Source organism: uncultured Sphingomonas sp. (assembly GCF_934560975.1).
GTDB lineage: Bacteria > Pseudomonadota > Alphaproteobacteria > Sphingomonadales > Sphingomonadaceae > Sphingomonas_I.
In genome coordinates, this window is the sequence record NZ_CAKTFO010000006.1 from 55,920 (window position 1) to 113,590 (window position 57,671).

At 66.0% G+C, this 57,671-nt stretch carries 40 protein-coding genes and 1 pseudogene (1 of these 41 only partly in view); 23 read left to right on the plus strand and 18 right to left on the minus strand.

All coding sequences use genetic code 11. The features are described 5' to 3' along the window. A protein-coding gene (locus Q0D93_RS06615; protein WP_294392202.1) for an AI-2E family transporter crosses the window boundary here: on the minus strand, window positions 1–1,495 show its 5' portion. It extends 374 nt beyond the left edge of the window; 1,495 of the gene's 1,869 nt are visible here — the first part of the coding sequence; it begins with the start codon at window positions 1,493–1,495; its stop codon lies off the left edge, out of view. A 229-nt stretch (window positions 1,496–1,724) separates the two neighbouring features. Between Q0D93_RS06615 and Q0D93_RS06620 the strand changes: the two genes are divergently transcribed. The 4 genes from Q0D93_RS06620 to Q0D93_RS06635 all read left to right on the plus strand — a co-directional run bounded on the left by Q0D93_RS06620 (window position 1,725) and on the right by Q0D93_RS06635 (window position 4,652). Further along, a complete protein-coding gene (locus tag Q0D93_RS06620; RefSeq protein WP_294392204.1) occupies window positions 1,725–1,925 on the plus strand; it encodes a hypothetical protein in 201 nt (66 codons plus the stop codon). A gap of 214 nt (window positions 1,926–2,139) precedes the next feature. Further along, complete coding sequence (locus Q0D93_RS06625; RefSeq protein ID WP_294392206.1) at window positions 2,140–2,409, plus strand: hypothetical protein; 270 nt, start codon at window positions 2,140–2,142, stop codon at window positions 2,407–2,409. Window positions 2,410–2,699: 290 nt separating this feature from the next. Next, entirely contained in the window at window positions 2,700–3,563 is an 864-nt protein-coding gene (locus tag Q0D93_RS06630) for a hypothetical protein (protein WP_294392208.1), read from the plus strand. Between the two features lie 150 nt (window positions 3,564–3,713). Then, window positions 3,714–4,652, plus strand: a complete 939-nt coding sequence (locus Q0D93_RS06635; RefSeq protein ID WP_294392209.1) for an NAD(P)/FAD-dependent oxidoreductase — start codon at window positions 3,714–3,716, stop codon at window positions 4,650–4,652. Window positions 4,653–4,722: 70 nt separating this feature from the next. Here the strand turns inward: Q0D93_RS06635 and Q0D93_RS06640 are convergent, their stop codons facing one another. Further along, window positions 4,723–7,764, minus strand: coding sequence for a TonB-dependent receptor (locus Q0D93_RS06640; RefSeq protein WP_294392212.1), 3,042 nt, complete (start codon window positions 7,762–7,764; stop codon window positions 4,723–4,725). A 596-nt stretch (window positions 7,765–8,360) separates the two neighbouring features. On the opposite strand from Q0D93_RS06640, the gene Q0D93_RS06645 reads away from it, so the two are divergent. The 4 genes from Q0D93_RS06645 (at window position 8,361) to Q0D93_RS06660 (ending at window position 11,332) form a co-directional block, all read left to right on the plus strand. After that, entirely contained in the window at window positions 8,361–9,056 is a 696-nt protein-coding gene (locus tag Q0D93_RS06645; protein ID WP_294392214.1) for a PEPxxWA-CTERM sorting domain-containing protein, read from the plus strand. Between the two features lie 289 nt (window positions 9,057–9,345). Further along, window positions 9,346–10,089, plus strand: a complete 744-nt coding sequence (locus Q0D93_RS06650; protein WP_294392216.1) for a dienelactone hydrolase family protein — start codon at window positions 9,346–9,348, stop codon at window positions 10,087–10,089. Window positions 10,090–10,282: 193 nt separating this feature from the next. Then, window positions 10,283–10,789, plus strand: a complete 507-nt coding sequence (locus tag Q0D93_RS06655; protein WP_294392219.1) for an ankyrin repeat domain-containing protein — start codon at window positions 10,283–10,285, stop codon at window positions 10,787–10,789. Window positions 10,790–10,939: 150 nt separating this feature from the next. Then, on the plus strand, window positions 10,940–11,332 hold the full coding sequence (locus Q0D93_RS06660) for a BLUF domain-containing protein (protein ID WP_294392221.1): 393 nt from the start codon (window positions 10,940–10,942) through the stop codon (window positions 11,330–11,332). 277 nt (window positions 11,333–11,609) lie between these two features. On the opposite strand, the gene ppk2 is transcribed toward Q0D93_RS06660, so the two are convergent. Beyond that, window positions 11,610–12,371 (minus strand): polyphosphate kinase 2, encoded by a 762-nt coding sequence (gene ppk2, locus Q0D93_RS06665; protein WP_294392222.1) that lies wholly within the window; start codon window positions 12,369–12,371, stop codon window positions 11,610–11,612. Window positions 12,372–12,586: 215 nt separating this feature from the next. Between ppk2 and Q0D93_RS06670 the strand changes: the two genes are divergently transcribed. Both Q0D93_RS06670 and Q0D93_RS06675 read left to right on the plus strand, forming a co-directional pair. Further along, on the plus strand, window positions 12,587–13,603 hold the full coding sequence (locus Q0D93_RS06670) for an HWE histidine kinase domain-containing protein (protein ID WP_294392224.1): 1,017 nt from the start codon (window positions 12,587–12,589) through the stop codon (window positions 13,601–13,603). A gap of 5 nt (window positions 13,604–13,608) precedes the next feature. Further along, window positions 13,609–13,980 (plus strand): response regulator, encoded by a 372-nt coding sequence (locus Q0D93_RS06675; RefSeq protein WP_294392226.1) that lies wholly within the window; start codon window positions 13,609–13,611, stop codon window positions 13,978–13,980. Window positions 13,981–14,030: 50 nt separating this feature from the next. Here Q0D93_RS06675 and Q0D93_RS06680 read toward each other — a convergent pair whose 3' ends face one another. Both Q0D93_RS06680 and Q0D93_RS06685 read right to left on the minus strand, forming a co-directional pair. After that, on the minus strand, window positions 14,031–15,341 hold the full coding sequence (locus Q0D93_RS06680) for a hypothetical protein (protein ID WP_294392228.1): 1,311 nt from the start codon (window positions 15,339–15,341) through the stop codon (window positions 14,031–14,033). Between the two features lie 119 nt (window positions 15,342–15,460). Continuing rightward, window positions 15,461–16,411 (minus strand): glycosyltransferase family 2 protein, encoded by a 951-nt coding sequence (locus tag Q0D93_RS06685; RefSeq protein WP_294392229.1) that lies wholly within the window; start codon window positions 16,409–16,411, stop codon window positions 15,461–15,463. Window positions 16,412–16,804: 393 nt separating this feature from the next. On the opposite strand from Q0D93_RS06685, the gene Q0D93_RS06690 reads away from it, so the two are divergent. Next, window positions 16,805–17,620, plus strand: coding sequence for a bacteriorhodopsin (locus tag Q0D93_RS06690; RefSeq protein WP_294392232.1), 816 nt, complete (start codon window positions 16,805–16,807; stop codon window positions 17,618–17,620). A gap of 78 nt (window positions 17,621–17,698) precedes the next feature. Further along, on the plus strand, window positions 17,699–18,610 hold the full coding sequence (locus Q0D93_RS06695) for a Brp/Blh family beta-carotene 15,15'-dioxygenase (protein WP_294392233.1): 912 nt from the start codon (window positions 17,699–17,701) through the stop codon (window positions 18,608–18,610). 155 nt (window positions 18,611–18,765) lie between these two features. Here the strand turns inward: Q0D93_RS06695 and Q0D93_RS06700 are convergent, their stop codons facing one another. Genes Q0D93_RS06700 through Q0D93_RS06715 form a run of 4 tightly spaced genes read right to left on the minus strand, consistent with a single transcriptional unit; the run spans window position 18,766 to window position 23,735 of the window. Beyond that, a complete protein-coding gene (locus Q0D93_RS06700) occupies window positions 18,766–21,015 on the minus strand; it encodes a xanthine dehydrogenase family protein molybdopterin-binding subunit (RefSeq protein WP_294392234.1) in 2,250 nt (749 codons plus the stop codon). After that, window positions 21,012–22,040, minus strand: a complete 1,029-nt coding sequence (locus Q0D93_RS06705; RefSeq protein WP_294392238.1) for a xanthine dehydrogenase family protein subunit M — start codon at window positions 22,038–22,040, stop codon at window positions 21,012–21,014. Before Q0D93_RS06705 ends, Q0D93_RS06700 begins: the two co-directional genes overlap by 4 nt. Continuing rightward, complete coding sequence (locus Q0D93_RS06710) at window positions 22,040–22,510, minus strand: (2Fe-2S)-binding protein (RefSeq protein ID WP_294392240.1); 471 nt, start codon at window positions 22,508–22,510, stop codon at window positions 22,040–22,042. Before Q0D93_RS06710 ends, Q0D93_RS06705 begins: the two co-directional genes overlap by 1 nt. A 16-nt stretch (window positions 22,511–22,526) precedes the next feature. Next, a complete protein-coding gene (locus Q0D93_RS06715) occupies window positions 22,527–23,735 on the minus strand; it encodes a zinc-dependent alcohol dehydrogenase (protein WP_294392241.1) in 1,209 nt (402 codons plus the stop codon). A gap of 328 nt (window positions 23,736–24,063) precedes the next feature. Here Q0D93_RS06715 and Q0D93_RS06720 point away from each other — a divergent pair. Then, a pseudogene (locus tag Q0D93_RS06720) lies at window positions 24,064–24,305 on the plus strand (IS481 family transposase); the annotation flags it as partial. 147 nt (window positions 24,306–24,452) lie between these two features. Here Q0D93_RS06720 and Q0D93_RS06725 read toward each other — a convergent pair. Genes Q0D93_RS06725 through Q0D93_RS06750 form a run of 6 tightly spaced genes read right to left on the minus strand, consistent with a single transcriptional unit; the run spans window position 24,453 to window position 37,641 of the window. Further along, window positions 24,453–26,381 (minus strand): alpha-L-fucosidase, encoded by a 1,929-nt coding sequence (locus Q0D93_RS06725; RefSeq protein WP_294392243.1) that lies wholly within the window; start codon window positions 26,379–26,381, stop codon window positions 24,453–24,455. Next, complete coding sequence (locus tag Q0D93_RS06730; RefSeq protein WP_294392245.1) at window positions 26,378–28,726, minus strand: GH92 family glycosyl hydrolase; 2,349 nt, start codon at window positions 28,724–28,726, stop codon at window positions 26,378–26,380. Before Q0D93_RS06730 ends, Q0D93_RS06725 begins: the two co-directional genes overlap by 4 nt. Further along, on the minus strand, window positions 28,723–30,105 hold the full coding sequence (locus Q0D93_RS06735) for a glycoside hydrolase family 125 protein (RefSeq protein ID WP_294392300.1): 1,383 nt from the start codon (window positions 30,103–30,105) through the stop codon (window positions 28,723–28,725). The genes Q0D93_RS06730 and Q0D93_RS06735 overlap by 4 nt, the downstream gene beginning before the upstream one ends. Before the next feature lie 38 nt (window positions 30,106–30,143). Then, window positions 30,144–32,687: a glycoside hydrolase family 3 C-terminal domain-containing protein gene (locus Q0D93_RS06740; RefSeq protein ID WP_294392248.1), complete on the minus strand. Its 2,544-nt coding sequence runs from the start codon at window positions 32,685–32,687 to the stop codon at window positions 30,144–30,146. Then, the gene (locus tag Q0D93_RS06745) at window positions 32,684–35,299 is read right to left on the minus strand and encodes a glycoside hydrolase family 2 protein (protein ID WP_294392250.1); all 2,616 of its coding nucleotides are present in this window, start codon (window positions 35,297–35,299) and stop codon (window positions 32,684–32,686) included. Before Q0D93_RS06745 ends, Q0D93_RS06740 begins: the two co-directional genes overlap by 4 nt. Beyond that, window positions 35,299–37,641, minus strand: coding sequence for a family 20 glycosylhydrolase (locus tag Q0D93_RS06750; RefSeq protein WP_294392252.1), 2,343 nt, complete (start codon window positions 37,639–37,641; stop codon window positions 35,299–35,301). The genes Q0D93_RS06745 and Q0D93_RS06750 overlap by 1 nt, the downstream gene beginning before the upstream one ends. Before the next feature lie 238 nt (window positions 37,642–37,879). Between Q0D93_RS06750 and Q0D93_RS06755 the strand changes: the two genes are divergently transcribed. Further along, window positions 37,880–38,617: a GntR family transcriptional regulator gene (locus tag Q0D93_RS06755; RefSeq protein WP_294392255.1), complete on the plus strand. Its 738-nt coding sequence runs from the start codon at window positions 37,880–37,882 to the stop codon at window positions 38,615–38,617. Between the two features lie 40 nt (window positions 38,618–38,657). Further along, a complete protein-coding gene (gene galA, locus Q0D93_RS06760; protein WP_294392257.1) occupies window positions 38,658–41,573 on the plus strand; it encodes a beta-galactosidase GalA in 2,916 nt (971 codons plus the stop codon). 89 nt (window positions 41,574–41,662) lie between these two features. Here galA and Q0D93_RS06765 read toward each other — a convergent pair whose 3' ends face one another. Then, the gene (locus Q0D93_RS06765; RefSeq protein WP_294392258.1) at window positions 41,663–41,977 is read right to left on the minus strand and encodes a copper homeostasis protein CutC; all 315 of its coding nucleotides are present in this window, start codon (window positions 41,975–41,977) and stop codon (window positions 41,663–41,665) included. A 165-nt stretch (window positions 41,978–42,142) separates the two neighbouring features. Continuing rightward, window positions 42,143–43,147 carry a N(4)-(beta-N-acetylglucosaminyl)-L-asparaginase gene (locus tag Q0D93_RS06770; RefSeq protein WP_294392259.1) on the minus strand — a complete coding sequence of 335 codons (1,005 nt, stop codon included), beginning with the start codon at window positions 43,145–43,147 and terminating at the stop codon, window positions 42,143–42,145. Between the two features lie 155 nt (window positions 43,148–43,302). On the opposite strand from Q0D93_RS06770, the gene Q0D93_RS06775 reads away from it, so the two are divergent. From Q0D93_RS06775 to Q0D93_RS06795, 5 genes are all read left to right on the plus strand, one after another. Beyond that, a complete protein-coding gene (locus Q0D93_RS06775; protein WP_294392261.1) occupies window positions 43,303–46,449 on the plus strand; it encodes a TonB-dependent receptor in 3,147 nt (1,048 codons plus the stop codon). A gap of 425 nt (window positions 46,450–46,874) precedes the next feature. Next, a complete protein-coding gene (locus Q0D93_RS06780) occupies window positions 46,875–48,005 on the plus strand; it encodes an ROK family transcriptional regulator (RefSeq protein WP_294392263.1) in 1,131 nt (376 codons plus the stop codon). 93 nt (window positions 48,006–48,098) lie between these two features. Then, on the plus strand, window positions 48,099–50,504 hold the full coding sequence (locus Q0D93_RS06785) for a TonB-dependent receptor (protein ID WP_294392265.1): 2,406 nt from the start codon (window positions 48,099–48,101) through the stop codon (window positions 50,502–50,504). 72 nt (window positions 50,505–50,576) lie between these two features. Beyond that, a complete protein-coding gene (locus Q0D93_RS06790; RefSeq protein ID WP_294392267.1) occupies window positions 50,577–52,121 on the plus strand; it encodes a M81 family metallopeptidase in 1,545 nt (514 codons plus the stop codon). Beyond that, the gene (locus tag Q0D93_RS06795; RefSeq protein ID WP_294392269.1) at window positions 52,118–53,431 is read left to right on the plus strand and encodes a M20/M25/M40 family metallo-hydrolase; all 1,314 of its coding nucleotides are present in this window, start codon (window positions 52,118–52,120) and stop codon (window positions 53,429–53,431) included. The genes Q0D93_RS06790 and Q0D93_RS06795 overlap by 4 nt, the downstream gene beginning before the upstream one ends. A gap of 452 nt (window positions 53,432–53,883) precedes the next feature. On the opposite strand, the gene Q0D93_RS06800 is transcribed toward Q0D93_RS06795, so the two are convergent. Then, the gene (locus Q0D93_RS06800; RefSeq protein WP_294392271.1) at window positions 53,884–55,050 is read right to left on the minus strand and encodes a PHB depolymerase family esterase; all 1,167 of its coding nucleotides are present in this window, start codon (window positions 55,048–55,050) and stop codon (window positions 53,884–53,886) included. Window positions 55,051–55,354: 304 nt separating this feature from the next. Between Q0D93_RS06800 and Q0D93_RS06805 the strand changes: the two genes are divergently transcribed. From Q0D93_RS06805 to Q0D93_RS06815, 3 genes are all read left to right on the plus strand, one after another. Then, window positions 55,355–55,561 (plus strand): cold-shock protein, encoded by a 207-nt coding sequence (locus Q0D93_RS06805; RefSeq protein ID WP_294392273.1) that lies wholly within the window; start codon window positions 55,355–55,357, stop codon window positions 55,559–55,561. A 303-nt stretch (window positions 55,562–55,864) separates the two neighbouring features. Continuing rightward, on the plus strand, window positions 55,865–56,584 hold the full coding sequence (locus Q0D93_RS06810) for a spermidine synthase (protein WP_366510258.1): 720 nt from the start codon (window positions 55,865–55,867) through the stop codon (window positions 56,582–56,584). A gap of 247 nt (window positions 56,585–56,831) precedes the next feature. Further along, entirely contained in the window at window positions 56,832–57,056 is a 225-nt protein-coding gene (locus Q0D93_RS06815; RefSeq protein ID WP_294392275.1) for a hypothetical protein, read from the plus strand. Window positions 57,057–57,671: the final 615 nt, after the last annotated feature.

A 57,671-nucleotide genomic window follows, 5' to 3' on the forward strand; every position in this document is an offset into this window, starting at 1 on the left:
CGTGTCCGGCAACGCAGGCGATCCGGCCGGCCGAAGCGTCTGCCATGGCAGGCGGCACCTGATCCCCCAATTCGTCGATCACGGCCCGCATCGTGCGCGTCATTTCCATTTCGCGATCGCGGTTTATGGTGCCGCGCGCCCGATCCTCCACCGCCAGCTTCAATCCGGCCAGCACCACCTCGTCATAATAAGCGACGAGTGGTTGCTGGGCGAGCAGTGCCTCGGCCTGCGCCAGCGCCTCGTCAGGGTTATTTGCCAGGATGCGCTGGTAGAAGCTCTCCACGGGGGTCAGCGCCGGCCGGTCGCCCAACAGCACGTCGAAGAATTCCAGGCTCTTAACATGCCGGCCCATCACCACCAGGATCAAGGTCAGAGGGGTCGACATGATCAGCCCGATCGGTCCCCACAGCCATGTCCAGAAGATCGCCGACACGATTACCGACACCGGCGACAGCCCGGTCGAATGGCCATACAACAACGGCTCGACCACATACCCGGTGAGCGGTTCCACGATCACGAACAGCACCACGACCTCAATCGCCATGGTCCAGCCCGGGTCGACCGCCGCCGCCAGCGCCGCGGGGGCCACAGCCGCGAGCAGGGAGCCGACATAGGGCACGAAGCGGAGCAGTCCCGCCATCACACCCCACATGGCGGGCGACGGCACCCCGATCATCCACAGCCCCAGGCCGATCACAACGCCGAAGCAGGTGTTCACCGCCAGCTGGCTGAGGAAATAGCGGCTGAGCCGGCGTCCGGCATCGTCCATCGCCAGCGTCGTTCGGTGAAGATCGTTGGACCCGAACAGCCTGATGAAACGGTCGCGCAGATCCTCCTTCTGCAACAGGATGAAGATCGCGACGATCAGCACGATGACGGTCGTCTCCAGCGGCCCCAGCACCGGCGCCAGCACGGTGCTGGCGATGGTGAAGGGCGAGGTCTGCTCCTGGACGACGCGGACGGGCACCGGGCGCGGTTCGGCCAGTGTGGCCGACAGCGTACCTGCGGGCGCGGGTCTGCCGGCTCTGGGTTCGGGGCGCAGTCCGCCCAGGTCACGGGTGATGGACGCCAGCCTGCCGGTGGCGAACGCCTGCACGCTCCGCACCTTTGTTTCCACCGTTTGGGCATATTGAGGGGCGTTGGTGGCGAGCGTCGCGGCTTGGCTGCCGAGCAGCGTTCCCACGCCGCCGAGCAGCGCCAGTGCGGCCAGGACCGCGATCAGCACGGCCGGGGCGCGCCACAGGCGGAGGCGCTGCAACATGGTGACCAGCGGCGACAGGACGAACGACAGCATCACCGCCAGGGTGATGGGGATAAGCACGTCCTGACCGAAATAAAGGGCGGCAACCACCAACGTCCCCACCACGATCGCCAGCAAGCTCTTGAGTTCGGGCGCGGACGCGGACCGTACCTGGGCGGCACCGCTGCTGGTCGGCGGCGCGTCGCCTCCGGTCAGGGCATCCTTGTAGCCGGCAACGTCGGTGGGATCTGTCATGCCCGCTACTACTATCGACGCACAATATATGGCCCGACAAAATCTCGACCTGATTGTCAGCCCTGTCGGCGCCCCGAGTGCGCCTGCGATCGTGATGCGTCCTGGTGCATCCATCCAGCTACGCGCTGCGTTAACCATCAGAGGTGCAAAAACGGAGCATGGGATGGGTAGCGACCTAAGCGGGCCGGCCGACGTTTGTGGTAGCCGCAATCGACGGGCTTGGGCGATCATGTGCAGCCTGATGGTACTGGCCGGGTGCAGCAACGATCCGGCAGTTCAGCATACCAACGATGCGACCACGGCAATCCTCAACGACATCGCCGACAATACCGGCGAGCGCGACGGCCAGGAGGAAACGGTCGCGCCGATGGATGCCGATGGGGTGGGCCAGAGTATGCGCGCCGCGTCGACCAAAGCCCCGCCTCGCTGAGGCTGTAGGGCTATGCCGTTGGGCAGGCGTGGCGGTTGGCCTTGCCTGCCTTTGAAGCACCGCACGATCGGCGGCGGAATGGAGGATTTCGACGTCGAGAGACCTCGGCAGCACTGCATCGAGACACGCGTCACGGAACAAAGCCCGCCCCTGTTTATTGCTGACCCAACTGGCGAAACCGATTTTCGCTGGTCCATGACAGGGGCAAGACACCATGAAAAAGATGCTTGGGTTCAGCGCTGCGGCTGCGCTGTTGGCGCTTTCGGCCTGCAACAACAGCCCGCGTGAGCAGGCGGCGGACAATATCGAGGCGAATGCGGAAAGCGTTGCCGACAATCTGGAAGATGCGGCCGACAACGCGTCCACCGAAGCCGGCGAAGATCGTCTGGAAAACCAGGCCGACGCAACTCGCGAACTGGGCGACAAGAAGGCAGAAGATATGCGCACCCATGACGCGGACACCAACCTGTCCAACGGCATCTGACGCCTGACGGTTAATCGTCCAAGGAACATGCGGGACGGGGCAGGGGCTGTCAGCCTGCTTGGACGGGCAAGGTCGACCACCCGTCCCGCTACGTCAACGACCCGCCAGCACCACTCTTAGCCCTCCGGGCGACAGGGCAGGGCGCGCCGCCGCCGTCATCGGTGCGCCGGGCTCATGGCGTGCGGCAGTGCCGCCGGACCATTTCAACAAAATAAGCGCCGCTGCCACGCCGGTGTCGGGAGCAGGCGAGCATCCAAAGCATTATTGCGCTGTAACCAAGGGGATTTCGCATGAAACTCGCCTGGAGCGGCGTGGCGCTGCTGGCAGCCATTTGCCCGGCAGCAGCGCAGGACATACCGACGATCGATACGGAGGATGCCTCGCTCGGCTCCGCATCGGTGGGCGATGGAGGCTTCCACCCGGTGCTGGCCGCCGATCTGCGCAATGGCGACTTTGCACGCGGCGCATATGACGACGATGATGCCGACCTCGATCGCCTGCCGCTGCATCTTCAACTCGGCTTCGCCTGGGATCTGCGCCGCAATGCAGAGGGGAAGGCGGACACGTTTCTGCTGTTCACCAGCTCCAACGGCTTTCACGCCCCGGTCCGTGACGAGCGCACGGCCCCGCGCGCCTGGTATGAAAGCAACAATGCGCTCGCGCTTGTCACCTCGCTGACCAAGGACCTGCGGGCGGGACTCGCCTACACCATCAAGACCAGCCCCAACGGCGTATCCGCCACCACGCACGAACTGAGCCTGACCACGGTCGCGGCGGGCAAGACCGGCTTGGGCGCACTGCAACCCGGTGTGGCGATCACTTGGCGTCCGCAAGGGGGCGGCGGCCTCTTCACGCAGTTGAGTGTCGAACCGTCCATTGCCCTGAGTCCTCGGGAAGACAGCCCCGAACTGAGCTTTCCCGCCCGGATCGGCGTCGGTTGGAGCGGTTTCTACCAAGCCGGCAGCGCGAACCGCACCTATGGCAGCATGGGTGCGGCTTATTCGCATCCGTTCTCGGCCGGCGGCGCAAAGTGGCGGCTGCGCGCAGAGATGCTCGCCATCGTCCGCGACACGGCGCTGCGCCGGCTTGGCGATGCGGGTACGAGCCATATGGTCGTGCCGCTCGCAACCTTGAGCCTGCAACTGGCCTATTGATGCGTTGGCACCCGCGGGTTGATGCGTCGACATCCGCGGGAAGGTGCCGTGGCGGCATGCGCCCGATTGTCCTGATCCGCTTCACTTCGGACGATGGCTCCAGTTGGTCGTCAAGGCGTTCGGTCTTCTGAACGAAGGGGGGAGTGGCGCATGCTGGACTGTCTGGTGATCGGTGCCGGTCCGGCGGGGCTGACGGCAGCGATCTATCTCGCACGGTTCCATTTGCGGATCGAAGTGGTCGACGCTGGCGAGAGTCGCGCGGCCCTGATCCCGCGAACGCATAATCATGCCGGATACCCGGGCGGCATAGCGGGCACGGCATTGCTTGCGCTCATGCGCGAGCAGGCTGCCGAGTTCGGTGTGCAGGTCCGTCACGGAACGGTTGAGCGGCTGGAGCGGACCGACGCAGGCTTTCGCGCCGTGATCGGCAGCGACGTGGTGGCGGCCCGCAGCGTCCTGCTCGCCACCGGGGTCGTCAACCATCGGCCGAGGATGGACGATGCGGATCACGATGCGGCGCTCGCCCGCGGGCTCCTTCGCTATTGTCCGATCTGCGACGGCTTCGAGGTGACCGACAAGCACGTCGCCGTGATCGGCTCGCGGACGCATGGCTACAAGGAGGCGGTGTTCCTGCGGATGTACACCGCCGACGTTACGCTGATCGCACCCGATGACATGCTCGAACTGTCGGGAAGCGAGCGCGACCGGCTCGCGGACCTCAACGTCGCCATGTATGATGGGCCGTGCAGCGCGCTGGAACTGCGCGGCGACAAGATCGCGGTGAAGGTGCCCGGCAAGACGCTGCTGTTCGACAGTGTCTATCCCGCGCTCGGCTCCCGGATACGGTCGGAATGTGCGATCGGGATGGGCGCCGAGGGAACCGATGAGGGTTGCCTCGTCATCGACGATCACCAGCGCACGACGATCCCTGGCCTCTACGCCGCCGGCGATGTTGCAAAGGGGCTCGACCAGATCAGCCACGCAATGGGCGAAGCGGCCGTTGCGGCGACTACGATCAGAAACGACCTTGCCGAGATCACGCCGCTGGTCCGCAAACGCGTCCACTTGGCACAGGCAATGGCGGATTGATCGCCGCCCAAGAAAAAAGCTCCCGGCCGGGGAACGGCCGGGAGCTCAGGGGGAGTGAAAGGGCTTCCGGTCAGAAGCTGAGCCGCACGCCGGCCCGGAAGGTGCGACCCAGCACGTCGTACAGCACCGGGTTGAAGCCGTAGGTCACGCCGTTCTGCGGTGAATCCTCCGGCGCCTTGTTCAGCGCATTGTCGATCCTGAAGTAGGCGGTGATGTTGTCCGTGAAATTGTACGATCCGCCGACGTCCAGGTAGAAGGCGCCATCCATGTGGTTGTCGTCGATCGTGGAGGTGTTGCCGGTCGGATCGGTCGCCGGACAGCTGCCGGGCGTGCACTCGATATACTCGTTCGAGTAGACGCCGTCCGAGATCCAGCGCTCGGTGACCGAGAGCGAGAACTTGTCCGTATCCCAGCTCTGGATTGCGAACACCTTCCAATCCGGCGTGTTGCCGCGATTGTTGCCCGCCTGCTCCGTCGGGATGGTCCCTGGGAGCCCCGATGTTTCGGTATAGTGCAGCACGCGCGTGGCGAGGCCGCGGATGGTGAACGAACCCGGCAGGCCGACGCCGCTCAGCGGGCGACGATAGCTCGCCTCGATATCGAAGCCGTTGGTGCGGACGCGGGCGAAGTTGAACAATTGCTCGTTGACGAACAGCGGACCCGCCGAGGCGTCGATGTTGAAGGAAGAGCAGAACTGGGCGATGTTCTGCTGGAAGCACTGGTTGATCGCCGACTGGCCGGTGAACGGCGTGATGATGCCTTTCACCTTGATGTTGTAATAGTCGAACGATGCGTTGAAGCCCGGCAGGACGCCTGCTTCGGTGCCGTTGAAGACGACGCCGCCGGTGGTGTTGCGCGACGTTTCGGGCTTCAGCGCCGTATTGCCGATCGTGTTGGACGGCGCCTGTACGAACTGCCCGGCGGTGGGCGACTGGCCGGGCGCGCGCGGATCCAGGAAGGTCGCGTTGGCGAAGGTGGGTGTCCGGAACAGCTCCGACAGGTTGGGCGCACGCACGTCGCGCGACGTCACGCCACGCAGGCGGATGCCGGTAAGCGGGGTGTCCCAGGTGCCGCCGACCTTCCAGCTCGTGATCCAGCCCGACGTGCTGTAGCGCGTGTGGCGGACACCGGCGTTGATGTTCGCGCGGCCGATCATGTCCTCGTTCGAGATCGGAATGTCGAGTTCGAGGAAGCCTTCGTGGACGTGATACTTGCCGGTACCGTTCTTGTAGTTGCCCGCATACCAATTGCCGCCCGTAACGGTATTCTGCGTCGGATCGGCCGGATAGTCGGCCGTGTTCGGCGTGTCCGCATTGACGCCGTTGCCGTAGGGATCCGCCTCCGTCCGATACCATTCCCGGCGATATTCGTAACCGAACGCGAGCGAGACCGGACCGGCCCAGGTCTCCACCGGCTGGCCGTTGATGCTGAGCGCCGCCGCATTCTGGCTCGACCAGGTGTGCTGGTACGGCCCGACCCGCGGTTTGACATAGTTCAGCGCCGCCTCCGTCACCCCACCGTCACCGATGATATTGAGCGGAACGCAGCCCGCCGCGCGCGCGGCGACGTTGGCGCACGCGATCGTCCCGTTGGGCAGGCGAACCGCCTGGTAGGCCGTCCTGAACCGCGCGATATTGAGCATGTTGGACACCTGGATGTCCGTCTTGTTGTGCCCATATTCGTAATAAGCGTCGTAGCTCCATTCGGTACCAAGGCCGTCGAACTTGCCGGTCGCGCCGATTACGCCACGCAGGCTGGTGCGTATGGGCTGAACCTTGATGAAGTCTCCCAACTGGGCAAGCGCGGAACCATATTGGAACGACGTGATGCCGGCATTCGTGCAGGCCTGCTGGATGGCATCCGGCACGAACGGATTGGCATTCGGATTGCCGACGCCGCACTGGATGTTCAGGTTCGCCTGCTGGGCAAAGCCCGGATTTGGCGAGTTTTCGGATTTCACCCGCGATGCGTTGAAGGTGAAGTACAGCTCATTGTTGGGCGCGAAATCATAGCCGACGCGCGTATAGCCGTTGAACCGCTCCAGCTTCGAAGCAAGGCTGGTGCCCGCGCCCACCACACCGCTGGTGTCGCCGCCGGAGCAGAAGGACGGCGTACACCCGGTCACGGCCCCCGTGCCCGTCGGCACACCGTTGGAGCCATATTGGAACTGGTAGGGCTGGCCGCCGGCCCCGAACGCAATGCCCTGCAGCGGACCCGAGGTGATCAGGCCGAATTTTGAATATTGATATTGCTGCGCGTTGCGGATGTTCCGGATACGCGGCTGGCCCGCCGGCGTGGTGGTCACGCCGGTCTGCACGAAGGCCGGTGAATTATACCAGTCGCGGCCATTGGCGCCGACGATGCCGAAGCCCGGATTGGGAACGCCGCCCTGATGGCCATATTCGGCGCTCACCGCGACGTGCAGGCGATCGTCCATGAAGCTGTTGCCCCATGCGACCTGCGCAGTGGCGCCCTCGTCATCGCCATAATCGGTGATGCTGCCCTGGAAGTTGGCCTTGAAGCCCTTGAAACGCTTGTCGGTGACGAAGTTGACCACGCCGGCGACCGCGTCCGAACCGTAGGACGCCGATGCGCCGCCGTTCACCACGTCCACGCGCTGGACGAGCAGCTGCGGAAACTGGCTGACGTCGGGCACACCCGAATAATTGGCCCCGACGAAGCGTTGTCCGTCGAGCAGGGTGAGGGTGCGGATCGCACCGAGGCCCCGCAGCGAGAAGGAGCTGAGCCCCTGGATGCCGCTGGATGTGCTGCCCACCGACGTGGCGCGGCCGGTCGAGCCTTGCAGCGACGGCAGCTGGGTGATCGCGTTGAAGATGTTGGGTTGCGCCAGCTTGTTGATGTCGGCGGCACCGATCACCTGGGTCGGCGTCGGCGCGCTGAACCCGGTCGAGGTGATACGCGAGCCGGTGACGACGATATCCTGATCCTGCACCGTGCTGCTTTCGGCGGCCGCCGGTGGCGTCGGCTCCGCTTGCGCATGGACCGGCGCGGCGAGCAGGGCTGCCGCAAGGGCGCCCCCGCTCGCCGCGAGCATGACGCCGTGACGCACCGCCCCGGATCGACCCTGATTGTATGACCCCTTTGTGTTCATGGCAGCCCCCTTCTCCATCGTGATTCCATGGCAGGGGCACGGACGAGCGCACGGTCGGGCCTGCCCTGGAAGGGCAGGTGACCTTGGGAGTGGCGATGCGGTCTGTCGCCGCCTGGCCGCTCACCCCCCTTGAGCTGCGTCGACCTTCCTCTCCCGTCGACCCTTTTTAGCATTGTCGACGATGCACACGGCTTTGTCGACAAAATAATGCAGGCCCCAAAACAGGTCGAGGAAGAGCCGGTTCCCGGCCGCCACAGGCAGGGCAGGGGCTTGCTGGGCTGCCTTCGTGAGCGACGCCGAAGCCCGGCGGCACACACCGGGCCCTTAAGCCGATCGCGGACAGCCCTGCCTCGGAATATGCCCTCATCATGCCAGTCCAGGGTCGGCTGGCCTGATCCGACCGCATCGGGCGCGCGACCGATGGGAGCCAACCCTTTCGGATTATACTCTAAAAGGGTGCCACCAACCCGCAAATGGGGGGCATCCTGGCAAGCTCCGCAGGGCTAAAATGCGATCACGATCTGCGTCGACCAGCAAGCAAGGGTCCAAGCGGATAACCGGCGATGTCGCCGGGATCGTGGTCAAGGGAGAGGCTCATGAAGAAGGTTCTTCTTGCCGTGCGTGCGGCAATCCTGTCGACGACGTTCGTGTCGGGACTGGCGATGGCTGCCGTCGTGGTGCCGGGCGACAACGGTGTCACACCGGATGACTTCGCCACCATATCGGGTACGCAAGGTGAGTTGCTGCGTTCGACCAGCTTCACCGGCGTGACCGGCACCTTTTCGGCGACGATGCGCTCGGCCGTGTATCGCAATACGTTCGGCACGCTCGACTTCTATTATCAGGTGTCCAGGCTCGGCGCGGGCACCGGCGGCGATGACCTGATCAAGACGCTGACGGCGAGCAACTTCGGCGGGTTCAGCACGGACGTGTACCGCTCGGCATCGGATCCCGATGGCGCGGGCCAGTTTCTGGAAACGTCGGGCACCGTTCGGCCGCTGACAACGGTGGGCAGGACGCCCGACGGCAAGGTCGTGACCGTCAGCTTCGCGCTGCCCGGACAGGCCGGCATCGGGGACAATGATACCACATCGACCTACATCTTCCGCACCGATGCGACGCGGTTCGACACCGGCTTCTGGTCGCTCCAGGACGGCAGCAGCATTTCGGGCACGGCCTTTGCTCCGGGTGCGGTGCCTGAGCCTGCATCCTGGGCGATGATGATCGGCGGATTCGGCATGATCGGTGCCGCGATGCGCCGCCGGCAGAAGCTGGTCGCACACGTCGCCTGATCCTGCTTCGAGGAAGGGGAGCAGCGCCGTCGGCACGTGTGCGCGCCGGCGGCGCGGCGGCTTTGACTGGCGGGAGAAGGGTGTGGTTCACCGGCCGCCGGCATGCGCCATGTCCGCCTTCCGCTCTCCCCACGGAAGCGCCGGGTTGTAGCATCGAGCCGTCAGTTGCTCGAACGCTCGCCAAGTCGGTCATTGCGGCGACATTCCCTACGCTGAACCTGTTCCGATTTGCCGCACAGCCTCTATGGCGGACCGGGCGTTTGCCCGACACCGGCATGAGGATGAACAGATGATCTTGCGCAGTGACGAGACACGGGACGTCGACGTGCCCGGCAGCGGTCCGATGCGGATGCACCTGTTTCGGCCGGCGGTCGAGGGTCGCTTTCCGGGCGTGCTGCTGTTTTCCGAAATCTACCAGGTCACGGCGCCGATCCGCCGGCTGGCGGCGATGATCGCGGGACTGGGCCACGTGGTGGCCGTGCCGGAGGTTTACCACGAATATGAGCCGGCCGGGACGGTCCTGAACTACGATCCCGCCGGCACGGACCGGGGCAACGCGCTGAAGATCGCCAAGCCGGTCGCGGCCTATGATGCGGACGCGGCGGCGGCCCTGACCGCTCTCCAGCAGCATCCGGCATGCAACGGCCGGCTGGGAACATTCGGCGTGTGCCTGGGCGGGCATCTTGCCTATCGGGCAGCGCTCGATCCGCGCGTGTCCGCGGCCGCCTGCTTCTACCCGACCGACATCCATTCGGGCACTCTGGGAGAAGGGCGGGCGGACGACAGCCTGGCGCGGATGGCCGAGTTGAACGCCCATGCCATGTTCGTCTGGGGGCGACAGGATCCGCATGTCTCGTTCGCCGGGCGAGAGGTGATCCGCGCGCGGCTGGAAGAGGTCGGCGCATCCTATGAGTGGCACGAGATGAACGCGCAGCATGCATTCTTGCGGGATGAGGGGCCACGTTACGATCCCGCGCTGTTCCTGCAGGCGATGGCGCTGACGCAGGCCTTTTTCGGCCGCGCTTTGGCTTGATGCAATCGTTGCACGGGCGAGGAGCCACGGTTCGGCCGGGAATCCGGGCCGAGCCGGAGGGTTTCGACCGAACGAGGGAGCCGGCGTTGCGATCGGCACGTTGAACACAGTTCACCCGCCAGGAAATCTCATGTCCAATCCACAAGGAATGTCCGCTCTACCCCCTCTGCCGTTACCACAACGATTGCAGGAGTTGCTGCACGAGGCGGCACGCATCGGGCGCGACGACATGATTTCCGCACTGCTACAGGCGGGCGCCGGCCTGGAAGTCCGCGATGCCAAAGGTTACACGCCGCTGATCCTGGCCAGCTATAACGGGCACGCCGCCGCCACTGCATCGCTGCTGGATCATGGGGCGGATCCGGCGGGCGTGGACGAGGCGCGCGGCAACACGGCCCTGATGGGTGTGGCGTTCAAAGGCTATGGCGACATGGCGCGCGCACTCCTGGCGGCGGGCGCCGACCCGAACCAGCGAAATCGGGCCGGGCAAACCGCGCTGATGAACGCCGTCATGTTCGGCCATACCACGATCGTAGAGATGCTGCTCGCTGCCGGGGCTGATACGCAGGTGGCCGATGTGGCCGGCAACAGCGCCGCCAGCATCGCGGCCGCGCAGGGCAGTGTCGCCATGGCGGACCGGATCGACCGAGCTGCCCGCCAGCTTGGCACAGAAGTCGATCGGGCCGATGCAGGATCGTAATGCAGGCCAAGGACACCAAGTATTTGCGGTTGCCGTTCAGGACATGGTGACTCGCCCTTAGTCCGGCGCACTGGAAACGAGGCCGATAGCGCAGGCGAACCCCCGAAAACCGCGCTCGACGGGCTTCGTGCATCCTTCTAGTCCGCACTTATGAGTGACATGGTTTTCCGGCGGGTAATCTATCGCAGCATGGCGTGTAACGGCGCGGGGTATCGCGACCTGCCCGACATTCTGGCACAATCCCGCGTCAACAACGGTCTTGATGGCTTGTCCGGCCTCTTGTGGACCGATGGCGATCGTTACGTGCAATTGATCGAGGGACCGCCCGAAAGCGTCGCCATCACGCTGGCGCGCATCTTGGCCGACTCCAGGCACGAGGACATTCGCTTCGTCAGCGACGGCATGGCTGCGGATCGTGCCTTCGGAGATTGGTCGATGGCCAACCTGCCAGGGGATCAGACCGACAGCGTGGCCGAGCGGATGACCGTTATGCTGGCGGGGGCGCCTGCCGAAGTGAGGGAGATCTTTGCCGGACTGGTGTGATCCCTCCCGCCAGCCGACACCCCGACACGCCCGAGACACTGCTTTCGCCCGCGCTACCCGGATGTCGCAGCCCATCAGCCGCATCCCGGTTCGCCCTGCACGCCACCGCCCTCCACCCGCGCGAAATGGCCGCAGACGATGTCCGCTTGTTCCGCAGGGCGCAGCAGTGCTTCGGCCGCGCCCGCCAGCCAGATCTCGTCGTCGTCGGGAAAGGCGGCGCAGTGAACCTGGACAGGTCGCTTTTTGGCCGAATGTGCTACTCTCCGCCGTGCTTGCGCTACTCCGCTAGACGACCATCGTGGATGGCGTCCATGGTGAACGGGAACAGCAGGTCGGGATCGGGCAGTTCCACGTCATGGGCGACCTCGGGCGGTGCGACCTGTTGCAGGATGTGGCGCATGATCGCCAGCCGGGCGGCTTTCTTGTGGTCGGCCCGCACGCAATACCATGGCGCCAGCGGCGTGTGCGTCCGCGCGAGCATGATGTTGCGCGCCGCCGAATAATCGTCCCACTTGGCCTGGGCGACGGCATCCATGTCGGAAACCTTGAGCGCCTTGAGCGGATCTTTGCGCCGCGCAGCGAGGCGGTCCTTCTGCTCGTGCTTGGAGATGTCGAGCCAGATCTTGACCAGCTTGATCCCGCTTTCGACCAGCATGCGCTCGAAATCGGGGGCATCGCGCAGGAATTCGGCCTGCTCGGCGGGGGTCGAGAAGCCCATGACCACCTCCACCCCGGCGCGGTTGTACCAGGAGCGATTGAAGATCACCAACTCGCCCGCCGCCGGCAGGTGTGCCGCGTAGCGTTGGAAGAACCATTGCGTTCGCTCGCGGTCCGACGGCTTCGGCAGCGCCACCACGCGGGTCGCCCGCACCGACAGATGTTCGGTGATCCGCTTGATCACTCCGTCCTTGCCGGCACTGTCGCGCCCTTCCAGCACCAGCACGACCCGTTCGCCGGAGGCCGCCATCACCTGCTCCGTCCGCACGAGTGCCAGTTGCAGGCGCGCGAGTGCGTCGAGGCCGTCATTCTTGTCGCTCATTCTTGTCTCCGCCGCGGACCGGATCGGCCACATGGACAGAACGCGCGCCCGGCAAGATCGGCCAACCGGCCGAGTTCGCTGCCCGCGCCATTCAGACAGTCGCGGAGGTGCGCAGATCCCGGTTGTTAACCTGAAGTAATCATGCTCTTCTGGCGCGGTGAAGGGTGGCCAGGCGGGCGGAGGATAGTTCCGATCGCTTGCGAAAAGGTATTTTCATGTTCGAGCAGGCGTTCAGGGCAGTTGGCTACGGTGTCCTGATCACCGACACGCGTGTCGAGGCGCCAGGCCCTACCATTCGCTTCGTCAATGCCGCCATGTGCGACTTGACGGGCTATTCGGAAGGGGAACTGGTCGGCACCACGCCGCGCATCCTGCAAGGGCCGGATACCGACCGCGCCATGCTCGACCAACTCAAGGAGGCGCTTCGGCTCGGGCGCACGTTCAAGGGCGAGGCGCTCAACTACCGCAAGGATGGCAGCCGCTATTTCGTCGATTGGACGATCGATCCCGTTCTGAACTCCGCCGGAGTGATCGAGGCATGGATCTCCGTCCAGCGCGACGTCACTAGGCGAAGGAAAACGCGGCAGGCCTTGCAGGAAAGCGAGCAGACGCTGCAGGTGCTTGTCGCCGAACTGCAGCATCGTACCCGCAATCTGATGGGCGTGGTGTCCTCCATGGCCGACAAGACGGTCAGCGCGAGTGCCGACCTGCCCGATTTCCAATCCCGTTTCCGCGATCGGCTGGAGGCGCTGTCGCGGGTGCAGGGGCTGCTGTCCCGGCTCAACGACCATGATCGCGTGACGTTCGACGAGCTGATCCGCACCGAACTTGCCGCATTGGACGGGAGTGCTGACGGCGTGACGCTCAGCGGCCCGGCGGACGTCCGCATACGCTCGTCCACCGTGCAGGCGCTGGCGATGGCGCTGCATGAACTTGCGACCAACGCCGTGAAATACGGGGCGTTGCGGCAGCCTTCGGGCAAGCTCGCGATCACCTGGTCGTTCCAGGCGGAGGGCGCGGGCGGCAAGCCATGGCTGTTCATCGACTGGCGCGAAAGCGGGGTGGTCATGCCCGACCGAACGTCGGCGCAGATCGGCAGCGGTCAGGGTCGCGAGCTGATCGAGCGGGCCTTGCCGTACCAGCTGAAGGCCAGGACCTCGTTCACGTTTGAACCGGACGGCGTGCATTGCACCATCGCCATTCCCGTTTCGTCCAGCAGTGGAGCAGGCTGAAACCCATGCCCGAACGCACCCCGCGCGCGTGCCGCATCCTGATCGTCGAAGATGAATACATGATCGCCGACCAGTTGCGTCGCGAGCTTGAGCAGATCGACTTCACCGTTCTCGGGCCAGTGTCCACGGTCGAGGATGCGCTGGACCTGATCCGGTCCGAGCCGCAGGTCGACGGCGCGATCCTCGACATAAATCTGGCGGGAGAACAGGTGTTTCCCGTTGCCGAACGGCTTGCGGAACAAGGCGTGCCGTTCCTGTTCGCGACCGGCTATGACCATTCCGCCATCCCGGAACGCTTTGCCGGCGTCCAACGCTGCGAGAAGCCGTTTCGGCTGAGGGCTCTTACCGAGGCGATCGGGCGCGTGATCCTGTCCTAGACCTTCGGGTGGCGATCACGTCACTTACCGGATGGCCCACCAGCCTTCATTCAAGCCCGGTGCGATCGCGCGGGCGGGATCGCCCTCTCGATCAGTCGTGCGACCAGATCGGCGGCCGCAAATACCAGAAGGCCGTAGATCACATACACATAGCGCGGCATCGCCTGGAACGGCGCATAACAAAGCCCCGGGACCAACAGGACGGCGGCGACGAACAAAAAAGGGCGCTCACGACGCCACAGGCCCCAGAGAACACCGACGAGGCCCAATGCGGCGATCACGTTGTGGATCATCAGGCGTATCTCCACGGCGCGTTCCGACTTGGTATACCGAAACTGCCAGGCGCTGGGGAAATAGAACTGGCGGAGATGGCGCAAGGACAGCTGCGCGAACTCTCCCGGATTTGCCCGGATCCACGCTTTGGTCTCACCGCCGAGTTGGCCGGCATAGGCCGCCTCGCCACCCGCTTCGCGCAGTTTCTGGCGCGCGGCTTCGGACAGGAAGGGGTGGATGCCGTGGATTCGCTGCCGATATGCCTCCAGCGGATCGGCGGCATGCAGGGCGCCCGGATAGTTGGCGATCGCCAGCTCCAACCCGGCATTGTCCCGGAGCAGGATGGTCTCACCCATCACCCGGCCGTTGCGGATCACCCACGGCGCCAGGACCAACGCGAGCAATGCGGCGGCGAGCAGCATCACGCCCGCAAGCTTGAGGCCCTTGAAGTTGCGCAACACAAAGATCGTCGCGGCCAGATAGACGCCGAGACCGAACAGGACGTTGGTGAAGAAGCACAAGGCGGCCAGCAGAGATGCGCCGAAGATCGGGATCCAGCCGATGTCGCGACGCCCATCATAGGTCGCAAGCATCAGCAGCGCGGCCACGCCGAAGTCGACCGCAAGCGCGCTTTCCCAATAAGCGGCGAGCAGGGTTTCCACCCCGGCAAAGATCGGAACCAGGTTCAGCACGGCCGCGCCGATCAGCAAGGCGAGGCGCGACGCCCCCATGCGCCGGAACAGCAGGTACAAGAGCACGTAGCTTGCGAAAACCTGCGCGACCGACCACAATCCCAGCACCACATGGGTGGTGTGGGTGTCGATCCCGAACAGCTTGTGCACCATGCCCGCAAGCAGCGGGGTGGTCGGCATCAGGTGCGCGGTCGGGCCCTGACCGACGAAGAAGGCATCGCTGAACGTGCCGGTCCGCGCGAAGGCCCGCGCCACATTGGGTGCCTCGCCGACGAGGATGCCCTTGCCGGTACGAAGCGCCCACACCAATCGGAACAGCAGGCCGAGCGCGAAGATCGCCACGATCGCTGTGCGGTGATCATGATGGCGCAGCCGCCCATCCAGGAAGGTGATCATGTTGCCGGCTCCTTATGCCAGAGGAACCGCACGATCGCGCCACGGGTCATCGGCGCGTGTCGCACGTGCGGAGGCATGACGCTATCGAAGGCGGGCGCGTGCCGCCCACGCACCGTCTGCTATGCGACCCGCGAAACCTGTGCAGGATTCTTCGTGCGGGCCGGGGATGGGAAGCCCAGATAAGCCAGCCGACGCACCTCCCGCCTGCCGCGCACGACCGTGTCGAGCGTCAGTCCCGTGAACAGGTTGAGGAATGCCAGCAGCATCAGCCCGGTCGCCAGGATCGCAGTCGGGAAACGTGGCACCAACCCCGTGGCAAGATAGGTAAGGACAAGCGGGATCGACAGCAGAACGCCGACCAGCGCCAATATGCCGCCGATCGCGCCGAAGAACAGAACGGGCCGCTCGAACCGAAACAGGCTGAGGATGGTGCGCAGGATGCGCCATCCGTCGCGATAGGTCGACAATTTGGATGCCGAGCCCTCCGGCCGCGCGCCATAGCGGGTGACCACCTCTGCCACGGGCATCCTGAGTTCCAGCGCGTGCACGCTGATCTCGGTTTCGATCTCGAACCCGGCCGAAAGCAGCGGAAAGCTCTTTACGAAGCGGCGGGAAAAGACGCGGTAACCGGACAGGATGTCGCTGAACGTGCGCCCGAAGATGCGCGCCAGGATGCCGGTCAGCATCGCATTGCCGAAGCGGTGGCCACGGCGATATGCTTCCTGCACCTCGCTGACGCGCGCGCCCACCACCATGTCGAGTTGCTCGTCCACCATGCGCTCGATCATGGCAGGGGCGGCGGCGGCGTCGTAGGTCGCGTCGCCGTCCGCCATGACATAGATGTCGGCATCGACGTCCGCGAACATGCGGCGGACCACATGGCCCTTGCCCTGCATGGTTTCGCTCCGCACGATCGCACCGGCGGCGCGCGCCACCTGGACGGTGCGGTCCTTGGAATTGTTGTCGTAGACATAGATCGCCGCATCCGGCAGCGCCGCGCGAAAGTCGGCAACGGTCTGCCCGATCGCCGCCTCTTCATTGTAACACGGTAATATCACCGCAACGCGCATGTCTCGCCCCCACCCTGCTGTTCGCGTGAACACAGGCGGGCTAAACATTTACCAACAGGGCCGCAATAGTTGTCGCTCCGCGAGCCGGGCAGTCGTTCCCGCGTCGAGCGGACCGGTGACCCGGATCAACCTGGCGGCTAGTCAGGGGCCATGTCATTGCTGATGCGGAAAGATGAGTGACAGGCGAGAGCTTGGCGGGCGACTCAAAGTAAGCCGACCGAAGATCCGGTGTATCACGGCACAATAAAATCCATCGACGCCGCTGGTCACGATGGTATATTTTGGATTTATCCAAGTTTATAATGTATATTTGATGTAAAAATACTTTGCTTCTTGGTTGGTCATTTCCTTGCTTGCGCGCGTTCGATGCGCAAAATGTTGAAAGGGTATGGTATGACGACGTCGGATTGGCTGTGGTTCGGCTTTGCCGCGATGGCGGCAGGATCGGTCATTCTGTTGGCGATGGGCTGGAACCGCCGCACGCGGGATGAGGAGAACCATTATCTTCTGCACCTGTTCGTGACGCTGACGGCCATGGCATCCTATCTCGCCATGGCGCTGGGGCAGGGATCGATCCTGCTGGCGGACGGGCGCGAATTCTACGTCGCCCGCTATCTCGACTGGTCGATCACCACGCCCATGTTGCTGACCGGCTTGTGCCTGACCGCGCTGCATGCCCCGTTTCGACGCTGGGCGCTGCTGCTGGGCTTGGTCTTCACCGATTTCTACATGATCGCGACCGGCGTGGTCGCCGGCTTCAGCCCGACGGGTTCGACGGCAAAGTGGGCATGGTATCTGATCAGCTCGGGCGCGTTTCTGTTCATCTATATCGGCCTGTGGGGCCCGGTGCGGACGGAGTCCGAGAAATCGGGTCCGCGTGCGGCCAAGCTGTTCAAGACCAACGCCACCATCCTGTCGGTGGTCTGGTTCGCCTATCCGGTGATCTTCCTGCTGGGCTCCGAAGGCACCAAGGCGATCGATCCGACCGCCACGGCCGCGCTCTACACGATCTTCGACGTGGTCGCGAAGGTGGTCTACGGCATTTTCTCCATGGCGGCGACGCGCGCCAAGGTGTCGGCCGACCTTGCCGCCGATGAGGTGCCCGAGCATGACCTGCGCCCGGCGCCGGTCGCCTACCACACGGTGGAGGCGCCGGGGCGTACCGAGCGGGTCGAGCCGTCCCATCGGGTTCAGCCGAACCATCGCTGAGCAAGGGACGTGTCGGCAGGACTGGCAGGGCACGGGGTAAGCCGCACCCCCTCCGTTTCGGCCGGCACGCTGCGATCGGTGGCGACACGGATCGCGCCGGTCGCGCTGTCGATCGTGGCAAGCGCCGTGCTGACGGGGCGTGTTGCGGAGACCGGCTTTCTCGCGCTTGCGGTGGTGGCCGGCCTTCCGCACGGCGCATTCGACCACAAGGTCGCCCGATCCACCTTTGCGCCGCGCCATGGCGCCAGGTGGTGGCAGCCCTTCCTTGCCGGCTACCTTGCGCTTGCGTCGGCGATGCTGTTCGCCTGGTGGGCGCTGCCGATCGTTGCGTTGCCGCTGTTCCTGCTCCTTTCCGTACTTCATTTCGGGGATCAGGATGCATCGCGAAGCGCGCCTTGCCGCATGGTCCGGATTGTGGCCCATGGCGGCGTGCCCGTCATCGTCTCGGCCGCGTGCCATCCCGCTGCGATCGCGCAGTTGCTGGCCGTGCTGGTGCCGGGGCCGGGACAGGCGCATATGGTGGCGCTGCTGCTCGGCGGGCCGCTGATAATGTTGTGGCTGGCGGCGGCCGCCGCAACGCTCATCGCCTATGCCGGTAGCGGGCAAAGCGCGGACGTGGCGGCCGCGACGGATCTGGTCCTGGTTACCCTGTTGTTCGCATTCGCCCCGCCGCTGATCGGGTTTTCGCTCTACTTCGCGGTCATCCACGCGCCGCGCGCCATGGCGGCTGCCATACCCGCGGGCGGAATGCCGGTGGGGGAGGTGGCCTTGCCGCTTGCCTTGACAGCGATCGCGCTGGCGTTCGGCGCCCTCATCTTCCAGGCCGGCCCCGGCGACGCGGTGGAGGAGAATGTGGTTCGGACCGCATTCCTGCTGCTGAGTGCGTTAACGGTGCCGCACATGTGGCTGGACTGGCGCGCCCGTAGCGCCTCGACACGAACGGATCGTTCCATGACGCTGGCGCGCGGGATCGCGGACGCGCAACCATGATGAAGGAACGACACGATCGGTCTGGGTGGCCCCAAGCGGCCAAAGGTGGTGGCGTTCGACATCATCGGCGCGTTTCAGGAGGCGCCGGATCGAACGCCGTCGAAGCGCCCGACCTCCGCCATTGGTCCGGCCGGTCGGTCATGGCCTATGCCCGTTCAGAGCAGGTCGTCGATGCGGATCGGCAGGCGACGGATGCGGCGGCCCGTGGCGTGATGGACGGCGTTGGCGATGGCCGCATTCATGCCGACAATCCCGATCTCGCCCAGCCCCTTGATGCCGAGCGGGTTCACCGCATCGTCCTGTTCGGGAACCATGATCACCTCGACCTGCCGGACGTCGGCGTTCACGGGAATGTGGTATTCGGAAAGGTTGTCGTTGACGTAGCGGGCATGGGTCAGATCGATCTCGGTCTTCTCCTCCAGCGCCGCACCCAGGCCCCAGATCATGCCGCCCATATATTGACTGTGTGCCGTTAGCGGATTGACGATGGTGCCGCTTGCAAAGGCGCCGACCATGCGCGGCACGCGGATCTCGCAAGTGAGGCGATGGACGCGCACCTCCACGAACTGCGCGCCAAAGGCATAAGCGGTGACGTCCTTGCGCTGCTGCCCACGGGACATGGGCGGCTGACCCTTGTAGAGCTTGTCCATCGAGTCCGGGCCGAGACCCTGGGGGATGTGCTCGGCATGGGCCTCAAGCGCACCATGCGAGAGGCGCGCTATCGCATCGCCGAGCGGTTCCGAGCCGCCTCCGGCCACGATCAGCAGCCCGTCGGACAAGGCCATCATGTCCGGCCGCCTGCCGGCGAGCGGTCCGTCATTGCTGGTCGAGGCGGCATGGGCGATCCGCGCCACCAGCTCGTCGCACGCCTTGGCGATGGCGTGGGTGATGGTGGCGGTGTGGCTCGATCCGGCGGCGAGCGAGGCCGGGGGCAGGGTGGTATCCCCCATATGGACCGCGACCTGCTCGACCTTGAGCCCCAGCTTGTGCGCGGCGGTGATCGCGGCGACGGTGTAGGCGCCGGTGCCGATATCGTGTCCCGCCAATTCGACCAGGCAATATCCGTCCGCGCGCAAGGTCACGCGGGCGGCGGTGGAGGCGATGTTGGACGGGTAGGCGGCCGAGGCCATGCCCCAGCCGACCAGCCAGTTGCCATCGCGCATGGAGCCCGGCCTGGGATCCCTTCCTGCCCAGCCGAAGCGTTCAGCACCCTGGTCCAGGCATGCGATCAGGTGGCGGCTGGAGAAAGGCAGGCCGGTGGCCGGATCGACCTGCGTATCGTTGCGGCGCCTCAGTTCGACCGGATCGATCTCCAGCGTCTCCGCCAGCTCGTCCATCGCGCATTCCAGCGGGAACATGTAGGGTGTGTCCGGCGGCGCGCGCATGAAGCCGGGCGTGTTGCGATCGGCGTGGACGATGTTCACCTTGGTCAGGATGTTGGGATAGCCATACATCCTGGCGGTCGTGTCGGTGCCGGAGACGTTGTAGGTGCTCGGCCGACTGGTCAGCTCCCACCCTTCATGGCGGAGCGCGGTCAGCCTGCCGTCGCGGGTGGCGCCCAGCTGGAGATGGTGGCGCGTTTCGGCACGGTAGGTGGCGATGGTGAAGCCCTGGTCGCGGGTCGCGACGAGCTTGACCGGTCGGTTGATCCGCCGCGCGGCGATGGCGATCCAGGCGGTACGGGCAGTGGCGCCGCCCTTGGACCCGAACGCGCCGCCGACGAACTTGGACATGACGTGCAGGTCGTCCGGGTCGATGCCGATCTGCTGGGCGACATTGGCGCGCAGGCCGTAGACGAACTGGCTTGGCTCGCGGATCGTCAGCTTGCCCGCATTCCACTCGGCGGTGGTGGTGAACAATTCGATCGGATTGTGGTGCTGGGTCGGCGTTTCATACCAGGCGTCGACCGTCACCTCCGCGGCTGCCAGTGCACCTTCCGCATCGCCCACCGCGTAATCGCGGTGCTCGCCGTCGTCGCGCACTTCCTCCTGCGTGCCCGGCGAACCGAACGTCGCCGCGGGCTCTTCCCGCTCGTAACGCACCCCCACCCGAAAAGCAGCGTCGCGCGCGATCTCGTAGCTGTCGGCCAGCACGATGGCGACGATCTGGCCGTCGTGCCAGATACGGTCCGTCTCCATCGTCGTGGTGGTTTCGCCACCCGATTGCTGCTTCGGCGGATGGTTGTCGCCGCCGACATTCTCGTGGGTGAGGATGTCGATCACGCCCGCCATCGCGCGGGCCTCGTCCAGGTCGAAACCCGCAATCCGCCCGCGCGCAATGGCGGACGTGACGAGAAACGCCCAGGCCGGGTTCTTCACCGCCTCGTCCGAAGGATACAAGGCGCGGCCGGTCACCTTGGCAGGGCCGTCGATGCGGGTATGGGGGCGGCCGATCAGCATGGTCATGCCGGCAACTCCATCGTCCGGGTCTCAAGCAGCGCGCGCACCAGCGTGCGGCGGCCGAGTTCGATCTTGAACGCAGCCTCGCCATGCGGAACCGCGCCGGCGAGCGCGATTTCCGCCGCATCGCGCGCGCTTGCCTCGTCAAGGCGCCGGCCGACCAGCATCGCTTCGGCCTGGTGGGCGCGCCACGGCTTGGCCGCAATCCCGCCAAGGCCGATCCGTACCGCGCGGACCGTGTCGCCATCCAGGTCGAGCGCCACCGCCGCCGAGGCGAGGGCGAAATCGTAGGAGGCGCGGTCGCGCACCTTCACGTATCGCGATCGCCGCGTCCACGCGCCTGCGGGCACGGTGAACCCGGTGATGAGGTCGCCGCGCGCCAGGTTGGTTTCGATGTGCGGGGTTTCGCCGGGCAGGCGGTGAAGATCCTCGAACGGCAGTACCCGTTCGCGGCCGTCGACCGACAGCAGGTTCACCTCCGCGCCGAGCGCAACCAAAGCGATGGCGAAGTCTCCGGGATAGTTTGCGATGCAGGCGGTGCTGGTGCCGAGCACCGCCAGCCGCCGGTTGCAGCCCTCCATCGCCGCGCAGCCGGTGCCCGGATCGCGCTTGTTGCAAGCATGGTAGCTGATGTCGCGGAAGTAGTTGCAGCGCGTGCGCTGGAGGACGTTGCCGCCCAGCGTGGCCATGTTGCGCAGCTGCGGGCTTGCCGCCTGCCACAGCGCGTCGCGGATCGCCGGATAGTCGCGCGCTACGGACGGATTGCTCTCCGCCTCGCTCATGCGCACCAGCGCGCCGAGCCAGAGGCCGTCCTCCAGATCCGCAATGCGGCCATGTTCCGCCCTCAGGCCGGAAATGTCGACCAGTCGCTCCGGGTGCATCACCTGCAACTTCATGAGGTCGAACAAAGTGGTGCCGCCGGCGAGATACTGGACGGGGCTGCGCACATGGGCGTCGGCGGACACAGACGCGCCGCCCAGGCCGAGCGCCTCCACCGAGCTGCCGGCGCGATCGAGGGCAAAGGCGCGCATCAGCGTTGCCCCGCCAACTCGGGCGCGGCCTGCCGCACCGCGGCGACGATCTTGGGGTAAGCGGCGCAGCGGCACAGATTGCCGCTCATATATTCGCGGATCTCCTCGTCGCTGGTCGCGTGGCCTTCGTGGACGCAGGCGATGGCGGACAGGATCTGGCCGGGGGTGCAATAGCCGCACTGATAGGCGTCCTGCTCGACAAACGCCGCCTGCATCGGGTGAAGCGGCTCGCCCTCGCCGGACAGGCCTTCCACCGTGGTGATCTCCCCCTCGGCAAGTGCGGAGAGGGTGAAGCACGACAGCACCCGCCGCCCGTCGATCAGCACCGTGCACGCGCCGCACTGGCCCTGGTCGCAGCCCTTCTTGGTGCCGGTCAGCCCCAGTTCCTCGCGCAGCGTGTCGAGCAGCATCTGACGCGGATCGACGTCAAGCCGGTATATGTGCCGGTTGACGTTCAGCGTGATGTTCATGCGTGCGTCCCTACCGTCACGCCGCCGGCTCCAGTTCGACCTTGATCCAGCCCGGCTGACGCTCGTCAAAGGCCTTGTAGGCGTTGATGGCGTCGGTCATCGGCTCGGTTTGGGTGAGGATCCTGACCGGGTCGAGCCGCCCCGAGCGGACATGGTCGAGCAGCACGTCGTAATAACGGCGGTGGTTGCAGTTCCCCATCCTGACGGTGACGTTCTTGTTCATCGCCATGCCGATCGGGAACATGCGGTCGGTCGGCGGATAGACACCGATGATGGAGATGGTGCCGCCCTTGGCGACGCACTCCACCGCCCAGTCGAGCGCCTGGCCGGGATTGTCGCCGGCGATGAAGTGGCTGCCATGCTTGTTGGCCATCGGCTCAATGACATATTGCTCGACCGCTTCCTTCGCCTTGCCGAGCAGGCCGGGCTCGTCTGGTCCCGCATGGGCATGCTGGGCATCGACTCCGACCGCGTCGATCACCCGCCGCGCGCCGTCGCCATCGGTCAACTTCAGCACCGCTTGCGGCACGTCCTCCTCGTCGAAGTTGATGACCTGTGCACCCTGGCGCCGCGCCATGTCGAGCCGGTCGGGCAGGCGGTCGACCGCGATCACCTTGCCGCCCATCACGATCGCCGAGGCGATGGCCATCTGACCCACCGGGCCGCAGCCGAAGACCAGCACATGGTCGCCCGGTTCGATCTGGGCGAGGTCTGCCCCGAACCAGCCGGTGGGCAGGATGTCGCTCAGCATGATCGCCTGGTCGTCGTCGATCTCGTCGGGCACAGGGACGAGGTTGGTATCGGCCCACGGCGTGCGCGCCTTCTCGGCCTGCAACCCCTTCAGGTTGCCGGCTGCTTCCGGCCCGCCGAAGAACACCGTTCCGGCGCGCTTGCCCTGCGGATTGGCGTTGTCGCATTGCGCGTAGAATTCGTGCCGGCAGAACTGGCAATGGCCGCATCCCACGGTGGAGGGGATGATCACCCGCTGGCCGACCCGGATGTTCCTGACCTCCGGTCCGACCGCCTCGACGATGCCGACGCCCTCATGGCCGAGGATCTGCCCCTTCGCCATGCCGCTGAACGTCCCACGTACGAAGTGGAGATCGGTGCCGCAGATCGCGCTTGCGGTCAGCCGGACGATCGCATCGGTCGGCTGCTCGATCGTGGGCTCGGGAACCTCGTCGACGCGAATGTCGCCGGTTGCGTGCCAGACTACTGCCTTCATCCGCGTCATGCCTCTGCCAAAAGAGAGTGTTGGCGTGAAGCGCGACCGACGTGAGGATGTTCCCTAATGATGCATCTATTTATATCTAACGTAAGTTATGATAATGTCTTTATAACGGCAAGGGTAAGATCTCGCAAAATACATGCTGCTTGATGTATCAATAATTGAAGTTTAATGTGACAGTGACGATAGTAGCCGTGATATTGGAGGATCTATCCGGCTGTTTGATACCGGGTGATGGTGCGAGCCTTTCGTTTGCTTCGGACGGGGCCGTAGGGGACAGGTTCGTCACGGGAGTGCCACGACCACGCACGCCGTCAGGGCAGCAATACAGCAATTGCAAGCTCCGGTGGCGACGTTGAGCCGCGAGCTGGGGATCAATCCAAGGACGGTGGCGAAGTGGCGCAACCGGGCGACGGTCCTGGATCTGAAGACCGGGCCGAAGCGCCTTCATTCCACCACCTGACCGAAGCCAAGGAGGCGATGGTTGTCGCGTTCCGGCGGCACGCCCTGCTGCTGCTGGACGACGGCCTCTATGCCCTGCAGCTGTCGATCCCGCATCTCACCAAGTAAGCGCTACATCGCCGCATGCCCCGTCGGCAGCGTGCCAGTCCTTGTACGGGATATTCAGTGGGCCCGGCGCGCTGACCGGGCTCCCGCATCCAAATTCATGGTCTGGTTGCTGCGCTCTTCACCTGCTTGGATGCAGGCAGAGGTTTACGCACCTCCTGACCGCCCATCCGCGACAAAGGCTCCGATGCCCGCGATCGCCAGCCGTTGCGCCGGAACGGCGGTGGCGGCGAAGGACAGGCGCAGGAAGCGTGCGCGGTGTGGCGCATCGAAGACGATCCGCTGTGTCGCCAGCGCATAGGCGATGTTGGAGAACTCGCCCTTGGCCGCTACCTCCCATGTACGGCCATCCAGGCTCGTCTCGCAGACATAGCCGGCCGGCGGCGCCACGCCCTTCGCCACGGTGCGCGAGGGCGTCAGGCTGAACCCGGCCAGCCGGTGTGCCGCGCCCATGTCGACCGTTACGCGGGCGGGAGCGGCCGCGCCGGGTGCGGGCACCGTCCAGCGCGTCGCCGCATCGTCGTCCAGCAACGCTTCCGCGCCGGCTGCCGAGGCGGCGACGATATGCCATCGGCGCGGCGACAGCAGGTTCGGATCGCTCGACCGCACCGGCGCGACGGCGGCAGGCGCGACCTGGCGGAACAACGCCACTTCGGAAATGGCCGGGCAGGCGGGCGCTTCGAGGATCACCAGCCTCAGCCGGCGGGCGTTTATCGGGGCGGGCAGGCGGATGATGCGCTGGGCGCCGATCGCCTGATGCTCCGCCAGCCTCCGCCAGCGTCCACCGACTTCCGCCTCCACCGCAAAGCGCGTGACGCGGACGCCGAGCGGCAGATGTTCGCGCAACCGGATCACGTCGAAGGGACGACCCGGCAGCAAGTCCAGCGTCAACGTGGGCGTTCTGTCCGCGTCGGGCGTCGACCAGTAGCTGTCGCGGCGGCCATCGAGCACGTGCCTGGCGGCAAAGGCGGCCCCGCGCTCCGACGTGGCGGTCGCGGTCGCGCCCTGCGCCCGGTCGGTCGCATAGGTCGCCGTCTGCGCCGCGCCGAACGCGCGCAGCACTGCGACGTCGATGTCGGCCAGCCGCCCGCGACGATCGGGCGGCAGGTTCAGGTTCAGGTTGGTGCCCCGTCCGACCGATTCATCGTACAGCTTCAGCAGCCGCTCGGGCGTCTTCACCTTGGCATCTTCGTCGGCGTGGTAGAACCAGCCGGGGCGGATCGAGACATCGGTTTCGGCCGGCCACCAGAGCGGAGCGCCGCGCACGCCGCTATTTCCTTCGCTTTGCACATACGGATGGTTGGGCATGGTCGGCCAGCACGGATCGCCCGCCACCCCGTCCTCGTTGCCGACCCAGCGCACGTCCGCGCCGAGCGGGTCGAAGGTGCAGGCCATCGGCTGATGCCGGTGGACCAGCGCGATCGTCTCCGGCCAGTTATAGTAACGCGCCGCATCGATCTTCCGCGTTTCGCGCGCGCCGCCATAATGGCCATCGCCGCCATTGGCACCGTCGAACCAGAATTCGAACAGCTCGCCATAGCCGGTGCACAGCTCCACGATCTGCTTGCGGAAATATTCCACATAAGCTGGTCGCCCATATTCGGCGTGGTTCCGGTCCCATGGCGACAGATAGATGCCGAACGACAGGCCGGCGCGCCGCGTCGCCTGTTCCATCTCGCGGACGATGTCGCCCTTGCCGCCCTTGTAAGGGCTGTTGCGGATGCAATGTTCGGTCAGGCGCGTCGGCCACAGGCAGAAGCCGTCATGGTGCTTGGCGGTCAGGATGATCCCGCGCATGCCCCCTGCCTTGGCCGCCGCGACGATCTGGTCGGCGGAGAAGTCCGTCGGGTTGAACAGGGAAGGGCTCTCGTCGCCATAGCCCCATTCGCGGTCGGTGAAGGTGTTGATGGAGAAATGCACGAAGGCATATTGCTCGCGCGCGTGCCAGGCGAGCTGGCGGGGCGAGGGCGTCGCGCCCCATGGCCGGGGTGGCGCAACGCCCGCCGCGCCGAATGCGGGCATGGCGGCGGTCGCAAGGCCGGATGCGATCAGGGTCCGGCGGGACAGGTCGATCATGCGGAAACTCCGTGGGTCGGGGCGGGGCCACCGAACGATGGTGGCCGGTCGGCGCGGGCGACGCCGAAGCGGCGGTTCGGCTCGGCCGACATGGTGAAGGTGAGGGTGCCGCCGCGGATCAGCTCGGCATGGGGTATCCAGCTTTTCGTCCACGGCCTGCCGTTCCAGCGGACAGCGGTGACATAGGGCGTATCGGCGCGGTTGCCCGGCGCCTCGATCGTGAGCGTCCGACCATCGCCGACCCGCAGCACCGCGCGCGAAAACAGCGGCGAGCCGAAGACATAGGCCGCCTCCACCGGATCGACGGGGTAGAGGCCGAGCGCGGAGAACACGAACCAGGCGCTCATCTGGCCGCAATCGTCATTGCCGATGATCCCGTCGGGGTCGTTGCGGTACATCTCCGTGCACAGCCGGCGGACCATCGCCTGCGTCTTCCATGGCGCGCCGACATAGGCGTAGAGATAGGGTGCGTGCTGGTCCGGCTCGTTGCCATGGGCATATTGGCCGACCAGCCCGGCAATGTCTGGCGGCGCGTCGGCCGGCAGGGTGGACGGGGCGGAGAACAGCGCGTCCAGCTTTTTCTCGAACGCCGCATCGCCCCCCATGTGCGCGATCAGCCCGTATATGTCGTGCTGGTTGAGGAACGTCGCCTGCCAGCCGTTCGCCTCCGTATAGTCGCGCCAGTCGGGTGTGGGCATGTGGCCGAGCTGGACCGGGTCGTAGGGGCTCCACCACGAACCATCGTGGAAGCGGGGACGCGCGAAGCCGATGCCGCCGTCTATGACGTTCCGCCAATTGCCTGACCGCTTCAGCAGCCGGGCCGCGTCCGCCTGCGCGCCTGCGCCGCGCGCGATGCGGTGGGCCGCCCAATCGTCATAGGCATATTCCTGCGTGCGGCTGACGCTCTCGTTCCACTTGTCGGCGGGGACATAGCCGAGCCGGTCGTACAGGTCGCGGCCGCGGCTGTTGTCGCGGTCAGGTGCGGCGAAGTCGAACGACCGCCGCCGGATCGCCGGCCATGCGGCGGCGTAATCGGCCTTGATACCCTTCGCCTGCGCCTCCGCCAGCACGGGAACGGCGTGCCAGCCCATCATGGTTGCGGTCTCCACGCCCTGCAACGGCCAGATCGGCGGGCCGAGCGGGCTCTGCTGCGCCTGCCGGATCAGGTCCGCGACCAGGCTCTGCGCGCGTGCCGGCGCGATCAGCGTCAGCAGGGGGTGAAGCGCGCGGTATGTGTCCCACAACGAATAGGTGCTGTAGGCGGCTTCGCCGGCCGGCGCGCGATGCACCTGCCAGTCGAGCCCGACATAGCGCCCGTCCGCGTCGGAAAACAGCGTCGGGGCGAGCAGCGCGTGGTACAGCGCCGATGCCATGACGGTGCGCTGGTCGCCGGTGCCGCCCTCCACCCGCACGGTTCCCAAAGCCTCCGCCCAGGCGCGCGATGCGGCGCGGCGGGTCGCGTCGAAGTTCCAGCCGCGCGCTTCGGCGGCCAGGTTGCCGCGCGCACCGGCGACATCGACGCCGGAAATGGCACAGCGCGCCACGATCGGCACCGGCCCGGCACCGTCGTAGAACAGCACCGCTTTCAAGCGCCGCCCGGTCACGCCGCTCGCCCCTTGCGGTTGGGGCATGTCGTCATCGCCGTAGAAGGTCACGCGATCCGGGCGGCGGGAGAGTTGCAGCGCGAAGTGGATACGCCGCCCTTTGGCCCAGCGATGCACCCGGCGGCTGCCGGTGATCGTGCCGTCGGGATCGATCGCCAGCGACGCCTCGTCGATCAACGGGCGAGCGCCGGGCGCGTCGCCGACCAGATGCGACAGGTCGATCAGGATGTGCCCCGGTCCGTCGGGAAAGGTGTAGCGGTGCCAGCCGGTCCGCTCCGTCACCGTCAGTTCGGCCAGCACGCCCGTCTCCAGTCGGACGCGGTAATAACCGGGCTCCGCCAGTTCTCCGGAGAAACGCTGGCGATAGCCCGCGTCGGGATCAGCCATCGTTCCCGGGGTCAACCGCACCGGCCCGGTCGCGGGCACCAGCAGCACGTCGAGCATGTCGCCGATACCCGTGCCGGACAGGTGGGTGTGGCTGAACCCCATGATCGACGTGTCATCGCGGTGATAACCTGAACAGGCGTCCCACCGTTCGACGTCGGTGTCGGGGCCGAGCTGGACCATGCCGAACGGCAGCGTCGGTCCAGGATAGGTATGGCCATGGCCGCCGGTGCCGATGAACAGGTTCGGCCGCGCGGTTGGCGGCACGAACGCGCCGGCGGGCAGCGGCAGGGCCGTGGATACCGCCGCGGCCGCCGCCGAACCCAGCAGCGCGCGGCGGGTGAGATGGGCGGTCACAACGATGCGCCCAGCAGCGCGGGGCGGGTATCGGCAAGCTGCACGATCAGCTCTCCGAACAGGCCGTTGGCCCAGGCGAACCAGTGGCGCGTGAATTGCCTGGGGTCGTCCTGGTCGAAGCTTTCGTGCATGAAGCCGGTATTCGCTTCCGTGTCCCGCAACGTGCGCAGGCAGGCGCGCACCGTCGCGTCGTCCGCGCCCGAGATTGCGCGGACGATCACCGACATCGCCCAGATCTGGCCCAGCCCGACATGCGGGCCGCCAATGCCCTCGCCGGCACGGCCATGGAAGAAATACGGGTTGTGCCCGCTCCACGCGGCGGCGGCGGTGCGGCGCCACAGCGGGTCATCGGTCGGCACACAGCCAAGATATGCCAGCGAGGAGAGCGACGGCACGTTGGCATCGTCCATGAACAGCACGTTGCCGAAGCCGTCGACCTCATACGCCCACACTTCCGACCCGTCGGGCAGGCGCATGCGGCCATGCGCATCCAGTGCCGCCGCCACTTCCGCCGCCAGCGCCATCGCATCGTTCGCCAGCGCCGTGTCGCCGCGTGCTTCATGCGCGACCGTGGCCAATTCGCGCAGGGCCGTGACCGCGAACAGGTTGGACGGGATCAGGAACGGGTAGATGCAGGCATCGTCGGACGGCCGGTAACCGCTGTGGATCAGCCCGACCGGGCGCGACGGGTTGCCATAGCCGTCGAGCGGCATGGATTCCGTGCTGCGGTCCGACGCACGCAGGAACCGATAGGGTCCGGGACCATCCTTGCGCTGTTGTTCGCGAAAGGTGCGGATGCTCGCCCGCGCGGCGTCGGCCCACAGCGCGTCGAACGGTGCCTTGTCGCGCGTCGCCCGCCAATATTCATGGGCGAGGCGCATCGGATAGCAGAGCGAATCCACCTCCCATTTCCGCTCCGCCACGCCCGGCTTCATTTCGGTCCTGTCGTGCAGCGACCAGTCGAGGTCGGTCTTCGCGGACGGATCTTCCATGAAGGCGTTGGCATAAGGGTCGATCAGGATGCAGCGCGCTTGACGGGCGATCAGCCCCCTGAACAGCCGGCGCAGGTCCGCGTCATGCGGGGCCAGATGCAGATACGGCTTCACCTGTGCCGAGGAATCGCGCAGCCACAGACAGGGTATGTCGCCGGTGATGACGAAGGCGTCCGGCCTGCCGTCCACCACGCCCATTTTCACCGTGGTGTCGAGCGTGTTGGGGTAGCAGTTGGCGAACATCGCCGAAAGCTTCGGATCGGCGATCAACCGGCGGACGCGTACGATCTCCCGCTCCACCGCCCGCGATACGAAGCGGCGCTGCGCAACGGGCGGACGGCGGTCGGGAAAGGCGGCAGCGGCCGCCAGCGCGGGGGCTGCCGCCATGGCCAGTCCGCCGGTCAGGGCGGTGCGGCGATTCACGATCACTTCGGCAGCTCCGTTGCGGTCCCGGTGATGGTCAGGTCGATCCACACGCCCGGCGCATCGTCCGGCTGTCCGCCGCCGATGAACAGCCGATACGCGCCCGGCACCACCGACCGGGTGCCGTCCCGCGCCACGATGCTCAGCGCGCGCGGGTCGAGGATGAAGCGGACGGTGCCGCGTGCGCCCTGCTTCAGTGGCACGCACTGGAAGCCGACCAGCTGCCGTTGCAGCACGGGCGTGGTCAGCCCGCCTCTCGCACGGGCCGAAGGCACCAGATAAGCCTGCGCCACCTCCTCGCCGGCGCGGCCGCCGGTGTTGGACACGGTGGCCTCCACCGTCGCGCTGCGGCCCGCTTCCACGGTGAGGCTGGTCCGCGGGGCGGCATAGGCGAAGCGGGTGAAGCTCAACCCGTGCCCGAACGGCCAGAGTGGCGTGCCGGTGAAATAGCGGTAGGTCCGCTCCTTCATGCCGTAATCGACGAACGCCGGCAGGTCCTCCGTGCGGCGGTAGAAGGTGATAGGCAGGCGCCCCGATGGGTTGCTGACGCCCGCCAGCGTGTCGGCAATGGCGGTGCCGCCCGCTTGGCCCGGATACCAGGCGGCCAGGATCGCGTCGGCGGCGGCCGGGTCGATCGCCACCGCGCTGCCGCTGGTCAGCACGATCACCATCGGCTTGCCCGTTGCCTTCAATGCGGCGAGCATGCGCTGCTGAACGAGGGGCAAGGCGATGTCGGTGCGGTCGCCGCCGACGAAGCCGGGGACGCTGACCTGCAACGCCTCACCCTCCAGATCGGGCGACAGGCCGACGACGGCGACGATCACATCGGACGCGTTCGCCGCATCGACCGCCTGTTTCAGCAGCGGCTCGGCCGGAGGCAGCCACAACAGGCGAATGCCTTCGTCCTCGCTGACGTGATCCAGTTCCAGGCGGATCGGCACCGGTCGCCCATCGCTGTCGAAGGGGATCTCGACACGGCCGTTGGCGACCTCGCCCGCCGCGACCGGCTTGCCGTCCAGCCACATCCGTACCGCGTCGTGGCTTTTGCAATATTTCCAGCAGGCCGGCACATCGACCGCCAGACGGTAGCCGCCGAGGCCGGGCGGAACCAGTTTACCCGTCCAGCGAACGCGCCATTGCTCGCCCAAGCCGGACAGGGGCGCCGCGCGGTTGTGGTCAATGTCTATGCGCCGCTCCCGCCGGCTTACGATAACCTGACCGGTGGACGACAGATACTCCGCCTTCAACCCCGGCGAGCCATCGGAGCGTAAAGCTGTTTCCGGCACCACAACGGGGGCGCCATCGGCCAGCACCGACCCCTGCGCGTAGCGGACGTTCGCGGCGCCGAAGCGCGCGCGAATGCCGTCGAGCGGGGTGACGGGCGCGGCGGCGGTGCCGTGATAATTGCCCTGCAGCACGCTCAGATCGTCGGCATCGGCGCCGATCACGGCAATCCGTGCGCCGGGCCTGATCGGCAGTCGGTCGCCCCGGTTCTGGAGCAGCACGATCGACTTGCGCGCCGCCTCCAGCGCCAGCGCGCGGTGCGCGGGCGTGTCCACCTGATCGGCGCGGATGTTGCGCCACGGGCTGGTCGCGCCGAACGCGATGCCCAGATCCCGGCGCGCGGTCAGCGCACGGGTCAGCGCCGTGTCCACCTCCGCCTGCGACACCAGCCCCTTCGCCAACGCTTCCGGCAGTGCTGCAAAAGCGGTCCCGCAATTCAGGTCGGTGCCGCCGCGCACCGCCGCCGCTGCCGCACCCGCGCCGTCGATGCGGTAATGGTGGAACAGCTGGATGTTCGACACGGCGTCGCAATCGGACACGGTGAAGCCGGTAAAGCCCCAGTCGCGCCGCAGCCGCGCGTTCATCAGCGCGCCATCGGCGCAGGCGGGGATGCCGTGGATGGAGTTGTACGCGCACATCAGCGAACGCGCTTTGCCCTCGGTCATCGCCATCCGGAACGCGGGCAGATATGTCGCCTCCAGGTCGTAGGGGCTGGGATCGACGTCGAACCCGTCGCGTCCCGCCTCCGGCCCGCTGTGCACCGCGAAATGCTTGGGCGTGCCGATCACCTTGGGGTGCAGGGGGTCGGGACCTTGCAGCCCGGTGATGAAGGATACGCCCAGGCTGCCCGTCAAATACGGGTCTTCGCCATAGGTTTCCTGTCCCCGGCCCCAACGCGGATCGCGGAAGATGTTGATGTTGGGCGACCAGATGGTCAGCCCCTGGTATATGCGCCGGTCGGCACCCACCGGCCGGGCGTTGAACTTCGCCCGCGCCTCGGTGGATACCACGTCGCCGATGCGGCGGATCAGCCCCGTGTCCCAGGTTGCGGCCATGCCGATCGCCTGCGGGAACACGGTTGCGATGCCGTCGCGCGCCAGCCCGTGCAGCCCCTCGTTCCACCAGTCATAGGCGGGCAGGCCGGCCTGGCGGTCGGCCGGCGCGCTGCTTTGCAGTTGGGCGGCCTTCTGCTCCGGCGTCATCGCGGCGACGGCAGAGGCGACCGGGTCGGAAGCCTGTGCGGCGAGGAGCATCCAGATCATCGGCGCGACCCCAGCGAGCGCAGCGTCAGCGCCCTTGCCAGTGCTGCCGGCGTGGCATCGGCGGCAACCGTCACCGTACGGCTTTCGCCCGGCAGCAGGTCGAAGCCGTTGTCGGACGGCTGGGCTGGCATTGCGCCGAAATCAAGCATCACCGCCCGCGCCAGCCGCTTGGCCGTCACCGTCACCTGCTTGTCCGTCCACGTCGCGGTGAGCCCCGGATCGGGATAGCGCATGTCCTTGGGCACGCCGCGCTCGACGATGGCGCGGCTGGCCACCGTATCGCCGACGATCATCTCCGCAACCGCGTAGCTGGCGGCGGGGTCTGCCCCGCCGAACAGCGCATCGTCGGTCAGCGTCGGCACCGGAATGGCGGACAACGGCGGCAGCGTGACGGTGCCGCCATTCTCCTTCAGCGGCGTGCCGTCCATCGCGAACGACCGGATGGTCCACCGGGCGGGCAGCGGCTGCGTCGCGTCGGACACCAGCGACAGGCGGGTCGCGTTGCCACGATGCTCCGCGACGATCGCCTGCGGCGCGAAGAAGCGGCGTGCGGCATATTGGAGCAGCTTCCACCGGCCCTGGTGGTCGATGCTGGCCCAGGAGATTGCCGGCCAGACATCGTTGATCTGCCAGAACAGCGACCCCATCGTCACCGGCCGGCAGGCGCGATGGTGCAGCGCGGCCATCTGGATCGCCTGCGCCTGATCGACCTGGCTGAGATACACGAAATCGCCAAAATCCTTCGGCTCGCCTAGGCGCGCGCGCATGTAGAATAACAGCCGTTCGTTGCCCTCGCCGTCCAGGAATTTCTGGTGGGCCTTCATCACCGGGCTGTCGGGCGACAGTGGGCCGGCACCTGCAAAGTCGCGGATCGTGGCCAGTCCCGGTGCGCCTTGGAACCCATATTCGGACATGAAGCGCGGGCAGCTGTCGAGATAGTTCTCGACCGGTTTCGACCCCGACCATACATCCCAGAAATGCCGGTCGCCGGACGCATCGGTGTCGACCGGACCATCATAGTCGGTCGACGGCGACCCCGCCCAATATGTTGATCCGGGCGATCGGGTCAGCACCGCATCGCGCAGCACCCGGTCGAACAGCACCGCCATGCCGGTGCCCACGCGCTCCTGTCCATCCGCGCCGATCGCGCGCTTGTACGCCTTGCGATCCGACCAGTTTTCCCAGCCGGACAGAACCTCGTTGCCGCCGTTCCAGCCGATGATCGACGGGTGGTTGTTCAGGCGCTCGACCTGCTCCTCCGCCTCGATGCGGACATTCTCGCGGAACGCCGCGTCCGGCGGCGTCACCGCTCCGCCGAACATGAAGTCCTGCCAGATCATCAGCCCCATCTCGTCGGCCATGTCGTAAAAGGCGTCGTCGAGGTAATAGCCGCCGCCCCATACCCGGATGGTATTCATGTTGGCGTCGCGCGCGCCCTGCAGAACGGTCCGCATGGCCGCGGGCGTGACGCGCGCGGGAAAGCTGTCGAACGGGATCAGGTTCGCGCCCTTGGCGAAGATGGGCAGCCCGTTGACGCGGAAGCCGAAGGCGCCCCGATCGGAGCCCGTGCCCCGGATCAGTTCCACGGTGCGCAGGCCGATGCGACGCCGGGCCGTGTCCGTGGCCGCTCCCGCCCGTTCCAAGACCGCCGTCGCGCGGTACAAGGGCTGCGCGCCATAGCCTATCGGTTGCCAGCGTTGCGGGGCCGCCACAGCCAGCGGCACGGTAATCTGGTTGAGGCCCGGCACCAGCGCCGCATCGGTCCGCGCCTCGACCTGCTGGCCGTCTGGGCCGGTCACCGCTACGCGGATTGTCGCGGTCCCGGTGCGGCCGCTCATCACCGCGACCTTGCCGGATAGCCGCGCCTCGGCATCGTTCAGCGTGTCCTGATCGACGCGGAAGCTCTCGATCCGCGCCTCGTCCCAGGCGTCCAACCGGATCGGCCGCCACGGGCCGACGTTCAGGATGCGCGGCCCCCAATCCCATCCATAATGATATTTGGGTTTGCGGATATAGGGCGAGGTCTGGCGTCGCTTGGGCTCGTCTCCGAACGCCGAATCATATTCGCCCGGCAGCGAGTGCGCCTCCGCCAGCACCATCGGCTGGAGGGCGCGGATCGGCGCGGCAAAGGTGATGGTGACGATATTGTCGCCAGCGCGCAGCAACGGCTTGGCCGCGACCCGCCAGCGGCGATGCGCATTGTCCGCCTTCAACACGTCATGCCCGTTGATCGACACGGTGGCAAAGGTATCGAGACCGTCGAACACCAGATCCAGGTGGTCGCGCGCCAGCATCGCCGGCGTGACCCGCAGGGTGCGGCGATACTGCCAGTCGGCGCGGCCGACCCACTGGACCGCCGCTTCGTTCAGCCCCTTGAACGGATCGGGAATGCGATGCGCAGCGATCAGATCCTGTTGCACACTGCCGGGAACATGGGCGGTGAACCACCGTCCCTCACGGCGGTGGGCCGCAATCGTTGCGGCGTCGGTCGGCGCGATCCGCGCCTGCCACCCATCGTCGAGGGACGTCATCGTGCGCGGCGCGGCCGTGGCCGCCGTGCTCGCCAGCAGCATCGGCGCCACCAGCGCCCAGATCTTGCCATGCCGGCGCATCAGTGCCGCTCCTCCAGCTGCACCGACCCGACCGTATAGAAGGGTTCGCTGGTCGGGGAGGTGAATTGAAAACAGATGTCCCGGTCGCCGTCCGCCTTCGGCAGCGTGCCGGCAAAGCGCATTCGGGTCGGGGAGGCGGCCGGATCGGGGAGGGGAAAGGATGCCGCAATCACCGGCTTCGGCGCGCCCTTGTCCGGCGGGCCCTTGCGCCCCGCCTGGCAGCCGACCAGCACCAGCAGTTCGCCATGATCGGTGACGTTGTAATGCTGACGCACCGCGCCCGCCTCATGCGCCAAGCCGTAATGACGGGCAAGGCGCGCCACGTCGACGCTGAAGCCGCCCGCCACATCCAGCGGCGCGGCGGGGTAAGCGGTGCAGGTGTCGAACAGGTTGATGTTGTACACCGGCGCATTGTCGGTCGCCTCCGACGTCAGCGGTACCCGCAGGCCCAGCGCGCCACGCGGGCACGACACCATCTCGGACGAGGTGCGTCGTAGCAACGCCGCGCGATCGGTCGCGAAAGCGCGCGGCGCAGCGACCGGCCGGCCATCCGCGCCGAACACTGCCGCACGAATCGTCGCCCCGGGCGTCAGCGTCAGCCGACGGACGTAGCGGGGGGATCGGGCGGTCGGCACCTTGCCGTCCAGCGTGTAGCGCAACGTGCCGGCGGTCGGCGCCTGCGTGGCGAGCGACACCGTAACCTTGTTCTTGCGGAGCGCGTCGCCCGCCGTACCGCCGAGCGTGTAGTTCACGGCAAACGCGCTGTCCGCGACCTCAACCCCCGCCCGGCGCCAGCGCGCCATCTGCGGAGTCAGGCGGCGGGTAAAGCCGGCGAAATCGCGCGGTGCCCGTGACCAGGTGGTTTCCGCCAGCGCGCCGATGCGCGGGAAGATGACGTGCTGCATCTGGAACGGGGTGGCAAGATACTCGGCCCAGGCATTGGCCTGCGCGCCCAGCACGTGCTTCGCCTTGGCCGGGTCGATGCCCGCCGGCATGGGTTCGTAGGCGTAGACGTCGGCCAAGGTCTGGATCGACAGGCGGCCGGGCGGCTCGTCGCCGTGATCGCTTTGCAGGCTGTCGAGATACAGGGTCGGCGCGGGGGACAGCACGACGTCGTGACCCTGGTTTGCCGCGTCCACCGCGCCCTTCTCGCCACGCCACGACATGACGGAGGCTGACGGGGGCAGGCCGCCCTCAAGGATCTCATCCCAGCCGATCAGCCGTCGCCCCTTTGTCGCGAGATACTGCCCGAACGTGTCGATCAGCCAGCTCTGCATCGCGTTCTCGGTGGTGATGTTCAGCGCCTTCATCCGCGCCTGCACGGCGGGCGATCGTTCCCACTGGTCCTTGACCGCCTCATCCCCGCCGAGGTGGATGAAGGTGCCGGGAAATATGTCGATCAGTTCATCCAGCACGCCTTCGACAAACCCGACGCCCTTGGGACCGGGATCGAGCAGATGCGGGTTGACGCCCCAATCGTGGCCGACCGCCGGGGTGTCCCCCATGACGCCGATCTCCGGATAGGCGGCGACCAGCGCCTGGGCATGGCCGGGCAGGTCGATTTCCGGCACGATGACGATGCCGCGCCGGGCGGCATAGGCGACGAGGTCGCGCAGTTCCGCCTGCGTATAGAAACCGCCGACCCGCTCGGCCGGGGCGGGGCCGCCGGTGGAGGGGGCGATGCGCCACGCGCCGACCTCGGTCAGCTTGGGATAGCGCTTTACCTCGAACCGCCACCCCTGGTCGTCGGTCAGGTGCAGGTGCAGCGTGTTGAGCTTCACCGCCGCCATCTGGTCAACGATCAGGTATAGGGAGGGCAGCGGCTGAAAATGCCGCGCCGTGTCCACCATCAGCCCGCGCCAGGCGAAGCGCGGCGCATCGGTGATCCGCATGGCGGGCACGCGCACCGGCTGGCCCGTGCGGGCATCGGGGCTGAGCAGCTGCGCCAGCGTCATGGCGCCGTGGACCAGTCCCGCGCGCGTGGATGCCACGATGCGGATGCCGCGCGGCGTTACGTCCAGCCGATACCCTTCCGGGCCGCCGATCGCGGGATCGCGGGCCAGTTGGATGGTGCCGTCGCCCGGTCCGGCATTCAGCGCGATGCCGCGCGTCCTGCCGACATGCTCGACCAGCAGTTTCGCCGTATCCGCCGCCTCCGCATCGTTCGACGGATAGCCGACGCGGGCGCCGGCGCGGACGGTGATCGCTCCCGCCGCGTGTTCAACGGCCGCCGGCAGCGGCAGCAGCGCCGCTTCGCGCGGCGCCGATGCGGCGCCAGCCGCGGAAGCCAGGGCGATACTTCCGGCGATCGTCGCTCCCCATGTCGATCTCGTTGCCGCCATGCCGCTCCCTTTCTCGTATTTCATGTGCGAGAGTGTACCAATGTAGGTCCAGGCGCAAGGTCTGGCGAACGTCCGAATTGCCGGCGCGGACTTGCCAAAACAGCCGCGACTATTACCAATGTGGGCCATGAAAGGGTTGCATTGTCGCCACCGCGCGGATTGTCTAGGTTGACCCGCGTCATGCGGAACCGGGTTCTTGCCCGTGCCCACCGTTTGGGCCGCAGCAAGGGGGTGGGGGTTGACCTTTTCCAAGCAGATCGGCCGTTTCCGGCGGGACAATCCGTCCCCGCTGTACCTCCAGCTTCAGAGCCTGATCCGCGATGCGATCGGCGGCGACGTGCTGTCCCCGGGCGACGCAATCCCTGCCGAACGCGACCTGGCGACCGAGTACGACATTTCGCGCATCACGGTGCGGAAGGCAATTGGCGGGCTGGTGGAGGAGGGATTGCTGACGCGCCGACGCGGCGCGGGCACCTTCGTCGCCGGGCGCGTGGAAAAGAGCTTTTCCAAACTGACCTCCTTTTCCGAGGATATGGCCGCACGCGGACGGCAGGCGTCGAGCAGCTGGATCAGCCGTTCCGTAGGCACGGTGAACCCGGAAGAGTCCATGGCGCTGGGCCTGTCGCCCGGTGCGCCGGTGTATCGGTTCCACCGCATTCGCTATGCCGACGAGCAGCCCATGGCGTTGGAATTCACGACCATCGCGGGATACTGCCTGTCCGGTGTCGATGCAGTGTGCGACAGCGTGTACGCCGCGTTGGAGAAGGCAGGCAATCGGCCGGTTCGCGCCTTGCAGCGGTTGCGCGCGGTGCCATTCGGCGTCGATTACGCGCGCATGCTGGAGTTGGACACGGGCCAGCCTGGCCTGTTGATCGAACGACGAGCCTTCCTGAAGGACGGGCGGGCGGCCGAGTTCACCCGGTCCTATTATCGCGGCGACAGCTACGACTTCGTCGCGGAACTGAGCGATCCGTAAGCGTCCGTTGGCGCTTGTTCCCCACGCGCGGAGTGACGCCATGAACCGCCGATCCTTCCTGCTGTCCGGCGCGGTTATCGCGGCGCTGGGTGATCCCGTGCCCCTGACGGTGGCGATGGCGCGAGGGGCAGGCCGCGCAGGCTGGGCGGGGGCGCTGCCGATGCCTGCGCCGCTCTCCGACCTCCCCATTCCGCTGCCGGTCGTCGATCCCGGTCGGGTCCGTCTGGAACAGGGGTGGGTGTTCCACGCGGGAGACGTGCCGGTGCCACCCCCTGTTGGCCACCATGAGACCTATCTCAGCGTCAAGGCGGGCAATGCCCCCGGTGCGGCCGCGGCCGCGTTCGACGACAGCGACTGGACGCCCATCCGCTTGCCGCACGACTGGGCCGCCGCCCAGCCCTTCGTGCAGAGCGCGAACGTCAGTCAGGGCTACCGCCCGCGCGGCATCGGCTGGTATCGCCGCGTCCTGACGCTGGACTCCGCGGATCGCGGCAAGCGGATCGAACTGCACTTCGACGGCATCGCCTCCCACGCCACGGTGTGGATCAACGGCAGCGAGGTCGCGCACAGCTGGTCCGGTTATTCCAGCGTGGTCATCGACATGACCCCATTCGCCCGGTTCGGCGAGGAAGAGAATGTGGTCGCGATCCGCGTCGATGCGGAGGCGATGGAGGGATGGTGGTATGAGGGCGCGGGGCTGTACCGCCACGCTTGGCTGGTCCGCCGCGCGCCGGTCGCGATCGCCACGGACGGTGTGCATTGCGATCCGCGTGGCCATGCGAACGGCTGGCAGGTGCCGGTCGCGGTGACGCTGGACAGCGTCGCGCGCGATGCGGCGACAGTGACGATCCAGGCGCAGTTGCTGGATGGCGTCGGGCGTGTCGTCGCGCAGGACGCGACCGATACGATAGTGTCGCCGCTGGACCAGGGGCGGGCCGCGCTGGTGTTGAACCCGGACCGGGTCGAGTTGTGGTCCGTCGAGCGACCTATGCTTTACACGGTGCTGGTGCGTGTGATCCGCGATGGCGGGACGGTGGACGAGCGACGTGTGCCGGTTGGCTTTCGCACCATCCGCTTCGATGCGGATCGCGGCTTTCTGCTCAACGATCGGTCGGTGAAGCTGAAGGGCGTGTGCCTGCACCAGGACCATGCCGGGGTGGGCGTCGCTGTTCCCGATACGCTGCTCGAATGGCGGCTGTTGCGATTGAAGGCGATGGGCTGCAACGCGATCCGCTGCTCCCACGGGGCGCCCGCGGAGGAGCTGCTGCATCTGGCCGACCGGATGGGCTTTCTGGTCATGAACGAGAATCGCCGCTTCAACCCGGCGCCCGATTATCTCGCGCAGCTGCAATGGCTGGTGCGGCGCGACCGCAATCATCCCAGCATTATCCTGTGGTCCGTGTTCAACGAGGAGCCGATGCAGGGCAGCGAGGCGGGCGTGGAGATGGTGCGCCGCATGGTGCATGCGGTGAAGACGTTGGACGACAGCCGCCCCGTCACCGCCGCGATGAACGGCGCCTTCCTCGACCCGGTGAGCGTATCGGGCGCGGTCGATGTCACCGGCTTCAACTATTATCAGGACGATTATGACCGCTTTCACAGGGCTTATCCGAACCGGCCGATGACCAGTTCGGAGGACACCAGCGCGTATGAAACGCGCGGTGCCTATGACAGCGACCCGGTGGCGCACGTCATCACCTCCTACGACACGGAGGTGACGAGTTGGGGCGACACCCACCGTGCGACGTGGAAGAAGATCGCGGAGCGGCCATTCGTGGCGGGCGGCTTCGTGTGGACGGGTTTCGACTATCATGGCGAACCGACGCCGTACGACTGGCCGACCATCTCCAGCTTCTTCGGCATCCTCGACCTGTGTGGCTTCCCCAAGACCGCCTTCGACATCCGCAGCGCGCAATGGATCGACGACCGGCCGGTGGCCCGACTTTCACCGCATTGGACATGGCCCGGACGCGAGGGGCAGCCGATCAAGGTCGTCGTGTCGTGCAATGCGGAGACGGTGGCGTTGAGCCTGAACGGCGAAGTCCTGGGCACGCAAGCGGTCGATCGCATCATGGGCAATGAATGGTCAGTCCTCTACGCACCCGGCCGGATCGAGGCGGTTGCGCGGACGGGCGGCCGTATCGTCGCGGTGGCCGCGCACGAGACGACCGGCCATCCCGTCGCCTTGCGCCTGACCCCGGCGCGGACCGTCATGGCGGGAGACGGGGAGGATGTGCAGCCGATCACGGTGGACGCGGTCGACGCGCGTGGGCGGCACGTGCCGACCGTCAACCTCCCCGCCCGCTTCACTGTCCAGGGGGGCGCGGTCATCGGCCTGGGCAATGGCGATCCCAACAGCCATGAGCCGGAACAGGGCAATGCGCGCTCCCTGTTCAACGGATTGGCGCAGGTGATCGTTCGTGCCGGGCAGGGTGGGGGGCGTTTGGTCCTGACCGCTACCGCCCCCGGCCTGCGCCCGGCGCGTGTGACGGTGGACCGGGCCCGGACCGCGCCCGTGGCGCAGGTAGCCGTCACGCCGCGCGTGCAGCGCCTGCTCGACTGGCGCCGTTCCCCGGCATTTGCGACGCGGCCTTCCCCGAATATCGCGCCGACGGATGGGGACAACAACAGTTGGGCGTTCGTGCAGCCGGGTAGGGCGACGCAGGCGGACACGGGCGGTAGCCGGTGGCGGGTCTATCGCACCGCCGTTACGCCGTGGCGCAGGGTGGCCGCCAAAGGAGGCGTGATCCGCTTCGACGCCGTGGCCGGCCGGGCGGAGCTATGGGTCGATGGGCGCAAGCTGGCGGACAAGGCGTCGGCCGACCCCGCCCCCCTGTTCGTGGCCCTGCCCCCCGCAAGCGGACGGCGGCGTATTGCCTTGCTGGTAGAGGCGGCGCCCGGCGCGCCTTCCGGCCTGCTGGCGCCGGTTACCATCGCCGCAAACCCGGCGGAATAAGCGCGTCGGCACGGCAATCTCGAAACCCCTCCATCGACGTGGGAAGGTGCTGGCCTGCATTACGGCTCTCCGGCGAAGGGTGGCATTAGTTATGCATTGGTATCGTCGATAGTGTCGTTCGCTGACAGGGCCGTTGCCATCCGTTCTGCCTGCCAAATCCGGAACAAGGTTCCGCCTCTCACGGACCGACGGGGTGAGTTGTTTTCCGCCACACGATCAGCGGTGCTCGGTGCGCCGCCGAAGGTGAGTATCCGGTCGAAGACCGATGTTGTTGCCTGCTCCAGCGTGTCGCCGAGATCCGGCACCGGATCGAAGGAGCGGTGCAGCCCCAGCGAGAGCGGGCGAGCGTAAGCGTGTCGGTGGGCATCGGAGGCGCGGGCATGTGCGATCCATTCCGCAAGCACGGCGGATCGAGCCGGCCCGCGGCCCCGCTCGCGCCGATCACCGTTCAGGCCAGCCCTGCTTCGGCCGCAAGGGGGAGGTCGGCCGCGACCAGCGCCGGCTCCCTCGGCTGATAGGCCAAGTCGCCTTCGCGCGGGCGGCGTCGGGCTGGATCGCGCCGCCTCCCGTTATGCCTGGAACAGTGAGTCGGCCTTGTGCACGGTCGTGCGCCCGCTCGCGTCCGTGGCGGCATAGGTGAAGCCGGGAAGCAGGCAGAAGGCGCCGATATCGCCTTTCGGGCCCAAAGCCAGGAAACCGACCTGAACCCCATGGGCCGCTTTGCCGCGCAGCACTGCGATGTGGCGGACCACTTCCTCGCAAGCCGCCTGAGGCGTCAGGCCGGCCCGCATCGATGCAACGACGCGCGCCGTGCCGGCGACACGCGTCACCTCCTCGCCCAAACCTGTGGAGGTAGCGGCGCCGATGCCGCGCTCCACGAACAGGCCGCAGCCGACCTGCGGCGAGTCGCCGACACGTCCGCGCATCTTGAAAGCCATGCCCGACGTGGTGCAGGCGCCTGCCAGACGTCCCGTGGCATCACGCGCGAGGATGCCGATCGTGTCATGATCCAGCGCGCCGCCTGGCGTACGGGACACGCGATTTTCCACATTCGCCTCCGGCCGGTAATCGGCGGTGCGCAGCCAGTCGCGCCAGGCCTTTTCGGAGGCGGGCGTCAGCAGCGTGCGCTGCGGGAAGCCCTGGTCGCGCGCAAAGCGGGTCGCACCCTCGCCGACCAGCATAGTGTGTGGAGTCTTTTCCATTACCCGCCGGGCAACGGACACCGCATGCATCGTGTTTTCCAGCGCGGCCACCGCGCCCCCCTGCCCGGTGTCGTCCATGATGACCGCGTCCAATGTCACATGGCTGTCGCGATCCGGGTAGCCGGCATAGCCGACGGAATGGTTGGCAGGATCCGCCTCTGGCACCATGCCGCCCGCCTCCACCGCGTCGAGCAACGTGCCCCCCGCGCCGATCCGCGCGAAAGCTGCCGCATTTGCCGCCGCGCCGAAATCCCAAGTCGACAGCACAACCGCGCCGGAGCCCGGCGTCGCCGCACGGCGGCGCGCGGCGAGGGTCGGGCCGGCCACCGCCAACACGCCCGAAGCGGCAAGCAGAGAACGTCGGCTGGTCATTGGGCATCCCTCGTACTGTGGCGCCAAAGCGATGGTGCGCCTGAAACTGTAATGGAAAGGTCTTATTCGGGTATTGACGAGCGTCTGTGATTGGTAAAGCATGTTTTGATTAGCACGACGGTCATGATCGTGCGTTGAACATCAAAGGGGCATTCATGTTGTTGCGGCATTCCGTCTCGTCGATCGCATTGGGAGGGGCACTCGCCATCGCCGCCCCGACAGCTGCGCAACAGGCCACTGGCCCAATGTCCGTCGGGCAGGCGGTAACCACTCCCGCAGCCGACCAGACCGCCACCGATCAGACCACGCCGGCTCCCGACGGCCTGACGCCGGGGCAGCAGGTGCCCAACAGTTCGGCAACGCGCAGCAACGCCATTTCCGGTGTCGCCAATGCTCGAACCGAACCTGCCGACGTTGGCGCCGTGGTGATCACCGGCACGCGCATTCAACGCCCCAACACGGCCTCCGCCGCGCCGATCACCTCGGTCACTTCGGCCGACATCAAGGCCCAGGCGCCGATCAACGTCGAGGAGGTTCTGAACCGCCTGCCGCAGATCTCGCCGGACAATCAGCAGACCTACCAGGATTCGGACGGCCGCCAGCGTATCAAGCTGCGCAGCCTGGGTTTCGAACGGACGCTGGTGCTGATCGACGGCAAACGGATCGGAACGCAGAACGGCCAGGATACCAACATCATCCCGGTGTCCCTGTTGGAGCGGGTCGACATCCTGACTGGCGGTGCATCGTCGGTGTACGGATCGGATGCGGTCGCGGGCGTCGTCAACTTCATCCTGAAGCCGGACTTTGACGGCGTGCGGGTCGACGCCAACTACAATTTCTACAACCACACCAACACGTCCAACATCGTCGCTCCGGTGGCGCAGGCCAGCGGTTTCTCCTCGCCGCGGGGCGGGAACAACGATGGCGGTCGCACGGACGTTACGCTGACTGTCGGCAAGCGGCTGTTCGACGGCACGCTGAACGTGTCGGGCTTCGTCAACTACAAGCACCAGGATCTGATTCCGTACGACGCACGCTCGACGTCCGCGTGCCAGCTGGTGCAGGCAGCGAAGGATGGTCCGCTGTCCTGTTCGCTGTCGTCTTATTCGCCCAGCGGCTATATTTCGCCGCTTTCGGGTGCCAACAGCGGCAGCGCGTATGTCAACAACCCCAACGGCACGCGCACCTTCGTTCCTTATGGAGCGGGCGCGGGCAATGCGGCCAACCCGTATGACGGCTATTCCTATCAGCGTAAGCTCAACCGCGTGAATGCCGGCGGCTTCGTCACGCTGAAGCTCGCACCCGAATATGAAGTCTACGGTTCCGCGCTGTGGTTCCGCGACAAGTCGATCAACCGCTACCCCACCCGTGTCTTCGCCGCGTCGAACTACGATGCCGGCCAGTATCAGGTGAACTGCGACAACCCGTTCATGTCCGCCAGCCAGCGTGCCACCGTGTGCGGCACCGCGACGACCGGGCTGGTGCCGCTGGACGTCCGCTACCGGTTCAGCGGTCTGCCCTATCAGGTCGACAGCTATCTGAACAAAGGCATCCGCGCCACCGGCGGTATCCGCGGCAAGCTCGGCGATTCGTGGACCTATGACGTGGGCGGCGTGTATGCCCGCAACCAGCAGGACTGGAATTCCTCGCGCCTCAGCAACTATACCAACGTCAACCGTTCGTTGAACGTCGTCAACGTCAACGGCACGCCGACCTGCGTGTCCAAGCTCAACGGCACCGACCCGAACTGTGTTGCCTTCGATGCGTTCAGCGCGGGCAACAACAATCGGGCGCTGATTGACTATTTCTACAACGGGGTCGAGCCGGCGATCCAGAAGACCGTCGGCATCCTCTACGACGTCCAGGCCAACGTGACCGGTGACCTCGGCAAGTACGGCATCACCTCGCCGTTCGCCGATGACGGTGTCGCGATCGCGCTTGGCGCCGAATTCCGCAAGGATCGCCAGTTCTCGACCGCGACCGCAGGGTTCCGCGAAGATTATAGCGGCTCCGATTCGGATCGCAGCCTGCATGTGTGGGAAGCCAATACGGAGCTCCAGCTGCCGCTGGTGCAGGAAAAGCCATTCGCGCATCTGGTGCAGGCGAACCTGGCCGGGCGCCTGTCCAAGTACAGCTCCAACCCCTCCACCTTCAAGACCTGGAAGGCGGAAGGGCTGTATGCCCCCGTGCCCGACATCACCCTGCGCGCTTCGTTCAACAAGGCCCAGCGCGCGCCGACGGTGGTCGAGGCTTATCAGGCGAGCAACATCAGCTACAGCCGTCAGGGCGGATCGCAGAACGACTTCTGTGCGCCGACCGTGACCACGAACCCGCAGACCGGCGCCGTCGCCTACGGCGCGCCGATCGCCTCGCGCGAAGTGTGCAGTGCGACCGGCCTGTCGGATGCACTGTACGGCAGCACCACGCTGCTGTGCCCGGACAACCAGTGTACCGTGCGTTCGGGCGGGTTCACCGCCGATCCGGAAACTGCCTACACCCAGACCTATGGCTTGGTGGTCAAGCCGCGCTTCATTCGTGGGCTGACCTTCTCGGTCGACCGGTATCGCATCAAGATCAACAACTCGCTGACGTACAACGATTACACCTATTACACCGATGGGTGTCAGCGTTCGGGCGGCGACCCCTATTTCTGCTCGGGGATCGTTCGCGCTGCGAACGGCACGCTGTACGCGCCGCTGAACAGCAACGCGACCAGCGGCTTCATCCGCCAGGGCACGACCAACTATTACTTCTCGATCGCGCGTGGTTGGGATTTCCAGGCCAATTATGCACTCGGCCTGGGCAGCGCAGGGCGGTTGGACTTCGACTTCAACGGGTCGCGGACGACCTTCGCGGGCGGTCAGGATGCGCCGGATCAGCCGCAGCGGAATTGCACCGGCTATTTCGGCAATGGTTGCAGTGCGCTGCTCCCGAAATGGAGCCACACGCTGCGCACCACCTACTCGATGCCGGGTAACCTGTTCAGCGCCTCGTTCAATTGGCGCTATACGGGTTCTCTGACCAATGCGAACAACTCGGGCGATCCGGCGATCGGCGGTACCGACGAACGTGCGCAGACCACCTTCTATCACATCGCGCCGCAGAGCTATTTCGACCTGGCGCTGACCTTCAACATCGCGCAGCGGTTCAGCCTGCGCCTGATCGCCAACAACCTGTTGGACAAGAACCCGCCGATCATCGCCAACTCGTACAACATCAGCCTGGCGCGCACGAATACCATCCCGCAGCGCTACGACAGCTTGGGCCGCAACATCGCGATCAGCACCACCGTTCAGTTCTGATTCGAGACACGGGGGAGGGAGGCGTCATGCTTCCCTCCTTTTCGTTTTCGAAATGTCGGCTAGCTGATGGAGGGGCCGGCTGCGAGCCATGCTGAACCGCGGGCAGCAATCATCGACGCGACCTACCTGAAGGCGCGCTGCACGGCGTTCAAGCCCGCGCGTGATAAAGGACGTCTCGGGCGACTGATCGGCCATGACCAACGGCGGTAGGAACACCAGGCCTCCTGCCAATGATGCAGAGGGCCGCCCCTCGAACTTCTTCGTGGCTGCCGGCCGCAGCTTAGTTCACCTAAGGAACAATCCAGGCGTCGAACACCGGACTTGCCAGCGGCGCGGAATGGCAATCAAGACAGTGTCAGGCTAGTCGGTTTTGGTTGTTGACACTTAGTTCAAACGGCGATCTATCTGGCCTCGCTGAGGTGATGATGCTGACCGACACGCATGCAAACGTCCTGCGCCTTATCAACCAATTCGGTCCGCTTAGCCGAACTGAGTTGGTGGAGCAGCTTGGCATCAGCAAGGCGTCGATGTCGGCGCTGGCGGCCGACCTCCTTGGCCGCGGTATGCTGATGGAGGGCGAGACGGTGTATGGCACCGGTCGGCCTGCGGTGCGGCTGGCTTTGTCCGCATCCTCCGCTTTCTTCATCGGCGTGTCGCTTTCAACCGCTCCGTTCGCCCTGACGCTCACCGACCTGCATGGCGAGGTGCTCGATGCGACGACATTTTCGCATGGCAGTGGCGCCGAGGCGATCGTGGCCGAGATTGCGCGGGCGGCGGCGGCGATGCTGGAAGCGCATCCCGACCGCCGCGAGCGTGTGGCGGGCATCGGCCTGGCTGTGCCGGGGGTGGTGGACGCGACCAGCGGCATCTGCGTTCGCTCGACCCTGCTTGACTGGCGCGACCTGCCGATCGGTTCGATGGTTGCGGAAGCTACCGGATTGCCGGTCTTCGTCGAGAATGATGCCAATGCGCTGGCACTTGGCGAGCGTCTGTTCGGCAGCCTACGTGGCTGCGAGCAGGGCACGATGATCGCGGTTGGTGAGGGTATCGGCTGCGGTCACCTTATCAAGGGCGATTTGCATCGCGGAGCAAGAGGCGGCGCGGGCGAAATTGCGCATGCCACGGTCGAGCCCAACGGTCTGCCCTGCCAATGTGGCAAGCGTGGGTGCCTCGATACGCTCGCCTCTCTTCGCAGCATTACCGCGCACGCGCGTGACGCTGGACTGCCGGACAGCATAGCGGCGTTGGAGGTGGCGGCGGCACAAGGCAGACGTGGCGCGATCGATATCCTGCACCGGGCGGGCACCGCATTGGGGCTGGCGGTGGCGCAGATCGTACAGTCGCTGGATCCCGAACATATCGTGGTGGCGCTGACGGACGGGCCGGCGGACGGCCTTTACGTGCGCGTGATGCGCCAGACGGCGGAAGCGAACGTCATGCCGGATCACAATCGCAAGCTTATCCTGACCACCATGCGCCTGGACCAGCGGGCCTGGGCGGTCGGAGCCGCAAGCATCGCCGCGGAGCGTGGCTTCTTCAAGCTCGCAATCGCCTAGATCCCAATCGAATAAACCGAGGCGACGAAGATCGCCCAGACGCACGCAGGAAGAATGAAAGGACATTGTACGACAGGGTAAAGGGGAAACGTCTTGAACACTCACAATCGCACACGCCTGCTGCTCGCCTCCGTGGCATCGGCATGTTTGTTCGTGGCGCCCGTGCAGGCGCAAACCACCGATGGCACCGCGCCTTTGGAGCAGCCGGCGGCTGACCGAGACCGGTTCAACGGCACGGCGGACGCCGGAACGACGGACATCGTCGTCACGGGGCACGGTGTCTCCGCCAACGGCGTTACCAACACCACGCCCGGTGGCGGCCTGATGTCGGTTCAGACCGGCACCAAATTGCGCAGCACCATCACGCGCGACTATATCGATCGCCAGGCATCCACCACCAATGTGTTCACGCTGATCCGCAACCTGCCGGGCGTCGTGTTGGGCAGCGGCGATCCGTTCGGCAGCGCGCCCAACCTGACCATCCGCGGCCTGAGCCAGACATCGCTCGGCTTCAATTTCGAAGGCATGCCGATTGGCGACCAGCTGTCGTACAGCGCCTTTCCCAGCGAATGGGCCGATACCGAGAACATCGGCATGGTCAACCTGACGCGCGGTTCCACCGACATCACCGCTCCCGTCTACAATTCGGTCGGCGCGCTGTTGCAGGAGGAGTTGATTACGCCGTCGCGCGCGATGGGCGGTTTCGCATCCGCCAGCGTCGGCAATCACGGCCTCAACCGTCAATTCCTGCGCCTCAACCTGGGCGAGATCGGCGGCACCGGCATTCGCGGCTTCATATCAGGATCGCGCACCTACAATGACAGCTGGCGTGGACCGGGCCGGACGGAACGCCACCATATCGACAGCAAGTTCGTGAAGGAGTTCGCTGGCGGTGACACCATCTCGCTCGTTGCAACCTATAACGAGGAAAAGTCGGACCGATCGCGCAACCCGACATTGGCGCAATACAAGCAGTTCGGTCGCGGCTTCAACTTCGACAACAGCTACACGGTCGACCCGGTGACAGGGGTGGGTAACCCCAATTACTACAGGCTGCGCGTCGCGGATCGCCAGAGCCTCTACGTCAGCGCGCCATCCAGTTTCGCACTGACGGACAAGCTCGACATCGTCGTCACGCCCTACTTCCTCTACACGCATGGCATCATCAACGGCGCCAGCAACCTCAACCTGCAGACCGCTTACTACGGATCGCAATTTGCCGGTCCGTTGCAGGCCTCGGGCGTACCCGCCGGGCAGACGGTCGCGACCGTGATGAACGTCGACCGCTATGACCAGAAGACCTATGGCCAGAACAGCTATCTGCGCTGGAATGTCGGGCTGGCGCAGTTCCGTGTCGGCTATTGGTATTCCAACTTCGTGCACAAGGAGCAGGCGGCATTCCAGCCGGCCGATGCCAGCGGCAACGTGCGCGATCCCTATGGCGACCGGGGATCGGTGCTGACCAACAGCGGGGCGATCTTCCGCAACTTCGCCGCGCGGATCGAGCAGAACGTACACGGCGCCTATGCGGACATGACCGCCAAGCTGGCCGACGACAAGCTGCTGGTGAACCTGGGGCTGAAATATGTCTGGGTCGATCGCGTATCGAAGAGTCCGCTACCCGGCACCGCGATGCGGATGGAGAGCCTGAGCCAGCGGCCGCTGCCGCAGGCTTCGATCCGCTACAGCTTCGACGACCAGAACCAGATCTTCGCCGACATCACCACGGCGTTCCGCGCACCGTCCGCCGTGTCGTCCTACGTCAACATCTACAATGCGGCGACCGGCATCGCGTCAAGCACCCCATCCGGCAATTACACGCCCGAATATTCCGTCGGGCAGGAAATCGGCTTTCGCCATCATGGCGAGGTGCTCCACTTCACGGTGGCTGCCTTCAACTACGACCTGACAGACCGGCTGGTGCAGGGCAGCCAGATCGTGAACGGCACCAGCGTCGGCTTCGCGGTCAATGTCGGCGGGCAGTCGGCACGCGGGATCGAGGCGGAGATCGGGCTGGTGCCGTGGCATGGCTTCAGCCCCTACATTTCCGGGCAATATCTGGATGCGGAGACCAAGGACGATTATCCCGTGCGCGGCGTGCTGCTGCCGACCGCCGGCAAGCGCGCGGTGCTGAGCCCCAAATGGGTGAGTTCGGCCGGTCTGAACTTCGACAACGGCTCCTTCTTCGCCTCGGTCGAAGGCACCTATATCAGCGACCAATATTCGACCTTCATGAATGACGAGGTTCTGCCGAGCTTCGCCACCGCAAATGCCAGCATCGGGTATCGCTTCCCGTCGATCGGCTTTGCCAAGAAGCCGCAGGCGCAGCTGAACCTGACCAACATCACCAACAAGAAATACCTGTCGGGCATCCAGGGGGTCACCTCCAACGCGCAGACCACTGCCAGCCGACAGGGTGCGGCGATTGCGGGTTCCGCGCCAACCTATCTGATCGGCGGCGGCTTCGGCATCACCGGTTCGATCAGCACCGCCTTCTGATTTCGTCATGCTGTCCGCCATGCACCGTGGGTGGCGGACAGCCCCTTGTTCAAGCTGTTCGGAGCCAGCCTTATGCAACGTCGTTCCTTCCTGAAGTCCGCGTCGGTCATCGCCATTGCCGGGGCGAGCGGTGCCACCCAGGCGGCGATCGTGCCGCCCTACAAACGCCAGCCGCGCATCGCTGTGGGCGGCATCGCGTCAGAATGCAGTACCTACAGCCGCATTCGCGCGCGCATGGAGAATTTCGACGTCCTGCGCGGCGACGATATCCTCAACAATGAACGCTTCACCTTCCTGAAGCGGTACGACGTGCCGTTCCTGCCCACCCTGGTCGCCAATGCCGGATCGGGCGGACCGATCGCGCGTGATGCCTATGATGCGTTGAAGGCGGAATATCTGGGCCGGTTGAAGGCGCTGCTGCCACTGGACGGCGTCTACCTCGCCATGCACGGCGCGATGTTCGTGGACGGAATGCAGGATGCCGAGGGCGACTGGTATGAGGCGACGCGCGCCGTGGTCGGTCCGGATTGCATCCTGTCGGCCAGCTATGACCTGCATGGCAATATCAGCCAGAAGATCGTCGACAACCTTGACGCCATCACCGCCTACCGCACCGCGCCGCATGTCGATCGCGTCGAGAATACGATGCGCGCCACCGACATGCTGACCCACTGCCTTCGCTACGGCATCCGCCCGGCGATCATCTGGGCGACCATCCCGGTGGGGCTGGCAGGCGAGCAGAGCAGCACCGAATGGGATCCGGGCCGTCGCCTGTGGTCGGACCTGAGCGAATATAACCGCCAGCCCGGCGTGCTCGATGTGTCGCAGCTGGTCGGCTATGTCTGGGCGGATGAGCCGCGCTCGGCCGCGTCGGTGGTGGTGACGGGCACCGATCCCGCCTTGCAGGCGCGCATCGCCGCCGAACTCGCCGCGCGATATTGGGAGGCGCGGCGCGATTTCAAGTTCGGCAGCCCGACCGGCACGATCGAGGAAACCATTGCCACCGCGATGGCGGCCACTACCCAGCCGGTCGTGATTTCGGACTCCGGCGACAATCCCGGCGGCGGTGGCAATGCCGACCAGTCGCTGTTCCTTCAGGCAATCCTGAAGGCCGGGGCGCAAAATGTCCTGCTGGGCGGCATGACCGACAAGCCCGCAACCGATGCCTGCTATGCGGCGGGCGTGGGCAAGACGATCCCGCTCAAGGTCGGCGGGTCGCTCGATCCGATCGCCAGCAGCCCGGTACCGGTAACCGCGACCGTCAAATATCTGTCTCCGGTCACCGACCCGGCCGAGCGGGAAGCGGTGATCGCGTTCAACGGCGTCACCATGACCCTCTCCTCCAAGCGCCGGGCCTATCATGCGGCGGAGGCATTTCGCCCGCTACGGCTGGAGCCGACCGCCTTCAAGATCGTGGTGCTGAAGTGCGGCTACCTGAACCCGACCATGAAGCCGCTGGCCAATCCGCACTTGATGGCGCTGTCACCCGGAGCGATCAACCAGGACATCGTGCACATCGAGAACAGGAATCGCGTGCCGACTTTCCCCTGGGTTCCCGACCTGCGCTATGCGCCGCGGCCCTACCGTTCCAAGCGTTTCGCGAGCGCGAAGGCATGATCGGGCGAAAGGGAGCAGGGGCGCTGGGGCTGGCGTTGGCGGCATTGCTGTCCGCCGGTCCCGCTATGGCGCAGACCGCAACCCCCACCGTGCCGGCAGATGCTGCGACGATCCGCAGCATCCGCGCGCAGCCCGCTTACCGCGCGGCGGTGGCGGCGCTGGAGCGCGAACATGACGAATGGGTGGAAACCATCGTCCGCTTGACCGAGATACCCGCGCCGCCGTTCAAGGAATCGCGCCGGGCACAAGCCTATGCCGGGATGTTCCGAGCCGCCGGGCTGACCGACGTGGAAATTGACGATGCGGGCAACGTGCTGGGCCTGCGCCGGGGCACGGCTGCGCCGGGTGGCAAGGTGGTGATCATGGCCGCGCACCTCGATACGGTGTTCCCCGAAGGTACGCCGATCAAGGTGCGCCGGGAGGGCACGCGGCTCCACGCGCCGGGCGTGGGAGACGATTCCACCGGCCTCGCGACCCAGTTGAGCCTGATCAAGGCGATGGCGGCGGCCAGGGTCGCAACCCCGATGGACATCCTGTTCGTAGGCGACGTGGGCGAAGAGGGATTGGGCGATCTGCGCGGTGTGCGGCACCTGTTCGGCAAGGGCAAATACAAGGGTCGGGCCGCCGCCTTCTTCTCGCTCGACGGAGCAGCGGAAGACGGCTTCACCATCGGGGGTGTCGGATCGAAGCGTTACCGGTTGACCTTCACGGGACCAGGCGGGCACAGCTACGGTGCGTTCGGGCTGGTCAACCCGATGGGTGCGTTGGCCGGGGCGATCACGGGCCTCTACGGCATTCCCGTCCCGGCGAATCCCAAGACGACCTACAGTGGCAGCGTGGTCAGCGGTGGCACATCGGTCAACGCCATCCCGCGCGAGGTGACACTGGAAGTCGACATGCGATCGGAAAGTGCGACCGAACTGGCGCGGCTGGAGCGCAATTTCATAGCGATCGTCGATCGTTCGGTTGCTGCGGAAAATGCCGCGCGCTCGGTCAAGGAAGGCGCAGTGAAGGTGGAAAAGACGTCCGTTGGTGATCGTCCCGCCGGGGCGACCCCGGCCAAGGCCCCGCTCGTCAGGCTGGCAGTGGCTGCTTACCAGGCAGAAGGAATCTCGCCGAAACTTACAGCCAGTTCAACCGACTCGAACGTGCCGATGGGCCTGTCCATCCCTGCAATCACGATCTCACGAGCGGCGGCGGGCGATCGCGGCCACTCGACCGACGAATGGATCGATACCGAACGAACCGCATCGCAAAAGGTGAAACGTCTCAACCTGCTGATCTTGTTGGCCGCAGCCGGGATGCGCTGATCCGAAACAGCGAAGCGGGCGCTGTCGAGGCAGTTGGCGGGGCGGGGCAGGGGCTTGCCAGCCCGCGGGCATCAGCGAGGCCGACAGCCCGTTCCGCTACTTCAACGCGTCGCCCGAGGTGATCCGGCTGGTGGTAATGATGGACGCGCGGTTCCCGCTCTCCGGGCGGAGCGTGGAAGACTCGCTGTTGGGGCACGGGATCGACATCGGCCAAGAGACGGTCGGGCGGTGGTAGAACCGGCGCGGTCCGCTGTTCGCCGTCGACATCCGGCGCCAGCGGGTGAACCGCATGTGTGCTTCCGCCTGGAAGCACACATGCTTTGCTGCCGTGCGGGAGCGAAGCCCGTTGAGTTCAGGTAGGCCGGCCGCCTTGACAGCGCTCCCGAACGCCTCATCAACCCACACGGTCTGATGCCCCTCTTCGAGCGGGGCTTAGGAGCGCCGATGGACGGCTATCGCATCAATCCGGCCGCTCGCAGCGCGTCCTCGATCACCTTGCCTACACCCGCCGGCGCCCTGGTCTGGTCAGCGGGCTGCTGCTGTGCGTAGATACGGTGGGTTTTCGTGTCCCGCGCTTGTGCCGATGCAGGCACCGGTAGAAACTCTTGCCTCGCGCACTCAGGTTCGAGCTGGGGCCCCTGCTGACTCCCGCCCTCATCTTCGAGCAGGCCCCAGAAGCGGCAGATGTGGTGCGTAGACGAAATGCTCGCCTCAAGCATGTAGGCGCCGCTCCGGCCACAGCCGTCTTCGCCGACGGTGTGGAGGGGCGTGCCGTGCGCCATGCCGGTGATGCTATACTCCTCGATCACCTCACGACCTTCCTTGTCGCGCCAGACCCGATGCGGGTACCCATCCACAGCCTCGATCGTGCTGGGAGCGACGTCGACGCCGTGCAGGCTGCGCCATTGTCCGACGATCGCCGCCGCGTTGCTTGGGTTCACGGTCGCGTCCCCGCTGCCGTGCCAGATCGAGATGGTCGGCCAGCGGCCGCCATGGCCGGACGCAGCGCGGACCAGCGCCGCAAGCTCGGCCTCGCCCGGGATGCCGTGCCCGCGCATGCTGTCAAAGGCTTGGGGTATTGTGCTGGCGCATCCGTATGGCAGGCCGGCGATGATCGCCCCGCCGGCGAACACCTCGGGGTAGGTCGCGAGCATGACGGACGCCATCGCGCCGCCGGCGGACAGCCCCGTGACGAAAATCCGCGCGGGATCGATGGAGTATCGGTCCGCTGCCACCGCGATCATCTGCCGGATCGACAATGCCTCTCCGGCTGCGCGGCGATTGTCTTCGGGGGAAAACCAGTTGAAGCAAAGGTTGGGATTGTTCTGCCGCTGCTGTTCCGGGAAAAGCAGCGCGAAACCGTGGCGGTCAGCCATTTCCGACCAGCCCGCACCGATATCATAGCCGGCGGCGGTCTGGGTGCAGCCATGCAGGACCACGACCAGCGCTGCTTCGGAGGGCAGCGACTTGGGGGTATAAACATGAGCTCGGAGAGCGCCCGGGTTGGATCCAAAGTCCTCAAGTCCCGTCAGGCGACTGGAGCCATTGAAACCGCCATCCATAAGGGCCGCACCACGCAAGTTCGCGAGCCGGGCGATGGTGTCGGAGAGCTTGCGCATGGCGGTGTCCTTCGATGGTGGAAGCCTGCACAGGCGTGGCTATAACCATCTTGCTGCACTGCACAATAATGGGTATCGAAGCGTTGCGCGCAAGTGTTCTGCCGCCGCATCCTGCTCAAAATCATCATATATTGACGTGGCGGGGTATCTTTTCCCCTTGGGGCTCTCCATATCAACCATGCTGACGTCGCATGCGACGGATATCGGGCCACTTACCCTCCCCTTGTCCCTTTCTAGCCTCACGAAGCCGGGATGCGCCGCCGTTGGCGCATGCCCGACAGACAACAGGACAAAGGATCCCGAGATGATCACCGGAACCGTAAAATTCTTCAATGTCGACAAGGGCTATGGCTTTATCACGCCCGAAGATGGCGGCGACGATGCCTTTGTCCACATTAGTGCCGTGGAACGCGCCGGCATGCGCACGCTCGATAGGGATCAACGCGTCTCCTATGAACTGGAGACGGACCGGCGTGGCAAGACCTCTGCGGTGAATTTGCAGGCCGCCTGACGAGGCATTCAGCGGGGTGTCTGGTCCTCCGCCCGTCTACCTCGAGTCTCGGGAGCCTTCGATGTCCCCTTTGCTTTTCTACCGAGAACAGGCTGCCCGGCAAAAGGTGGCGGCCGATGCGGCAACTCTCCCGAACGTGCGTGAGCGGTGTCGGCAAGCGTCCGATGCTTGGACCGCCTTGGCCCTCCGCAGCGAGCGTGCGGATAGCGTTCGGCTGCAAGCTGCCACGGACAAGCTGCTTGAAGGGTCGGGCCAGGACGCCGAACACGGCCGCCTGGCGGGCGCACGTCGTGAGGGCGACGCTTGACGCTGCTCACCGCCGAGGCGGCGAACCAGGTGGAGGAGGATAACGGGTCCTGGGGAGTCCTCGTCGACACGGCCGACATCCCGGGCGGCGGGCAATTGCATCTGGTTCGCCACGGACAGGAATACGAGATCCTGTTCGGGGACGAGCAGCTGATGGGCAGTTGGGCGTACCGGTCGGAAGAGGCTCTTGCGACGCTCGTCTTCGAGCGTCTCGGCAAGCGTGCCGGGCGGACCCTGATCGGCGGCTTGGGAATGGGCTTCACACTCGCGGCCGCCCGGTCCGCGCTGCCGCCGAGCGCGAGCATCGTGGTTGCAGAGCTCGTGCCGAAGGTCGTCGCCTGGGCCGAGGGTCCGCTGGAGCATATCCACGGCGACTCCCTCCGCGATCCGCGCGTCTCGCTCGAGATCCGCGATGTGCATGATGTGATCGTCGAGCAGCGGGCGGGCTTTGATGCGATCCTGCTCGATGTCGACAACGGCCCCGATGGCCTGATCAATCTCGCCAACGAGCGCCTTTACTGCAATTGGGGGCTACGCGCCGCGTATGCCGCGTTGCGCCCCGGCGGCATGCTGGCGGTCTGGTCGGCCTATTCGGACAGCGCCTTTTCCGATCGGCTCCGCCAGGCCGGTTTCAAGGTCGAGATCGTTGAGGTGGATCCGGGCGGCGGTGACACAGGCCCGCCTCATACGATCTGGCTGGCGGCGAGGTGCGAGTAGAGTCATCGGACCGCTGCTGCCCCGGAGCGCGGGCGAGGATGCCGGCCGGCAGGCACGGGCGGGTTTGCAATGGCGCTGGCCGCCGAACGTGCGTGGCAAGTGGAACAGCATGTTCGGTCGCTACCGGAGGCGGGGCGAGAGCGGCATAGCCGATGCCATGCCGGAAATGCTGGCGGTAGATGGCGGGGCTGGGCCGCACTGCCGACATGATCGACCGCATGATCGTGCGTGCGCATCAGGATCGCCCTTGCATGGCATCCAGGCGGTGATCCCCGCCAAGCGGGGCCGAAATCACCCCGCCGCGCATGATCGCCGCAAATACCGCCTGCAAAGCCGCATCCAGCAGTTCTTCAGCCAGCGTGAGAATTGGCGACGTCTCGCAATCCGATACGACGAGGCCGAGGCATCCTGCCTCGGCTTCGTCAGTCTCGCCTCAGCCTTGCTGTGGCTGTCCTTTGTCCACGTGGCCTAGCGATTTCGGAGCGTGTCGCGGATCTCCCGTTCACCTCCGGCCTGCTGTTGACCTGCATCTGTCGCCTCCAGCAGCATGGCCCGTTCACCATCCGACACTACCTCCCCGTCCCAGGCGCGATGGAACTGCCGGTGCTCGGCCCGCATCAGGTTCAGGCTCTCCGCAACTCGCGCGTGGGACCGGGCGATGGCGTCACGAGACTGCGATATCAGCATGCGGCTGTGAACGAGCAGATCAATCGACGAACTCGGCCGTGAATCCAGAGGCATGGATACAAAATAGCATTGTCTCGGGTGAGGGTGAAGGGCAGCGTGACACCTTCGGCGAGATAATGCCGCAGGTGACCCTCTCCGGCCCGCAGCATGGCTGCATAACAAGATGACCGCACCCATTCCGCGGCAGCTGTGCATGGTTGAGGCATCCGCCATCGCGGGGACATGCGCGTGCTGACTGAAGCGAAAGGCTGCTCCCCATGATGGAGAATGCGCGTTTGGTCCTCCATCTCGCAAAAGTAGCGCACTGATGTCACGATGACGCCCGTTCGATGTGCCTCATTGAGCCGGCGGGTGCCGGGCGACATTGCCGATCGCCACGCCACGCCACGTTGCGCTTCGA

Coding starts and splice junctions, on each gene's coding strand:
- Q0D93_RS06700 (WP_294392234.1), bottom strand. CDS start 21,015: ATGACCATGCTGATCGGCCGCCCCCATACCCGCATCGACGGCCCTGCC.
- Q0D93_RS06795 (WP_294392269.1), top strand. CDS start 52,118: ATGATCGGGCGAAAGGGAGCAGGGGCGCTGGGGCTGGCGTTGGCGGCA.
- Q0D93_RS06715 (WP_294392241.1), bottom strand. CDS start 23,735: ATGAAGGCAGTAGTCTGGCACGCAACCGGCGACATTCGCGTCGACGAG.
- Q0D93_RS06725 (WP_294392243.1), bottom strand. CDS start 26,381: ATGATCGACCTGTCCCGCCGGACCCTGATCGCATCCGGCCTTGCGACC.
- Q0D93_RS06650 (WP_294392216.1), top strand. CDS start 9,346: ATGATCTTGCGCAGTGACGAGACACGGGACGTCGACGTGCCCGGCAGC.
- Q0D93_RS06630 (WP_294392208.1), top strand. CDS start 2,700: ATGAAACTCGCCTGGAGCGGCGTGGCGCTGCTGGCAGCCATTTGCCCG.
- Q0D93_RS06780 (WP_294392263.1), top strand. CDS start 46,875: ATGCTGACCGACACGCATGCAAACGTCCTGCGCCTTATCAACCAATTC.
- Q0D93_RS06680 (WP_294392228.1), bottom strand. CDS start 15,341: ATGATCACCTTCCTGGATGGGCGGCTGCGCCATCATGATCACCGCACA.
- Q0D93_RS06645 (WP_294392214.1), top strand. CDS start 8,361: ATGAAGAAGGTTCTTCTTGCCGTGCGTGCGGCAATCCTGTCGACGACG.
- Q0D93_RS06620 (WP_294392204.1), top strand. CDS start 1,725: ATGTGCAGCCTGATGGTACTGGCCGGGTGCAGCAACGATCCGGCAGTT.
- Q0D93_RS06705 (WP_294392238.1), bottom strand. CDS start 22,040: ATGCGCGCCTTTGCCCTCGATCGCGCCGGCAGCTCGGTGGAGGCGCTC.
- Q0D93_RS06685 (WP_294392229.1), bottom strand. CDS start 16,411: ATGCGCGTTGCGGTGATATTACCGTGTTACAATGAAGAGGCGGCGATC.
- Q0D93_RS06800 (WP_294392271.1), bottom strand. CDS start 55,050: ATGCGCAAGCTCTCCGACACCATCGCCCGGCTCGCGAACTTGCGTGGT.
- Q0D93_RS06805 (WP_294392273.1), top strand. CDS start 55,355: ATGATCACCGGAACCGTAAAATTCTTCAATGTCGACAAGGGCTATGGC.
- Q0D93_RS06670 (WP_294392224.1), top strand. CDS start 12,587: ATGTTCGAGCAGGCGTTCAGGGCAGTTGGCTACGGTGTCCTGATCACC.
- Q0D93_RS06735 (WP_294392300.1), bottom strand. CDS start 30,105: ATGGCGGCAGCCCCCGCGCTGGCGGCCGCTGCCGCCTTTCCCGACCGC.
- Q0D93_RS06690 (WP_294392232.1), top strand. CDS start 16,805: ATGACGACGTCGGATTGGCTGTGGTTCGGCTTTGCCGCGATGGCGGCA.
- Q0D93_RS06770 (WP_294392259.1), bottom strand. CDS start 43,147: ATGACCAGCCGACGTTCTCTGCTTGCCGCTTCGGGCGTGTTGGCGGTG.
- Q0D93_RS06745 (WP_294392250.1), bottom strand. CDS start 35,299: ATGCGCCGGCATGGCAAGATCTGGGCGCTGGTGGCGCCGATGCTGCTG.
- Q0D93_RS06790 (WP_294392267.1), top strand. CDS start 50,577: ATGCAACGTCGTTCCTTCCTGAAGTCCGCGTCGGTCATCGCCATTGCC.
- Q0D93_RS06775 (WP_294392261.1), top strand. CDS start 43,303: ATGTTGTTGCGGCATTCCGTCTCGTCGATCGCATTGGGAGGGGCACTC.
- Q0D93_RS06710 (WP_294392240.1), bottom strand. CDS start 22,510: ATGAACATCACGCTGAACGTCAACCGGCACATATACCGGCTTGACGTC.
- ppk2 (WP_294392222.1), bottom strand. CDS start 12,371: ATGAGCGACAAGAATGACGGCCTCGACGCACTCGCGCGCCTGCAACTG.
- galA (WP_294392257.1), top strand. CDS start 38,658: ATGAACCGCCGATCCTTCCTGCTGTCCGGCGCGGTTATCGCGGCGCTG.
- Q0D93_RS06750 (WP_294392252.1), bottom strand. CDS start 37,641: ATGGCGGCAACGAGATCGACATGGGGAGCGACGATCGCCGGAAGTATC.
- Q0D93_RS06635 (WP_294392209.1), top strand. CDS start 3,714: ATGCTGGACTGTCTGGTGATCGGTGCCGGTCCGGCGGGGCTGACGGCA.
- Q0D93_RS06625 (WP_294392206.1), top strand. CDS start 2,140: ATGAAAAAGATGCTTGGGTTCAGCGCTGCGGCTGCGCTGTTGGCGCTT.
- Q0D93_RS06675 (WP_294392226.1), top strand. CDS start 13,609: ATGCCCGAACGCACCCCGCGCGCGTGCCGCATCCTGATCGTCGAAGAT.
- Q0D93_RS06660 (WP_294392221.1), top strand. CDS start 10,940: ATGAGTGACATGGTTTTCCGGCGGGTAATCTATCGCAGCATGGCGTGT.
- Q0D93_RS06640 (WP_294392212.1), bottom strand. CDS start 7,764: ATGAACACAAAGGGGTCATACAATCAGGGTCGATCCGGGGCGGTGCGT.
- Q0D93_RS06740 (WP_294392248.1), bottom strand. CDS start 32,687: ATGATCTGGATGCTCCTCGCCGCACAGGCTTCCGACCCGGTCGCCTCT.